This is a genomic window from Nonomuraea ferruginea, assembly GCF_039540635.1.
Classification (GTDB): Bacteria; Actinomycetota; Actinomycetes; order Streptosporangiales; family Streptosporangiaceae; genus Nonomuraea; species Nonomuraea ferruginea.
In genome coordinates this window covers 226,991-283,368 of record NZ_BAABFD010000011.1, presented here as the reverse complement: position 1 = coordinate 283,368, position 56,378 = coordinate 226,991, and the positions used below count along the sequence as shown (strand labels likewise).

The following is a 56,378-nucleotide window of genomic DNA, read 5'->3' as shown; positions in this document are numbered from 1 at the left end:
ATCCGAACGCAGTACCGAAGGAAGTGCCGGGAGCGCCCTAGTGGCGGTCCGTCAGCACTTCAGCAGCACAACCCGAGCACCACCCGCACCTCACTGGACCGGCCGATGCACCACCTGTCTCGTCAGGCGTTCCCTCAGCACCGGGGAAACACTGGCGCCGGCACGCCGCGGCCGGTCCCGGAAGGATCAACTTCGCCATGAGTTCCGACACCGTCCAGCACAACGGCAAGAGCCACGTCATGCCCTTGCGTTCGATGCCGCCTATTGAGCGATTCACGCCGATCACGCCCCACTTGGCCATTTCACCCACAGTGAGTGTGGTAGTTCCGGCGATGAACGAGGCGGAGAACCTGCCCCATGTGTTCGCCACGCTGCCGCAGTGGATCGACGAGATCGTGCTCGTCGACGGCAACTCCGTCGACGACACGGTGGCCGTGGCGCGGCGCCTGCGGCCCAATGTCAAGATCGTCACGCAGACCGGGAAGGGCAAGGGCAACGCCCTCGCGGAGGGCTTCGCCGCCTGCACGGGCGACATCATCGTGATGATCGACGCCGACGGCTCGACGGACGGCCACGAGATCATCTCGTTCGTGGGCGCCCTCATGACCGGGGCCGACTTCGTGAAGGGCTCGCGCTACGCCTCCGGAGGCGGCAGCGACGACCTGACCTTCAGCCGCCGCTTCGGCAACAGGGTCCTCACCGGCATCGTCAACAAGATGTACGGCACCCAGTACACCGACCTCTGCTACGGCTACAACGCCTTCTGGTCGCGTCACCTCGACGTGCTCGACCTCGACTGCGACGGCTTCGAGGTCGAGACGCTGATGAACATCCGCGCCGCCAAGGGCGGGCTCAAGGTGCACGAGGTGCCCAGCCACGAGCGCGACCGCATCCACGGCGAGAGCAACCTGCACGTGGTACGCGACGGCCTGCGCGTGCTCAGGACGATCATGCGTGAGTGGCGTCGCCAGCCCGCGCCGCCCAGGCCCGAGCCGGCCGCCGCCCCAGCCGCGGACCGGGGTGTGGCGTAAGCGCTCGAACGCCTGAAGGAATCGTCGTGAACACGTCTGTCGTCATCTGCGTCTACACCGAGGACCGGTGGGAGGACATCAGGGAGGCCGTGGAGTCGGTGGAGCGCCAGACGCGCCCGCCCCGCGAGCTGATCCTGGTCGTCGACCACAACCCCGACCTGCACCTGAGACTCAAGCGCGCCTATCCACACGCGATCGTCGTGGAGAACTCGCACGAGCAGGGCCTGTCGGGCGGCAAGAACACCGGCGTGGCCATCGCCAACGGTGAGATCGTCGCGTTCCTCGACGACGACGCGGTCGCCGATCCCGGCTGGCTGGAGGCTTTGGAGGAGGGCTTCCAGGATCCGGGTGTCGTCGGCGTGGGCGGTCGCACCGAACCCATCTGGGCTTCAGGCCGGAGGCCGCGCTGGTTCCCGCACGAGTTCGACTGGACGGTCGGCTGCAGCTACCGGGGCATGCCCCAGGTGAAGGCGCCGATCCGCAACGTGATGGGAGGCAACGCGGCCTTCCTGCGCGAGGCGGTGTCCGAGGTGGGCGGCTTCCACAGCGGCATCGGCCGGAGCGTGCAGGGCCGCAAGAGCCGGCCGCTGGGCTGCGAGGAGACCGAGTTCTGCATCCGCCTGAGTCAGCGGAAGCCGGGCTCGGTCATGCTCTTCCAGCCCACGGCGGCGATCGGGCACAAGGTGTCAAGGCAGCGGGAGACGTTCGGCTACTTCCGCTCCCGCTGCTACGCGGAGGGCCTGTCGAAGGCCCTGGTGACCCAGGAGGTGGGCACCCAGGACGGGCTGTCCAGCGAGCGGGCGCACGCGATGAAGACGCTGCCGCTGGGCGCGCTGCGCGGTCTCGGCGAGGCGCTCAGAGGCGACCTCGGCGGCCTGGGCCGGGCCGGCGCGATCGTGGTCGGGCTGGCCTGGACCGCCTGGGGCTACCTGGTGGGCTCGATCCGGCTGAAGGGGGTGCGCTCGTGATCCGGGTGCCGATCCTGATGTACCACTCCGTCACCGACTCGCCCAACGAGGAGACCAAACCGCACTCGGTGCGCCCCTCCGACCTGGACGAGCAGCTCGCCTACCTGGCGGAGAGCGGCTTCACCCCGTTGACGCTGGGCGACCTGGTCGCCCGGCTCAACAAGATCAACGGCGTCGAGCTGCCCGGCAAGCCGATCGTGCTCACGTTCGACGACGGCTACGCCGACTTCCACACGAAGGCGCTGCCCCTGCTGGAGCGCCACGCGTTCCCCGCCACGGTCTTCCTGACCAGCGGGTGGGTGGCCGACGCGGGCAAGGACGCCGCGGGCCGGCCGCTGGACGACATGCTGAGCTGGACCCAGGCCCGCGAGGCCGCCCAGACCGGCATCGAGATCGGCGGCCACAGCCACAGCCACCCGCAGCTCGACCAGCTCCCGGGCGAGGAGCTGCGCCAGGAGCTGCGCCGCAACAAGGGCCTGCTCGAAGACAAGCTCGGCACTCCTGTGGCGACCATGGCCTATCCCTACGGCTACTCCAGCGCGCGGGTCCGCCGCGAGGTGCGCAAGGCCGGCTACTTCGCCGCCTGCGCGGTGAACAACACGATCGCGGCCGACGGCCACGACGTGCTCGCCATCCCGCGCCTGACCGTCGCCCGCCACACCACGATCAGCATGTTCAAGAAGGCCGTCGAGGGCACCGCCGTGCCCCTGATCTACCTGCGCGAACGCATCCTGACCAAGGGCTACGCCGTCGTCAGAAGGACGCGATACGGGCTGCAACGGGTTCGCGGCAATGTCTAGCCTCTGGCGGAAGGTGCTGAGCGACCTCCGCAACCCGCTCTTCCGCAACGGCTACGCGCTGATGGCCAACACCGGCATCACCGCGGTGCTCGGCATGGGCTACTGGCTGCTGGCGGCCCACTACTTCTCCGAGGAGGAGTTCGGCCGGGGCCAGGCGGTCATCACGCTGATGCGGCTGTTCGCGTCGCTGACCGCGCTGGGCCTGGTCGGGGCGCTGGCGCGTTACCTGCCGATCGGCGGCCGGAGCACGCCGGGGCTCATCCTGCGCGGCTACGGGATCGCCGCCGCCACGGGCGTGACCGCCGCGATCGGCTTCCTGCTGACGCTGCCCCTGTGGGGCGACACCTACGCCGTGCTCGGCGGGTTCGGCCCCGGGCTGTTCTTCCTCGGCGCGGTCGCGGTCTGGGCCGTCTTCACGCTCCAGGACGTGGTGCTGACCGGGCTGCGCAACGCCGTCTGGGTCCCGGTCAACAGCATCGTGTTCGGCCTGATGAAGATGGGGCTGCTGGTCGCGCTCGCCGGGGCGCTGCCCGACGGCGGGATCTTCGTCTCCTGGATGGTGCCGACGGCGATCGCGCTGATCCCGATCAACTGGCTGATCTTCGGGGTGGTGGTGCCGCGGCACATGCGGCAGACCGCCGAGCGGCACCCGCACCCTCCAGGGCTGCGCGAGATCGGCAGGTTCCTGTCCGGCGACTTCCCCGGCACGCTCTCCGTACTGGCGATCGTCTACCTGGTGCCGGTGGCCGTGGCCACCCAGGTGAGCGAGGCGACGTTCGGCCGCTTCTCGATGGCCCACACGCTGGGCTGCATGATCGAGCTGCTGGCCATGAACATGGCCGTGTCGCTGACCGTGGAGGGGTCCTTCGACCGGTCCCAGCTGGCGGTCAACTGCCGCAACGCGCTGCGCAGGGCCTTAATGATCATCGTGCCCATCATCGTGGTAGCCGTCGCCGCCGCCCCGCTCATCCTGCAGATCTTCGGTGACTCCTTCGCCGCCGAGGGGACGCTGCTGTTGCGGCTCATGGCGCTGGCCGTGCTGCCGCGCGTGCTGATCGAGATCTACCTGAGCGCGCTGCGCGCACAGGGCGAGGTACGGAAGCTGGCGTTCCTGCAGATCGGGCTCGCGGCGCTGGTGCTGACCTCGATCGCGGTGCTGTTCCCGTTCGCGAGCGTCGAAGCGGTGGGGTACGGCATGCTGATCAGCCAGAGTCTCATCGCATTGGTGATCTTCGGAAAACTACGTAAAATTCTCAGACCTGCCGACACTAGGCTGCTCAGCGTCGTTCAGGGGTCGCCCGGGGCCCCATGATGGTCACGTGAGGCAACGGGACGGCGATCGTATGACAGCGCGTTTCACCGGCTCTTCCGGCGTACGGGGGGACACGGGAGAGGAGTCAGAGGTGCCCTTCGATCCGGAGGCTACGGGGATCATCCCGCGGCTGGACCTCGATGCCGCCAAGGACCGAGCCGACACACCCAACCCCGCCGACGCGGACCAGCCCACCGACGGCTCGGCCGACGACCGCCCGTCCGACGAAGAGGCGGCCGAAGAGCCCCCCGCCGACGCCGAGCGACCCGCCCGAGAGCGTCCCGCCGACGCCAAGGCGAGCGCTGAGCGGCCTGCCGGAGCGCGTCCCGCCGACGTCGTGACGGACGCCGAGCGGCCTGCCGGAGCGCGTGCCGCGGCTTCCTCCGGAGGCGACTCCGCCGAGGACGAGCGCGGAGCGAAGCGGGACTCCGAGGACGTCAGCCAGACCCTGACCTTCCGCATCCCCGGCCCGCCGTCGGTCCACATCGGCCGCCCGCCGACCGCCGAAGAGGCCGCTGCCGCGGCCGCCCCACCACCCGCGTCCAAGGGCACCACCGCCTCCAAGGCGCAATCCGTACCCGAGAAGACCCGGTCCGCCCAGAAGGCCGTGCCCGAGACGGAGAAGACCCGTTCGGGCGAGAAGTCCGTACCCGAGGCAGAGAAGACCCGCTCGGGTGAAAAGGCAGTCCCCGAGGCGGAGACCCCCTCGGGTCAGAAGGCCGCACCCGAGACGGAGGCCCGCTCGGGCACGAAGGCCGTAGCCGAGGCAGAGGGGGCCCGCTCGGGCCAGAAGCCGGTGGGCGATGCGGCCAAGCCGAAGGCTGAGGGGGCGGCCCCCGCTGCCGCACCTGGGCAAGGGGACGCCGAGCCGGAGACGGCCACGCTGCCCAAGCTCAAGTTCGGCCCTTCGGCCAAGCCCACGGAGGACGTCTCCGGCACGACTCCGTTCCCCGCGCAGCAGGCCCGTAAGGACTCCGGCGCATCCACGGCCCCGCCGACCACGGACTTCACCTCCCCTTCGACCGGCGGAGTCTCACGACCGGCCGCCAAGGGCTCGCCGGCACCCACCGCTCGCGGGGGCAAGGCCACGGGAGGGGCGGGTGCCTCGGCGGCGTCCGCGCCCGCCAAGGGCAAGCCCGGGCAGCCGGGCGCGAAGGCGGAAGACGGCGGACAGGAGACCACGTCCCCACAGGACGCGGCGGCCACCCAAACCTCAATCGCTCTCCAAAAGAACCCGGCGGCACCCCAAACTCCGGCGGGTCCCCGGAAGGACCCCGCGGCGCCCCAAGCTCCGAAGGCTCTCCAGAAAGATCCAGCGGCACCCCAGGGTCCGGCGAGTCTCCAGAAAGACCCGGCGGAAGCTCCGGCGGCCTCCAAGCAGGGCGCGGCGGCCGCGCAAACCGCGACCGCGGTGCGGCAGAAGCCGGTCGCGACGCCAGGCGCCGCGGGCGAGCAGGGAGGGCGCTGGGCGAGGTTGCTGGCCAGCGCGCCCCGGTGGCTGCCCGTGCTGCTGGTGCTCGAAGGTCTGGTCATGTACGTGCTGGCGGTCAAGGCGCCGCCCGGCCCGTACTGGGGTGTCGACCCCGAGGAGATCAACGGCCTCGGCCTGATCTCGGCGCTGCCCGTCACCGCGTTCGCGGCCATCCTCATCATGGTCGTGTCGTTCTTCGTCACGGTCGCCCAGAGCACCGACCGCAAGTTCCTGCTGTTGTTCCAGATCGCGGCCATCACGTTCGCCCTGCACGGCGTGGGCGCGCTGGTGGCCGAGGAACCCAGGTTCCCGACCGCGTACATCCATGCCGGTTTCGTGGAGTTCATCGGCAGGACCGGCGAGACGGCCATCAACATCGACGCCCGCATGGGCTGGCCGGGCTTCTTCGCGCTGTTCGCGTTCGTCACGAAGGCGGCCGGGATCGAGGACCTGACGCCGATACTCAACTGGTCGCCGCTGCTGTCCAACCTGCTCTACCTGCTGCCGTTCGTGCTCATCCTGCGCCAGGTGGTGGCGACCACGCGGGCGCGCTGGTTCGCGGCGCTGCTGTTCATCCTGGTCCAGTGGATCGGGCAGGACTACTTCTCGCCGCAGGGCTTCACGTTCGCCCTCTATCTGGTGTTCGTGGCGATCCTGCTGCGCTGGTTCGGGCGGGTGGAGCCGCGCACCAAGCCGATCCCGCCGAAGGGGCTGCGCAGGCTGCTGGCCCGCCTGGACGCGATGACGCCGGGCGAGCTGGCCAACACCGGCATGTTCCGGGCCGACAAGCTGCTCATGCTCATGCTGCTGCTGGCCCTGTTCGTGGCCGCGACGGCGTCCCACCAGATCACGCCGTTCATGATGCTCGGCGTGCTGACGGCGTTCCTGCTGTTCAAGCGGACCTCGCTGACGTGGGGGCTGCCGTTCTTCCTCGGCCTGGTGGTGCTGACCTGGATCAGCTACATGGCCGTCGGCTTCTGGGTCGGCCAGATCGACACGATCTTCGGCGGGCTCGGCCGAGTGCTCGACAACCTGCAGACCAACACGGGCGACCGGATCGAGGGCACCGACGCGCTGCACGCCCTGGTGCTGCAGGCGCGGCTGGGCATCCTGGTGGTGATCCTGGCGCTGGCGGCGGTGGGCCTGTTCAGGCGGCTGCACCGGGGCGTGTTCGACCGGGCGGCGCTCATCCTGCTCTGCGTGCCGGCGCTGGCGCTGGCGATGCAGAGCTACGGCGGCGAGATGGGGCTGCGCATCTACATGTTCGCGCTGCCCGGCGCGTGCCTGCTGGCCGCGTACGCGTTCTTCCCCAACATGCCGGCCGACAGCGCCGACGTGCGCGAGGAGACCGTCCCGCTGCGCAAGCGGAACGTGCGCTTCAACCCCGACCTGACGAGGAAGATCTCGCTGGTGCTGGCCGCGTGCATGGCGGTGGCGTTCGCGGGCGCCTTCCTGGTCGCCCGCTACGGCAACGAGAAGTTCGAGCGGGTGACCTCGGGCGAGGTCGCGGCCATGCACCACGTGTACGAGCACGACAAGCCGAGCGCCCGGGTGGTCTACCTGGTGCCGAAGCTGGGCCCGGAGGTCACGCCCACGCTGCCGTGGGGCGAGCGCGACATCGAGCTGGTCAACTTCGCCGGCCAGGCGCAGGTGTTCAAGGACCCGACGAACATCACCGGGGTGATCGACTCGCTGAAGCCCGGCCCCGAGAGCCCGCGCAACACCTACGTGGTGGTCAGCCGCGGCCAGGTCAGCTACCTGCAGCTCAACGAGGGCTTCCCGGAGGGCTGGGGCGAGAAGTTCCGGGCCGCGCTGGACGCCGCGCCGGAGCTGAAGAGGGTCTTCTCCAACGACGACGCCGCTCTCTACACGTGGGGCAAGTTCGTGCGCGGCACGGAGATCCCCGATCCTCGCCCGTACAAGGTGCAGGGGGAGCCCACCTCGCCGTGGACGCCGGTCGGCATCGGGGCGCTGGCCGTGACCTGGATCGCGCTGTTCGGCTACGAGGTGATCAGGCTCAACGGCCCCCGCCGGGCGCCACGCGCCCGCCGCTGGATGCTGGCGGTGGCCATCCCGGCCTTCGCGGTGGCGCTCGGGGTGATCGTGGAGCGGTTCGTCTACATCGCGGGCCTCAACTGACGTCAGGCGGGGCCGCGGCCGCTCCACTGGATCTCGTACGGCTGGAGCGTGACCTGCTTGCCGTCGACGGTGGCGGTCACGGCGGTGTCGGCGGTGTTGACCATGACGACCTGGCGTTCCTGGGCCAGGACGCGAATCCGCTTGTCGGAGGACTGGACCTGCACCAGCTGCGCGTGGGCGGGGAACCACTTGGTGAAGCCGCTGAGCAGGCCGGCCATGGGCATCTCCTCGCCGGTGCCGGACCGCCACAGGCAGCCGGCGCACTCGCCGCGGCCCCTGGTCTGCGGGTTCCAGTAGAGAGCCGTGGAGACGCCGCTCTTGGCGAACTCCATGAGGGCCGTGGCCTGGACGGCGGTCCGCTTGTCCTCGGTCCAGCCGGAGTCGTCGGGCTCGACGTACCACTCGGCCCACCAGACCGGCAGGTCGCCGCTCTTCTGCCTGAGCCAGGTGCTGATCGCGCTGAACTTCTCGGTGGCCGCGAAGTCGTCGGGGACGTTGCCGCCGTCGGTGGTCATGGTGGCGCCGTCGACGACGATGAAGTCGGCGCCCTTCTTGTGCTCGATCCAGTACTCGATCGCGTCCAGCGCCCGCTGGTCGACGCTGCCGTACGTGCCCTTCAGCTCGGACGGCCTGTCGGCCTTGGAGCTCTCGATCGGCACGTAGGGGCCGCCGACCTTGATCTTCGGGTTGACCTTCTTGAGCGCGTCGTAGACCTTGTTGTAGAGCTCGGTGTAGCCCTCGGCGTCCCACCGGTTGGTGCTGGCGTTCCAGAAGCCCTTGAACTCGTTCCACACCATGTAGTACTCGACCGTCGGATACTGCTTGGCGACCCGGGCGGCGAGCTTGGCGTAGTCGTCGAAGTGTTCGGGCTTGACCGCGACCGTGTGGTTCTTCGACCAGTCGGTGCGGCCCGCCTGGCCGCCCTTCATCCAGTCGGGCGCGCAGCACAGCGTGATCACGGGGATGGACCGCGAGGACGCCATGAACTTCAGCCGCCTGTTGAGGTCGACGAAGTTGTACTGGCCGGGGCTCGGCTCGGGGTTGCCGGCGCCCCAGCCCATGATGTGCTGGTTCTGCAGCATCGGGACCCGGCCGAGGATCCCCCTGGCCGCCTCCCGGGCCACGCGGTCCTCGTTGTCGGCGCTGTATTGGGTGTGGGTGATGCCCCAGCGCGGCCAGTCGTCCACCGCCGGGGGCGGGTCGAGCTCGGGCGCGGGCTCGGCGGGCGCGGACGAGGCGATCTCGCCGCCGACGTAACTCGTGGGCCCGTCGTCCGGCTCCGAGCGCAGACCGGCGTAGGTCAGGATGCCGGCGACCAGCAGGACCGCGACGACCCCCGCCCCGACGGCCAGCGGCCATGGCGACCGTTTGCGGGCATGCCTGCCGTCCGTCGGAATCACCCTGAACCCACCCCTTCACGAACGTTCCAAACAAGGCCGAGCGCCAGGCCCTCGACCTTGTTCACCGTAACCGTCCGGGTTGCGAGTGGCTTGCGAACGGTCAGGACGATGGTGGCCGCTGGCCGCTCGCGGGTCCAGGAACCCCTGCATAACGGTACGGCACCGGTTGCCTACCCGGCTGCACCACGAGCAAGCTGCCGGTGTCGTCGGCGTAAAAAGCCGATTCCACGGCGGCCGCGACCTCGTCGGCCTCCAGCAAGGGGAACCCGGCGCTGATGAACAGCTCGCGCGCCTGGGCCACCAGCGGGGTGTCGGTGAAGCCGGGGCAGACGGCGGAGATGCGGATGTGCTCCTTGGCCAGCGGCGGGGCGAGGGCGCGGACGAGGCCCACGACGGCGTGCTTGGTCATCGTGTAGATCGGGTCGCCGTCGTAGCCGACCAGCCCGGCCAGCGACGCGGTGACCACGATGGCGCCGCCGCCGGAGCGCCGCAGCAGCGGCAGGGCGGCGGTCACGCCGAAGACCACGCCGTCCACGTTCACCCCGACGGTCTTGCGGTACTGGGCCAGGTCGAAGGCGTTCAGGTCGACGCCGCTGGAGATGCCGGCGTTGAGGTGGACCAGGTCGAGCCGGCCGTAGGTGCTCTCGGCCAGTGCGACGGCCTGCCTGGACGCCTCCTCGGTGCGCACGTCGGCGGCCAGGGCGACGCCGCCGACCTCCTTGGCGAGCCGCTCGGCGCCGTCGCCGTCGAGGTCGACCAGGACGCACCTGGCGCCTCCCGTCGACAGGCGGCGGGCCACCGCGGCGCCGATGCCGCTCGCCGCTCCGGTGATCAGTGCAACAGTGCTCATGACGCTCCTCAGGGCGGTGGGTGTGACTGGCGTCGGGTCAGGCGTGGCCGGCGGTCAGGACGGGCCGAGCATGCGGTGCGCGCGGGCGATCAGGGTGGGCACGGCGCCGCCGATGCGCTCGAACCCCTCCCCCACGGTCTTACCCTGGCGGAAGCGGGCGTGGATACCCTCCACGATGACCGCGAGCTTGAAGTTGCCCAGCGCGACGTAGAAGCCCAGTTCGGCGGTGTCGCGGCCGGAGACCTTCGCGTAGTGGGCGGCGAACTCGGCGGCGTTCAGGAAGCCGGGCGCGGCCGTCACGTCCCCGGCGACCGGGATCCCGGCCCGTTCCTCGTCCCCGGCGTCCTGCCAGTACGTGAGCGTGAGCCCGAGGTCGGCGAGGGGGTCGCCGAGGGTCGACATCTCCCAGTCGACGACCGCGCGGATCTCCGGCTCCGGGCCGAGCCGCACCAGCGTGTTGTCGAGCCGGTAGTCGCCGTGCACGAGCGTGCCGTCCGAGTGTGCGGGCACCCTCCGGCGCAGCCGCTCCGCCAGGCGGTCGAAGTCGGGCCGTTCCTCCGTCTTCGACCGCTCCCACTGCTTGCACCAGCGCTCGACCTGCCGGGCCAGGTAGCCGTCGGGACGGCCGAAGCCGTCCAGCCCCGCCTCCCGGTAGTCGACGGCGTGGATGGCGGCCAGCACCTCGGCCAGCCGCTCGCTCAGCCTCCTGGTCCCCTCCGGCGGCAGGTCGCCGAGTTCCTCCCGGCCGCGAACGGCGGCGCCTTCCACGTACTCCATGAGGTAGAACGGCGCGCCGATGACGTCCTCGTCCGCGCAGAACGCGACCGGGCCGGGCACGGGCACCGGGGTCGGCGCCAGCGCGGAGATGACGCGCCACTCGCGCGCCATGTCGTGCGCGGTGGGCAGCACGTGGCCGAGCGGGGGCCGGCGCAGCACCACGCGGCGTTCGCCGGTCTCGATGAGGTAGGTCAGGTTGGACCTGCCCCCGGAGATGAGCGAGACGGACAGCGGCTCACCGGCGTCGGGCGCGTGGCGGCCCATCCAGGCGAACAGCCGGGGCCGGTCGATCCCAGGTACGGTCATGGTCTGATATTAGAACGTTATTCGGTTCTGAAAACCACCTGGGAGTTGCGTAACGTTCCGCACCTGCGAGAACAGGCGACACACCGATCCTTTAAGCTGAGTTTCCACATGTCTGCCGCCCCGAGGCATGTCGACAGTAGGAGCCCAGTGCAGGTCACCCTCGCTCATCCCAGAGAGCTGGGAGACGCCGAAATCAGCCGCTGGCGTGCTTTGCAGGAAAGCGACACGGCGTTCGACAACCCCTTCCTGTCTCCGGAGTTCACGCTCACCGTCGGTGAGCTGCGCGACGCCGTGCGGGTCGCGGTGATCCACGACGGGCCGGAGATCGTCGGATTCTTCCCGTTCGAGCGACACCCGCTGGGCATCGGCAAACCGGTGGCCGCGGGTCTGACCGACGCCCAGGGCATGATCTACGCCAAGGACCTCGAGATCGACCCGTTCAAGCTGCTGCGCAAGTGCGGGCTCAGCGTCTACGAGTTCGACCACCTGGTGATCGGGCAGCCCCTGCTGGGCGCCACCTACGAGACCTATCCGTCGCCGGTCATCGACCTGAGCGACGGCTACGGCCCCTACACCGAGTTCCTGCGGGCCAACTCCGGCAAGACCTACAAGACGACGCTGGCCAAGGAGCGCAAGCTCGGGCGCGAGGCCGGTGAGGTGCGCCACGAGTTCGCGATCACCGACCCGGGACCGCTCCACACGCTGCTCAACTGGAAGACCGACCAGTACCGCCGCACCGGCCGCACCGACCGGTTCTCCCACCGGTGGATCGTCGAGCTGGTGGAGCGGCTGCAGGCGACCCGCGGCGAGAGCTTCGCCGGCGTGCTCGACATGGTCTACGTCGGCGACCGGCCGGTGGCCGGCCACTTCGGCGTCCGCACCCGCACCACCCTGGCCGGCTGGTTCCCCGCCTACGACACCGCCTTCGCCAAGTACTCCCCCGGCCTCATCCAGCACCTGGCGATGGCCGAGAAGGCCGCCGCCGCCGGCATCGAGCTGATCGACATGGGCCGGGGCGCCAAGGAGTACAAGGAGAAGCTCAAGACCGGCGAGCTCACCGTCGCGGAGGGCCGGCTCGCCAGGCCCGGCCTCCCGGCCGGCGTCCACTGGATGATGCGGGTGCCCGCGCGCAGGGCCAGGGCCACCGTGCTGGCCCATCCGGTGCTCCACAGGACCGCGGACAAGGCGCTGAAGACCTACGGCCGGTTGCGGGCCAGGATGGCCGGATGAGGTTCCTGGAGGAGCGCACCGGCCGCCACTGCCTGCTCCTCCCCTCCAACCGGCTCGGTCTCTACCTGGCGCTGCGCCACTGGTGCTCGCCCGGCCAGCGGTTGCTCATGTCGCCGGTCTCCGCCGACGAGATCCTCTTCCTGGTGCTCGCCGCCGGCCTGTGCCCGGTGATCGCGCCGCTGTCGCCGCGCGACGGCAACATCGACGTCGCCCGCGCCGACCTCTCCTCCGTGGACGCGGTCCTGACGACCAATCTGTACGGGCTGCCCGACCAGGTGACGGCGTTCACCGGGAAGGTGCTCGTCGAGGACGTCGCCCACGCGATGGAGACCTCGGTCGGCGGCCGGCCGCTCGGCACGTTCGGCCTGGCCGGGGTGTTCAGCCTGGGCAAGCACGCCGCCGCCGGCTCGGGCGGGGTGCTGGCCGTTACGGAGCGCGCCGACCTGAAGTCGCTGGAGCAGGCCCGCGACGCCCTGCTGCGGCCGGGGTCGCTGCGCGCGGAGCTGTTCGCCGTGGCCACCTCGATGGCCCGCCAGGCGGCGCTCCGGCTCGACCTGGTGCGCCCGGCGCTGTGGCTGATGCGGGCGCTGGGCCTGCAGGAGGAGCGGGAGGGCTACCGCATCGCGCTGATGGCCCGCGAGCTTGCCGAGGCGCTGCCGCGGGCGCCCTCGCTGCCGTCGTTCGACCCGTGGGTCCGGGCCGACCTGCACGACTACCGCGCCGCCCGGGGCCGGGTGTCCCGGTGGTACCAGACCAGGCGGGTGGCCAAGGTGCCGCGCGAACGCGAGCGCAGGCTGGCCGGGGTCGCCCTGCTCGCGTCGTTGCCGATCGCCGCCCCCGCCGTGCGCGACCACCTCGACCAGCCGTTGTTCAGGGTGCCGCTGCTGGTGCGCGACCGCGACGCCGCCATCGCCGAGCTGGAGCGGCGCGGGGTGGCGACCGGCTATCTCTACGACCCGCCGTACGACGACTACGCGCCGGGTCTCACCAAGCCCTCGCCCGACCCGACGCCGGCCCGCTGGTGGGCCCGGCACGTGCTGCCGGTCGACCCGCTGTACGCGCGCCGGGCACTGCCGCTGCTGCGCGAGTTGGAGGCCGCCCCGGCGTTCAGCCTTCCCTGATCAGCTCGGCCAGGATCTGGCAGCCCCGCCGCACCTGCGCGAGCGAGGCGGAACCGTACCCGATGACCAGGCCGTGCACCCGCTCGACCCCGTGATGATGGCGTTCGGCCGTGTCGAGCAGCACCCCTCGCTCCGCGGCACGTTCCATGACGCGGGGGGCCAGCCCCGGCGGCAGCTCGGCCAGCACGTGCAGCCCGGCCGTGTCGCCGCGCAGGCGGCAGACCGGTCCCAGCGACTCCACCACCACGGCGCGCCTGCGCGCGTACTCCAGGCGCATCCTGCGCAGGTGGCGGTCGAGGTCGCCGCGCTCCAGCAGGGTCGCCACCGCCTGCTGCACCGGCCCGCTGGTGCGGTCGGAGACGGCGCGGCGGATGGCGGCGATCCTGTCGAGCAGATCGGGCGTGCCGACCAGCCAGCCGACCCCGACGTCCGGCGCCAGCGACTTCGAGAGCGTGCCGAGCAGCACCACCCGCGACGGGTCGAGGCCGTAGAGGGCGGGCAGCGGGGCGACGTCGTAGCGGAACTCGGCGTCGTAGTCGTCCTCCACGACCGTGGCGCCGGTGCGCCTGGCCCACGCCAGCAGCCGCTCGCGGCGCGGGATCGGCAGGCGCCCGCCCAGCGGGTACTGGTGGGCGGGAGTGGTGTAGAGCACGCGCAGCCCGCCGGGCAGGTCGTCGACGATCACGCCGTCCTCGTCCACGGGGCAGGCCACCACCTCCGCTCCCCTGGCGGCGAACACCGTGCGGGCCACGTGGTAGCCCGGGTCCTCGACGCCCGCGCGGGTGCCCGCGCCGAGCAGCGCCTGCGCGCACAGGTCGAGGCCGTTGCCGGTGCCGCGGGTGACCAGGATGTTCTCCGGCCCGACGGCCACCGCCCTGGCCCTGCGCAGGTGATCGGCGAGGAGCTCCCTGAGCCTGGGCAGGCCGTAGGGGTCGGGATAGTCGCCCGGCGGCAGGTCGGCGGCCTTGCGCCAGGCCCGCTTCCAGGCGGCCACGTCGTAGTCGCGCACCCAGGGGCGGCCGGGCGACAGGTTGATCACGTGGTCGCCCGGCACCTCCCGCCGCGCCATCTTCGGGGCGGGCGCCTGCGCGGCGGCGGCCCCGTTGGCGCCGGGCGGTGTCTCCATCGAGGCCACGAACGTGCCGGAGCCGTGCCGCCCCTCCAGCCAGCCCTCGGCGTAGAGCTGCTGGTAGGCCTCGGTCACCACGGTGCGGCTGACCCCGAGCTGGGCGGCCAGCCCGCGCGAGGACGGCAGCCGCTCGCCGGTCGCGAGCGCGCCCGAGAGCATGGCGTCGCGCAGCCGGCCCGCGAGCTGGACGGTCAGCGGCACGTCGGACTCCCTGGACAGGGAGATCGGGAGGTCGACGAGGGCGCGCAAGTGGTCTCCGGGAAGGCGCTGATAGTGGCTCTCCAGGATAGGTCCACTTCGCGGCTACGGTCGACGCATGCTCTCCTCCACCGCTCGCACCCGGCTGGGCCGCTCGAAGGAGCGTGGCAGCACCGACAGGAACGATCTGTACGAGATGCTCGACGCCGGCCTGATCTGCCACCTGGGCGTGGTGGCCGACGGTTACCCGATGGTGGTGCCCACCGGCTACGGGCGCATCGGCGACACCCTCTACCTGCACGGGTCGACGGGGGCCAGGTCGCTGCGGGCGGCGGCCGGCGGGGAGGTGTGCGTGACGGTGACCCACCTCGACGGCATCGTGCTGGCCAGGTCGGTCTTCCACCACTCGGTCAACTACCGCTCCGCGATCGTCTACGGCCGGGCCAGGCTGGTGACGGACGAGGAGGAGCGGATGGCCGCCCTGCGGGCGCTGACCGAGCAGCTCGCGCCGGGCCAGTGGGACTACGCCCGGCCACCGGACCGCAAGGAGCTGGCCGCCACCGCCGTGCTCGCCCTGCCGCTGGACGAGGCGTCGGTCAAGATCCGCCGTGGCGCGCCGAGCGACGAGGACGCCGACTACGCGCTGCCCATGTGGGCGGGGGTGCTCCCGCTCGTCACCGCCTGGGGCGAGCCGCTGCCCGACCCGGCGCTCGCAGACGGGATCGGCATACCGGTTCACATCAGTGACAGAAAGTAGTTCCATGAACAGGGGCGCACCTGGCAAACTCCTTCCCTAGATCACGCGTCTCAACTGGTGGGCCGACCCTGGTTAAAGAGGCGGACAAATGGAGTGGAGCGCACCCGGCTACACGGAGATCACGCAGCTCGGCGCGGGCGCCAGCGGCCGTGTCGTGCTGGCCGCGCACGAGGAGACCGGCGTCAAGGTCGCGATCAAGTACCTCTCCGAGAGGTTGCGACATGATCCCGCCGCGCTGGGCAGATTCCGCTCCGAGGCGCGGCTGCTGACCACACTGCGCGACCCGAACGTCGCCACGCTGTGGGAGTACATCCAGGATCCGCAGGGCGCCGCCATCGTCATGGAGCTGGTCAACGGCGTCCCGCTGCGCGCGCTGCTGCGCGAGAGCGGCCCGACCGGCGCGGAGGCGGCGCTGGTCGTCCTCAAGGGCTCGCTGCTCGGCCTGGCCGGGGCGCACGCGCTCGGCCTGGTCCACCGCGACTACAAGCCGGAGAACGTGATCGTCCGCGACGACGGCCACAGCAAGCTCGTCGACTTCGGCATCGCCGTCAAGCAGGGTCAGGCGACCCGGGCCGAGGGCACGCCGCCTTACATGGCGCCGGAGCTGTGGTCGGGCGAGCCCGCCACCCCGGCGACCGACGTGTACGCGGCCACGGCCGTGTTCTTCGAGTGCCTGACCGGTCACCGGCCCTACCGCTCGCCGGAGCCGAGCGTGCTGGGCTACCAGCACCTGCACGCCCCGGTGCCGGTGGACGACGCGCCCGAGCCGGTGCGTGAGCTGATCCGGCGCGGGCTGGCCAAGAGCCCCGCCGACCGGCCCGCCGGCGCCGAGGCGTTCGTCGCCGAGGTGGAGGAGGTCGCCAGAGCCGCCTACGGCGACGACTGGGAGGAGCGCGGCCGCCGGCGGCTGGCCGGGCTGGTGTTCCTGCTCGCGCTGCTGCTGCCCGAGCCCGCCGAGCCCGCCCCGCAGGTGACCACCACCCTGGCCCGCACGGTGTTCAGGGCAGCGCCGCGCAAGGCGGTGCGCGTCGCCATGGCGGGCGGGCTGGCCGCCGTGGTGGCCGCCGCCGTGGTGGTCGTGGCCGTCAACAGGGAGACGCCGACGCGGCTCGAACCCGTGGCCGCCGCGCCCTCCGAAGCACCGTCGCCCACCCCGTCCCTGCCGCCGGCGGTGACTCCGCGACCCTCCGGGGATCCCACCGCGGGCCCCTCCCCGGAGGACACGGCGCTCGGCCGCCTGCCGGTCATCGGCGACCCGGGGTCCCCGGCCACCGCCACGGGCGGGTCGCCGGACCCCGCCGTCACCGGGGGCCCCGACCCGGTCGCGACCTCCACGGACGGCCCCGGCGCCCCGCCGGCCAGCACCCCGCCTTCCTCCGAGCCTCCGACCAGCACCTCGCCCTCCTCGGACCCGCCGACCAGCGCCCCGCCCTCCTCCGCCCCGCCCTCTTCCGACCCGCCGACGACGACCACGCCGACGGTGACTCCGACGGTGACTCCGACGGCGAGCACCCCGACGCCGAGCGACCCGGTCACGAGCGCGCCGCCCCTGACCGCGGTGTCCTCGCTCACCGTGCATCGGTTGGCCGTCCGGGGCGCCGTCGCGGCGGGAGCGCTCACCGTCGACGCCACCGGCACCGGCCCCATCACCGCCCGCGCCACCTGGCGCGTCGCCGGTGAGGAGGTGCGCACCGAGCGGATCCGGCTCGGCGACGCCCGCACCTACACCCGCACCGTCTCGCACGACCTGGGCGAGCGCCCCTGCGGCAAGGACGTCACGCTCACCGTCGTCTCCGACCCGCCCGCACGCGGCGGGAACGGTTCGTCGACCGTGAGCGTGCCGCCCTGCCCGACCGAGGTGACCGGCCTGCGGGTGAGGCTGGCCATGGCGGGCGCGACCGCCAGAGCCACCGTGTCCATGCGCACCAGCGGCACCGGCGAGGTGCCGGTGGCGGCGGCCTTCGCGGTCAACGGCGACCAGGTCGCCACCCGGTCGGCCGAGGCGTCCGGGCGCACCTCGTACACCACGACGTTCCGCCACGCCTTCCGCAGCCGCCCGTGCGGCGCCACCGTCACGGTCCGGGTCACCGCCAAGGGCCGGACGGCCACCGGCAGCGCCGACGTCGTCTGCCCGATCGAGGTCAGGAGCGTCTCCGTCGTGCGCGCCGTGGCCGATGCGGGCGGGCTGACCGCCACGGTCGCCGTGAGGACCGGTGACACGCGGCCGGTCCGCCTCGTCGTGGGGTTCCAGGCCGGGAAGATCGCCGGTACGAGGCAGCTCACGCTGTCCGGCGCGACTTCGTACTCCAGGACGATCCGATACGCGGTCAAGACGCCCTGCGGGGCGTCCTGGCTGGTACGGGCGAGCACCCGGCCGGGAGCGGGCAACGGCGGCTCCCAGCGGGGCGGCACGCTGCCGGACTGTGAACCCGAGGTGACGGAGACTCCACAGCCGGAGATCGACTGAACCTCACCCTTTCGAATTTCGGGATATCTGATGCCGGTAGGTGTGAAACGCCGGTTAAGCTACGCTCCGTCTGTTGAGGGTGGGGGCCCGGACGACCGTAGAGGAGACCGCTATGAACGGCGATGAGCGGTGGGGGGTCCCCGGTTACACCGAGGTCCGCGAGCTGGGCACCGGCGCCGCCGGCCGGGTGGTCCTGGCCACGCGCGACCACGACGGGGCCGAAGTCGCCATCAAGTACCTGTCCGACCGGCTGCGGGACGACGTCGGCTTCGTCGCCCGGTTCCGCCAGGAGGCCAGGCTGCTGGGCGCGATGCGCAGCCCGCACAACGCCAGGCTGATCGACTACGTCGAGACCGGGCACGGCGCGGCCATCGTCATGGAGCTGGTCAACGGCGTGTCGCTGCGCGAGCTGCTCCGCTCGGAGGGCCCGACGGGGCCCGAGGCCGCGCTGACCGTGCTCAAGGGCTCCTTACAGGGGCTCGCCGCGGCGCACGCGATGGGGATCGTGCACCGTGACTACAAGCCGGAGAACGTGATCGTCCAGGGCGACGGCGCCAGCAAGCTGGTCGACTTCGGCATCGCCGTGGCGGCCGGCATCGGCGCCAGCGCGGCCGGCACGCCGCCGTACATGGCGCCGGAGCAGTGGTCGGGCGCGCCGGCCTCCCCCGCGACCGACGTGTACGCGGCCACGGTGGTCTTCTTCGAGTGCCTGACCGGCGCCCGCCCCTACCGGGCGACCAACCTGGCCGCGCTGGCCCGCCAGCACCAGGCCACGCCGCCGCCCGTCGAGGAGGTGCCGCCGGCCCTGCAGGGCCTGGTCGAGCAGGGCCTGGCCAAGCGCACGGAAGAACGGCCGGCGTCCGCCGAGGCGTTCCTGGTGGAGCTGGAGACCGTCGCCCGCGAGGCGTACGGGACCGACTGGGAGGAGCGCGGCAGGCGGAGGCTGACGTCTCTGGCGGGCCTGCTCCTGCTGCTCTGGCCGGTGCCGCCCGAGGCTCCGGCGGAGGCGGTCACCACGCTGGCCGAGACCCGCTTCGAAGGCCCGGCCAAGCTGCTGAGCAAGGTGTCCGCCAAGGCCGCGATCACCACGGCCTGCGTCGGGGTGGCGATCGCGGTGGCGGTGGTGCTGGTGAACCCGTGGAAGGGCGACACCGCCCTGCGCGCCCAGACCACCACGGCCACGCCCACCCCGTCGGCCTCCAGCGCCGAGCCGGTGGAGACCGACACCTTGGAGCCGGTCGAGACGGAGACGCCCGAGGAGCCGACGCCGGAGGCGACGACGCCGCAGCCGACCACGTCCGTCGCGCCCGTCGCCCAGCCCACGGCCACCCGTCCCACGACCCGCCCCACGGTGCGGCCGACTGTGCGGCCGACCAGGACCAGGAAGCCCACGGCCCGGCCGACCCGGACCCCGGTGAAGACTCCAGTGTCCACCCCGGCCGAGACGCCGGAGACCAGGCTGTCCGGCAAGGCCGACACCGGCAACCGGGGCACCGCCGCGCCCACGCAGCCCTCCGCCACGCCCACGCGGCAGACGCCGACGCGGCAACCCACGCGGACGCCGTCCACACCGCCGACCACGCCCAGCCCGTCCGAGAGCCCGACCGGCGGCGAGCCGCCCAGGAGCACGCCCACGGTGATCATCGACTAGGGAGCGGCACCGACCGGAACGGGTGACGTCCGGTGCGGTTCCCGTCAAACTGGCGGTAAGGCGACGCAGTCGGGGCGTCACCACAGGAAGATCTGACGCTCCGGGGGGGCAGACGGCGATGAGCAATCCGAGACAGGGGATCGCCGGGTTCCGGCTGACCGAGCACACCTGGATCACCGAGCTGGGCAACTGGATCGACGCGATCTCGCCCGACGGCCGCAGGGCCGGGGCGCTGCTGTTCGACTCCAGGATCATCGAGCTGCCCGGGGTGCGCGAACGGGTGGTGTCGGCGGTGCTGACCGACCGCCGGCTCGTCATGGGCGGGCTCGGCGGGCTGATCCCGGTCGCCGACGTGGTGGCGGCCGGCGAGCAGGTGTGGCTGCTCACCGCGCAGGCGGTCACACCCACCCTGGCGAGCCTGCTGGCGGCCGGCACCGTGGAGGCGGGCGGCGCGGCGGCGGTGCTGGCCGACACCTCTCAGACCCTGCTCGCGCTGCACGCGTCGGGGGTGACGCACGGCTCGGTGCATCCGGGCACCGTCGTGGTCACGGCCGACGGCGCCGCGCTGCTGTCGGAGCGCGGGCTGGCCGACGCCATCCGGGGCGAGATCTCGCCGCCGGATCGCGACGTCTCCGGCTGGGCGGCGCTGGCACGCGGGCTCGCCGGCGCCTGCCAGCGCGGGGCGCCGCAGGCCGCGGCGGCGTTCGAGCGGGCCGCGGCCGCGGCCACCACCCACGGGCTGGCGGCGGCCAGGAGCGGTCTGCTCGCCGAGTCGCACGTGCTGCCCGGCGGCATGATCACCCGTGACCGGCTGGCGCAGGCGGCACGCGGCCAGTCGATGTTCGCGCAGCCCGCCGCGTACGGCATGCCGGCCCCGGCCGGGCAGGAGCGCGACGAGGGCGACATCGTCACCCTGCTGCACGTCCCGCAGGGGCGCGAGAGCGCGGGCCGCACCACGCACGCCGGTCAGGCGACCACCAGTCCCAGCCCCGGCGGCGGGGAGGCGATGCGGTTCGGGCCGGGCGTCGGCGCGGCGGGGCAGGAGTCCACGGCCCAGCGGATCTGGCGCGAGGGCGCCTCCCCCGCGCGGAACGGCAGGGCCAGGGCGGTGCGCGCGCGACGCCGCCGGACGATCGTATCGGCGCTCGTGTTCGCGGCCGTGATGGCCGGGGCGGTCCTGGCCTGGCTGCGGCTGGGCGGTGGCGACGACACACCCGTGGCGGTGGAGAAGGTGACCGTCACCACGTCGGAGAAGACGCTGGGCTGCGACAGCGACGCGTTCGTCTCGGGCCGGATCGACACCAACGGCGGGGCCGGCGAGATCCGCTACGAGTGGCGGATGAACCTCGACAAGGACGTCGAGGAGGGCACCCTGCGCGCCACGGCCGGCACCACCTCCTACGACGTCGACCTGACGTGGCGGCTCCAGGGCGAGCGCACCGCCAAGGCCACGGCCACGTTACGGGTGCTCTCTCCCGGTCCGGCCCGCACCGCGAAGACGACCTTCACCTACAAGTGCTGAATGCACACCAAAGCGGTTGTTTACTACGCTGACGTGCATGACCTCGCAGACCCCCGCGGGCTGGTACCCCGACCCGTACGGCTCTCCGCAACTGCGGTGGTGGGACGGCAGCCAGTGGACCGACGCCACCCATCCGATGGAGCAGGGCCCGATGGATCGAGGCCCGACGCAGCAGAGCCAGACGGATCAGGGGCCGGCGCACCAGCAGCCCTCAGGACCCCAGCCGGCCTCCGGCCCGCAGCAGCAGCACGGCAGCCGGCCGCCCGACTGGCCGCCGGCGGGGGCCAACCCCACGCTCGCCTACGGCCAGCCTGCGCCCCAGGGCCAGCCCCCTTCCGGCCAGTCAGGTCCGTACGGGCAGACCGGGTCGTACGGGCAGACCGGGTCGTACGGGCAGACCGGGTCGTACGGGCAGTCCGAACCTTCCGGCCAGTCCGGGCCGTACGGACAGTCGGGGTCGTACGGGCAGTCCGGTCCTTATGGGCAGTCGGGTCCGCAGGAGGGCGCGTTCGGGCATCCCGGCGGCCAGCAGGCCCCGTACGGGCAGCCGGGAGGGCAGCAGTACGGCCAGCAGGCCCCGTACGGACAGCAGGGCCCCTACGGGCAGCAGTCGTGGGACGCTCCCGGCTACGGCCCGCCCCCCAAGCAGAGCAACCCGATGCCGTGGGTCATCGGCGGGGCGGCGGCGCTGCTCGTGGTGGCCCTCCTCGTGGTGGCCGCCGTCGTCTTCGTCAACAGCACCGGTGACCCGGCGGCCGCGCCGACGACGTCCCAGAGCCAGACCGAGGAGCCGGCGGAGACCGAGGACCCGGACCCGGCGCCCTCGACCGATCCCCCGCCCTCGACCGACCCGCCGCAGAGCTCCGCCGAGCTCCCGCAGCCGGTGGACGGCCGCATCACCGACGCCAAGCTGGGGGTCTCGTACGAGGTGCCGGACGCCTGGGACGTGCCGCGCGCGTCCTCGATCAACAGCACCCAGCCGGGGGCCCAGCTGTGGAGCAGCGGCGTGCAGAAGATCTCGCAGGAGAAGTTCGACGGCCGGTCCGACTGGATCGGCAACGTCTTCACCGGGGCGCTCAGCGACCGCTACCCCTACCCCGGCGCCGCCGGGATCGGGCTGACGGCCAAGGCGGTGTACGCCGACTTCAACAACAGGTACTACTCGCTCCAGCACACCAGCAAGATCGTCAAGGACCAGGCGATCAAGATCGGTGACCGGGACGCCTGGCTGGTGCAGTTCGAGATGGACTTCACCCAGATCTCCGAGGAGAAGGGCTACCAGTGGAAGAAGGAGAACGGCGCGGTCGTGCTCATGGACCGCGGTGAGGGGGAGCGGCCGGGACTCATCTACGTCTCGGTGCCCGACAACCTCGGCACCGACGTGGTCGACAAGGTGGTGAGCTCGCTCAAGCCCGCGTGACGAGTGGCACTAGGCTGGTGGCATGAGCAGGCGGACGGGTCGCTCCGGGCCGCTGCGGCGAGGAGTACGCATGAGTGATTCCCTGGTCTGGATCGACTGCGAGATGACGGGTCTCGACCTCGGGCGCGACGCGCTCGTCGAGGTGGCGTGCATCGTCACCGACAGCGAGCTCAACCAGCTCGACAGCGGCGTGGATGTGATCATCAAGCCGCCGCCGGAGTCACTGGAGCAGATGTCGGGGGTCGTCCGCGAGATGCACACCGCGTCGGGGCTGCTGCCGGAGCTGGCGACCGGGGTCACGCTGGCCGAGGCCGAGTCGCTGGTGCTCGACTACATCCGGCGCCACGTCCCCGAGCCGAAGAAGGCTCCGCTGTGCGGCAACTCGATCGGCACCGACCGCACGTTCCTGGCCAGGGACATGCCGGCGGTCGACGCCTACCTCCACTACCGCATGGTCGACGTGTCGTCGATCAAGGAGCTGTCGCGGCGGTGGTATCCCCGCGTCTACTTCGCCGCGCCCGAGAAGCAGGGCGGCCACCGGGCTCTGGCCGACATCCTGGAGAGCATCCGGGAGCTGCGTTACTATCGGGCTGCCGTGTTCGTCGGCCAGCCCGGGCCTGACTCGGCGACGGCCCGGACACTCGCGGAGCGTGTCAGCGGTTAACGGGTGGCGTGAAGACTCCCGAACACCGCTACACTCTTCCTGTGCCGTTCTTGCGGACGGCGCGATGGTGGGTGTAGCTCAGTTGGCAGAGCGCCAGGTTGTGGTCCTGGATGTCGAGGGTTCAAGTCCCTTCACTCACCCCAGAGGGCAACGGCCGGTTCTTCGGGACCGGCCGTTGCCGTTTTCTTCCGACAACTCCCCAAAAACATGTCAATGCGAGTTATGCTCGCTGTCTACCGCTAACGCCGGTTGGTTGGGGGGACTCGGCGATCTGACCGTCTGCGCGCCCCGGAGGCCGGATGAGAGTCGACGACGCAGCGTTCGACAGCGCGTTCACGTCCTTGAGCAAGCGTGAGGCCGAGGTCATGGACCTGATCGCGACAGGACAGTCCAACAGCCAGATCGCACAGCGACTGTTTCTCAGCGAGAAAACGGTCAAGAACCACGTCAACCGCATCTATGCCAAGCTCGGCGTGGACTCCCGCGTCCGTGCCATCGGCCTCTGGCGGTCCCGTACCACGGAGTGATCCCGTTTCGGAGCGTGCGCGCCCTCCCCTGAGGCGCGCGCGCTCGGACGGAGGTGGCTACGGAGCCGTCTCCAGGAGGGCGGACAGGGCCGTGAGGCCGTGGTCCACGTCCTGCTCCGGGATGTTGAGCGCCGGGCGCAGGCGGACCGACCTGGGCCCGCACGGCAGGACCAGGACTCCCGCCTCCTCGCGCAGCCGGGTGACCAGGGCGTCCCTGTCGGACGTCGTCGGCAGGTCGAAGGCGCACATGAGCCCGCGCCCCCGGACGCCGGACACGGTCTCCGGGTGCTCGGCCTCCAGCTTGGTCAGCCGCTCCAGGATGGTGGCGCCGAGGGCGGCCGCCCGCGGGATGAGCCCGTCGCGTTCGACGATCTCCAGGATGCCGCGGCTGCGCACCATGTCGACCAGCCCGCCGCCCCAGGTGGAGTTGATCCGCCCGCTGCGTTCGAAGACGTTGCCGGGCACCTCGTCCACGCGCCGCCCCGCCATGATGCCGCCGACCTGGACCTTCTTGGCGAAGGCCACGATGTCCGGCTGCAGCCCGAGCTGCTGGTAGGCCCAGGGGGTGCCGGTGGTGCCGCCGCCCGTCTGCACCTCGTCCAGGACGAACAGGGCGTCGTGCGCGTGGCACAGGTCCTGCATGGCCCGCAGGAACTCCGGCCGCATGTGGTTGTCGCCGCCCTCGCCCTGGATGGGCTCGGCGATGAAGCAGGCGATGTCGTGGGGATGCCGTTCGAAGGCGGCGCGGGCCTGGGCCAGCGCGCGCTCCTCGGCCGCCTCGACGTCGCCGGCGTGGATGGCGGGCACCTCGACGCGCGGCCAGTCGAAGGTGGGGAACCGGTCGGTCTTGACCGGATCGGTGTTGGTCAGGCTCAGCGTGTAGCCGCTGCGGCCGTGGAAGGCCTGGGTGAGGTGGAGGACCCGGGTGCCGAGCTCGCGCGGGCGACCGGCGGCCTCGTTGCGGCGGCTCTTCCAGTCGAAGGCGACCTTGAGCGCGTTCTCCACGGCCAGCGCGCCGCCCTCGACGAAGAACAGGTGGGGCAGGGCGGGGTCGCCGAGCACCCGGGTGAAGGTGTCGACGAAGTCGGCGAGGTGCTCGGTGTACATGTCGGGGTTGGCCGGCTTGTTGCGGGCGACCTGGCCGAGCAGGCGGGCGAAGTCGGGGTCGAAGGGCGGGTTCACGCCGAGCGGTGCGGAGGCGAAGAACGTGTAGAAGTCGAGGTAGCGCCGGCCGTCGCGGGCGTCGACGAGCCACGAGCCCTGGCTGAGTTCGAGGTCGAGTACGAGCCTGTATCCGTCGACGAGCAGGTGGCGGGCAAGGCGGGCGTGAACGTCCATGTCTCCTCCGCATTCGGCCGGACATGCCATATATTCCCCACCGTAACCCGGATTCATCCATAAAATTTACGGATCATCGCCCCATCAGGCTATCTTTTTCAACCGGAAAGACAGCGCGATCAGCGTGATCCCGTACAGCAGCGCGAAGATCCCGACCAGCCAGACGAGGCTGAGCAGCCCGGCGGCCGGCCAGAGCAGGAGCAGCACGCCGAAGATGACCGACAGCACGCCGCCCAGGATGAGCATCCACTCGTTGGAGATGACCTTGCGCAGCTGGATCCCGTCCGCGATCTCCGCGATGCCGGTGAAGATCGCCCAGAGGGCGATGAGGTACAGCAGCACGAGCGAGGTGATGCCCGGCCAGATGAAGGCGGCGAGGCCGGCCAGGATGCCGATGACGCCGAGGGCCACGGCCCAGGCCCGCGACCGCACCTCGTGGCGGTACGCGGAGTAGATCGCGACGATGCCGTCGACGATCGCGTAGGCGCCGAAGAAGATCACCAGCACCAGCAGGGTGATGCCCGGCCAGATCAGTGCCAGGATGCCGAAGATCACGGCCGCGATGCCCCGGACGAGCGGCATCCACCAGGTACGCGCGAGTTGCTGCTCCATTCTTCCCTGATGTCCGCGCGAGCCGTCGGGGCACCCCTCGGCATGGTCAAGAATGGGCGATCATTGGGAGTAGACCACGATCGACACCGCGACGTACTGCACCAGGTAGGCGGCCAGGGTGAAGGCGTGGAACACCTCGTGGTAGCCGAACCAGCGGGGCGAGGGATCCGGCCGGCGCAGCCCGTACACGACGGCGCCGGCGCTGTAGAAGACGCCGCCGACGGCGACCAGCACCACGGCGGCCACCCCGGCGCCCCGCAGGAGCTGCGGCATCACGAAGATCGCGGTCCAGCCGAGCGCGAGATACAGGACGGTGTAGAGCCAGCGCGGCGCGCCCATCCACAGCACCCTGAACAGCACGCCCGCGAGCGCCCCGCCCCAGGTGACGGCGAGCACGGCGATGCGCGCGGCGCCGTCGAGCGCGAGCAGCGCGAACGGCGTGTACGTGCCCGCGATGATCAGGTAGATGTTGGCGTGGTCGAACCGGCGCAGCCACTCGGCGAGCCTGGGGCCGAGCGTGCCGCGGTGATAGGTGGCCGAGATGCCGAAGAGCAGCCCTGAAGTGATCGCGTAGACGGCCGAGGCGAGGCGGGCCTGGAGGGTCGGGCCGAGCGCCACGAGCACGATGCCCGCGATCATAGTCACGGGCAACGCTCCCGCGTGCAACCACCCCCGCAGAATGGGCTTAACGGAGATCGTCGTCATATAACCTACGGTACCGTAGGTTAGAGTCCGTTCAAGAAGCGGGCGGCGATCGGCACCGCCGCCGACCGGCCCGAGCCGCCGTGCCTGACGAAGACGGAGAAGGCCAGGTCGCCGCGGTAACCGATGAACCACGCGTGCGGGGCGCCGTCCACGACCTCGGCGGTGCCGGTCTTGCCCGACAGGTCACCGGGCAGCCCCGCGCCGCCGGCCGTGCCGTGGTCCACGACCGCGCGCATCATCGCGCGCAGCCCGGCCACCACCCCCTGGTCCAGCTCCACGGGGTCGGGCGCGGGGCCGTCGATGCGGGTGGCCTCCTTCTCCGGCACCAGCCTGGGCGCCCGCCAGGTGCCGCTCTGCACCGCGGCGGCGACCGTCGCCATGCAGAGCGGGCTGGCCGTGACCGAGCCCTGCCCGATGGCGTCGGCGGCGCGCTGGTCGGGCCCGTCCGCCTCCTGGATCGAGCCGCAGAAGCCGCCCGCGCCGGTCGGCAGCGCCCGCCCGAAGCCCCACCGGGAGGCCGTCTCCGGCAGGTCGGCCACGTCCAGCCGGGCGAGCGACTGCTCGACGAACGTGGTGTTGCAGGAGTACGCGAACGCGTCGGTGAAGGAGACGGCGCCGCGCGCCACCTCGCCGTCGTTGCGGAGGGTGCGATGGCCGGGGATCGTGTACGTGCCGGGACACGCCACCTGGTCACCCGGGCCGAGCCCCGACTCCAGCAGCGCCGCGGCCGTGATGACCTTGAAGGTGGAGCCGGGCGGGAACACGTCCTTCAACGCGCTGAAGCCGCTCTTCAGCCGGTCGGCCACCGCGAGGATGTCGCCGCTGCTGGGCTGGATCGCCACGATGGCCGCGTCGGAGCTCGCGTCGAGCGCCCGCGCGGCCGCCGCCTGCACCGAGCGCGACAGCGTGGTCCGCTGGCGCCGGGTCTCCGGCCGCGCGCTCAGCAGTTCCCGGTCCGGCTTCCCCGGCGCCTTGGCCACCAGCACCCAGCCCACCGGTTCGCCCTCCTCCCGGTCGTCGCGCAGCGGCCGCAGGTGGGCGTCGGCGTAGCTGTTGTGCGGGATCTTGTCGCCCTCCCTGGTGACCTGCTCGGCCGGGGAGCCGAACAGCTCGACGAGCTCGATCGTGCCGCCGTCCTTGAGCAGCGGATGCAGGGTCTCGGGCTGCCAGAGGACCTTCCACTGCCGGTCGCGCACCGCCAGCCTGAGCGTGCCGTCGAACGGCCACTCGCCCAGCTCCTCCAGCTCCCTGACCCCGGTGAACGTCACCTCGGCCGTCTCCTCGCCGGTGCGCTCGACGTCCCCGGGCTCCAGCCGCAGCCGCTCGACGCCGAGGGCGCCGCCCATCGCCTCGTGCCACTGCCTGAAGTCGCCGGGAGGCCGGTCCACCAGCCGCGACATGGCGACCACGTCGCCGTCCCGCCAGGCCTGGAAGTACGCGGCCGAGGTGTCGGCGGCGCTGCCCTCGACGCCGCCGGCGGCCGAGACCGCGAAAGCCACCGCGGCGATAACGGCCACAACTGCGCCTACGACCACAATCAGCCTGCGCTGTCGCATACGGTTCTCCCAGGAGGAGATGAACGTGGCACGTGGACAGAGGGAACCGATGCCCGGCCAGTACCCGGTGACCTTCGGCGAGGTGGAGCTGCTCCGGGACCTGGACAGGCAGGACGGCTGGGTGCTGTCCAAGGATGGCGTACCTCAGTCCTATGTGGACCTACAAGACCCGACATTTCTGGAATTCGAATACGTCCGCCTCATGGCCGACGTCATCGACCTGCTCGACGAGGGCCCGCTGAGCTGCGTGCACGTGGGCGGCGGCGCCTGCACGATCCCCCGCTACGTCGCCGCCACCCGGCCGGGCTCCCGGCACATCGTGATCGAGCCCGACGGCCTCCTGGTCAACCTGGTGCGCGAGCAGCTCGACCTGCGCTCGGTGCCCAAGCTCAAAATGATCATCGCGGGCGGCCGGGAGGGCACCGCCAAGGTCTGGGACTCCTCGGCCGACCTCGTGGTGCTGGACGCGTTCACCGGCGCCACCATGCCGGTGGAGCTGGCCACGGTGGAGTATCTCGGCGACGTCGCCCGCGTCCTGCGCCCCTCTGGCACGCTGCTGATCAACCTGGCCGACGGCAAGGGCCTGGCCTTCGCCAGGCGCCTGCTCGCCACCGTCACCGGCGCCTTCCGCCACGTCGCCCTGCTGGCCGAGCCCGGGGTGATGCGCGGGCGCCGGTTCGGCAACCTGATCGTCGCCGCCTCGCGCGCCGAGCTGCCGCTCGACCCGCTCACCCGCCGCGCCGCCGGCGGCCTCACCCAGGCCAGATGCGTGTACGGGGAAGCGCTGGAGAACTTCGTCGCCGGAGCCGCCCCGATCAAGGACGGCGACGCGGTGCTCGCACCGGTGCCGCCGCCCGCGGTGTTCGGTCAGGGCCTCAGGTAGGCGAGCACGGCCGCCACCCTGCGGTGCACGTCGGCGCTGGCCTCCAGGCCGAGCTTGGTGAAGATGGAGTTGACGTTCTTCTCCACCGACGACACCGACAGGTGCAGGGCCCTGGCGATGGCGCCGTTGGAGCGGCCGTGGGCCATCTCGCGGAGCACGTCGCGCTCGCGCGGGGTGAGCGACTCCGGCTCACCGCGCAGGTCGTGTCTCGCCATCAGGCCCTCGACTACCTTCGGGTCGATGACCGAACCCCCGGAGGCCACCGCCCTGATCGCGCCGAGCAGCTCGTCCAGGTCGCCGACCCGGTCCTTCAGCAGGTAGGCGAAGCCCTCGGTGCCGTGCTTGAACAGCTCCAGCGCGGACAGCGCGTCGGAGTACTGCGACAGCACCACGATGCCGACCCCCGGGTGCGCCGCCCGCACCGCGTGCGCGGCGTCGATGCCCTCGAAGCCCTGCCGCCAGTCGCCGCCGGGCATCCTGATGTCGGTGACCACCACGTCGGGCCGCAGCCTGCGCACCGCGTCGAGCAGCTCGTCGGCGTCGCCGACCGCGCTGACGACGGTGACCCCGCCGGACGTCTCCAGCAGCTGCCGGGTGCCCTCGCGCACCAGGTAGTGGTCGTCGGCCAGGACCGTCCTGATCGCGTCACCCATCGACCGGCACCCACGCGTCCACCCGTGTCCCCTCTCCGCGCCCGCTCTCGACCCGCAGCCCGCCGCCCAGCGCGTCGAGCCGGTCGGCCAGCGTGGCGAGCACGCCGGGCCGCGCCTCGAACCCCGTGCCGTCGTCGGTCACCGTGACGCCGAGCCGCCCCTCCTCCCGGGACAGCCGCACCTCTATCCTGGCCGCCCCCGCGTGCTTGAGCGCGTTGGCGACGGCCTCGCTCACCGTGAAGTACATCGCGCCCTCGACCTCGTCGGGGAACCTCTCGGCCCGCAGCTCCCGGCCGGCGAGCACCTGGACGGGCACCGGCAGCCGGGCGCAGCGCTCCTCGACGGCCTCCACCAGGCCGCCCTGGCTGAGCGCCGACGGGTGGATGCCCGCCGCGAGCTCGCGCAGGTCGGCGAGGGTCTGGCGGGCCTGCTCGCGAAGGTTCCCGAGCGTCCCGGTGCCGCCGCCGGTGGCGCGGGCCAGCTCGATGCCGGCGATGAGGGCGACGAGCTGTTGCTGCACGCCGTCGTGGATGTTGCGCTCGATGCGCCGCCGCTCGGCCTCCTGCGCGTTGACCAGGCGGGTGGCCAGTCCGGCGCTCTGGATGGCCAGCCCGGCGGGTACGGCCAGCGCCTCCAGGAAACGCCGGTCCTCGCCGGACAGGCGGCCGTGGGCACGCGGGCCGCACTCGATCCGCCCCTGCCCGCCGAGCACGGGCAGGGTGATCGCCGCGGGACCGTCCTCCGGCCCGGAGACCACCCGGCGGCCGTCGGCGAGCGTGACGGCGGCCCAGCGGGTCTCCAGGCCGGTGCGCACGGCCATGGCCAGTCTGCCGAGCTGCTCGACGGGCTCCCGGCTGTCCTCCAGCTCCGGGCCGAGGCTGGACAGCACCTCCTGCACGGTCGGCCGCACGTCGAACACCAGGAGCAGCCGCGAGCCGCGCAGGCCGACGCGGAGGTCGAGCAGGCGGTGGCGGACGACCGCGACCACGATCGCGCCGGGCAGCGCCCCCAGCATGGCCAGCGCCCCGGCCACGCCGACGACCGGCAGGGCGATCCCTCCGAAGAGGAAGAAGTACGCCAGCAGCACTCCCACCTGGGTGGCCGTGGTCCCGGCGACCATCCAGCCGTACTGCGAGCGTTCCGGCGGACGGCTGCGGCGCCAGCGCAGCACGAGCCCTCCGAGGACCACCCAGCCGGAGACCCAGACGGTGAGCTGGCCGACGGTGGCGGCGAGAACGCCGGTCAGTTGCACGGGATCGGTCACGTCCGGAGACCCGCCGAGGAAGAGGGGCGCCATCAGCACCCCCGCGGCGTGCACGGCGGCGGCGACGCCCGCGCCCCAGGCGACGGGACGCCAGCGGCGCGAGGGCAGCCTGCCCTCGGGGAACAGCAGCGGGACGTACACCCAGGTCAGCGCGTAGAAGACGACCATCGCGACCATCGAAGGGGCCGCGAGCCCGGGCACGCGGCCGACCAGGCCGACGCCGAAGATGCCGGCGCCGAAGCACACCGCGGCGGCCAGCAGCAGCCGGCCGTACGGCACGTCCGGCCGGCGGGCGGCCAGCAGCCAGCCCAGCACCGGCAGGACCAGCCCGACGGCGACGAACGCCACGTGCCAGACCGTGAAGCCCTCCAGGAGCGACCCGCCCACCAGCCCCGCGGCCGCGATCAGGGCCATCAGCCCGGCCACCAGATTCGTACGCATCGCCCCTCATCGTCACAAAGGCAGCTGACCTGCGTCCATGAGGTTGACCGCACAGTCGGTGCGGCCATCCCCACCCCGCGGGACGGTGGCCTGCCCGGTGGGCGCGGCGGCGCCGCCCGGCTTGGCTGGGGGCACGTCCACGCGAGGAGGATCTTTCATGAGAAGGCGCGTATCACTCCTGGCGGCCGCCTGCGCCGTCAGCCTGACGGCGTGCGCCGCACCGGTCGCCACCGCCGCGGCGGTCCCACCGGTCGCCACTGCCGCGAGCGAGACCGCCGCCACCCACCAGCCGGGGGTCGCGAGAACCGAGGCCGCCACCGGACAAGGCGGGGCCGCGGCGACCGGGAGCGTCGCCACCGGCCAGCCTGGGGTCGCGAGGCCGGGGACCGCCGCGACGGCGACCGCGACGCCTGCGGCCACGTCTACGGCGCCGCCCGTCGAGATCCCGGACACGCCTCTGGGCGACGCGCTGCGCTGGGTGCTGGACGCCTCCACCAGGGCGCCGGTCGGGGAGAGCGAGCTGAGGACGCGCATCGCCCCCGAGTTCCTCGCGGCGGTCCCGGCCGAGCAGTTCGACGCGGTGCTGACCGCGTACCCGGACCTGAGCCTGCGGGCGGTGAGCGTGGCGCACGCCGCCGCGCTCGTGGCGGGCGTGGAGTCGGGCGGCAAGCGGTTCCTGCTGGAGTTGTCGGTCGACGGCGCGGGGTTGATCAACGGGATGCGGCTCACCGAGGCGCCCGCCCCGCAGCCCGCGCCGAAGAGCTGGAAGGAGCTGGAGCGGCGGCTGCGCGCCGTCGCGCCGCGGGCCGGGTTCGTCGCGGCGCGGGTCGACGGCCGCGCCTGCCGCACCGTACGCGGCGTCGCGGCGGACGTGCGCCGCCCGCTCGGCTCGATGTTCAAGCTGTACGTGCTCGGCACGGTCGCCGGGCAGATCAAGAAGGGCGCCTACGGCTGGGACACCGAGCTGACGATCACGGCGGACGTGAAGAGCCTGCCGACCGGGCAGCTCCAGGACCGCCCCGACGGGAGCCGGGTGACCGTGCTGGAGGCCGCCAGGCTGATGATCTCCATCAGCGACAACACCGCCACCGACCTGCTCATCCGCAAGGCGGGACGCGAGGCGGTGGAGCGCACCATGCGTTCCTGGACGAAGGGCCACGACCGGCGCAACACGCCGCTGCTGACCACGAGGGAGCTGTTCGTGCTCAAGGGCGCCCGCTACCCGGAGCTGGCCGAGCGCTACCTGTCGATGAACACCCGGGACAGGCGCGACTATCTGGCGAAGGTCGTGGCGAAGGTGCCGCTCTCGGACATCCGTCCGTGGACCCACCCGCGCGAGCTCGACACGATCGAGTGGTACGCGTCACCGGAGGACGTCTGCCGCGCCCACGCCGCGCTCTCCGGGCTGGGCGACGAGCGGGTGGACGAGATCATGTCGGCGAACGACGCGGGGCTCGGGCTGCCGCCGGACCGGTGGCGGTCGGTGTGGTTCAAGGGCGGCTCCGAGCCCGGGGTGTATGACATGGGGTTCCGCGCCCGTACCACCGGCGGCAGGACGTACGCCGTGACCCTGATGGGTGTCAATCCGGACGCGCCGTTCGACGACGGGAAGACCGGCCAGGAGTTCCTGGCGCTGGCGCGGGGCGCCTTCGCGCTGGCGGCGCGGGGCTAGCTGATCGTCAGGCAGGCGATCCGGTCACCGGCGTTGCCCGCGTCGGGGCCGGTCGCCGTGGTCTCCTTGGAGTGCAGCACCAGGGAGCGGGGCGGCGTGGCCGGGTCGAAGCCCCACGGGTGGCGGGCGGTGGCCCGGCCGGCGCCGGTGGCGTCGGTCTTGAGGTCGAGCCAGATCTCGTTGTCGGCGCTGGCCGGGCCGGGCCGGTGCTGGTAGTGCGGGCCCGCGTCGGCGCCGGTCTTGCCGCACGGCTTCGTGTGCAGGTGGGCGCCGTAGCCACGACTCGGCCGGAAGCCCTCGACCACCAGAGAGGTGATCGTCTGGCCGCCGGACGACTCGGCGGTGACGCTGGCCTGGGCGCCTTCGGGCGCCAGCTTCCGGTCATAGGCGATCGCGGAGGCGCCGGCGACGGTGAACTCGCCGCTGCCGTTGAGCGTGGTGGCCGGCTGGCCTTCCGTGTGGGCGAGCTGCGGCGGGCTGGCGCCGCAACCGGCCGCGAGCAGGGCGAGCAGGATGACGGGCAGGCGTGTGGGCATGCCCCACTCATATCAGTAACCGAGCGACTACGCATCGTGTTTGAAGATTCGTGTCCCACTTCAGCGAACCGGCGCTCAGCCCCGCCCGCCAAGAGGTCGCGATCGAATCGAGACGTGACCTTGCCGTGCCCCTCTTGCCTAGAACCGAATTCTAGAAGCAGAGTGGGACCATGATGGAGGAGTACGCGGACCGCGTGTGGCGTGGGGAGACCGGCGACAGCATCGCGGATCCCGGGTTGTCCGGCAGGGGTGTGATGACCGTCGCCGACGGCCTGGGGTGGTGGCCCGGATTCGGCAACGTGATCGCGTTCGAGACGGAGGGGCACCTGGCGCTCTGGGACACCAGCAGCCCGTTCTCGGCGGGCAAGCTGTACGAGGACGTGCGGGGATGGACCCGGGCGCCGCTGACGGCCGCGTTCTACTCGCACGGCCACATCGACCACGTCTTCGGCACCGGGCCGTTCGAGGAGTCCGGGCCCCGGGCGACGGTGTACGCGCACGAGGCCGTGGTGCCGCGGTTCCAGCGCTACCTGCTGACCAGCGGCTACAACGCGGTGATCAACCAGCGGCAGTTCCAGCTCCCCGGCCTCCAGTGGCCCTCGGAGTACCGCCACCCCGACGTCACCTACCGGGACGCGCTCACCGTCAGGCTCGGCGGGCTGACCTTCGACCTGTTCCACGCCAAGGGCGAGACCGACGACGCCACGGTCGCGTACGTGCCCGAGCACCGGCTGCTCCTGCCCGGCGACCTGTTCATCTGGGTCACCCCCAACTGCGGCAACCCGCAGAAGGCGCAGCGCTACCCGCGCGAGTGGGTGCACGCCCTGCGCCGGATGGCCGCGCTCGACGCCGAGATCATGCTGCCCAGCCACGGCGCCCCGATCTTCGGCCGCGACCGCATCCGGCAGGCGCTGCTGGAGACGGCCGAGTGGCTGGAGTCGCTGGTCACCCAGACGCTCGGCCTGCTCAACGCGGGCGCCCGGCTGGACGAGATCGTGCACGCCGTCCGGCCGCCCGGCCACCTGGCCGACCGGCCCTACCTGCGGGCCCGTTACGACGAGCCGGAGTTCGTGGTGCGCAACCTCTGGCGGCTCTACGGCGGCTGGTACGACGGCAACCCGGCCAACCTCAAGCCCGCTCCCGACGCGGTGCTCGCCCGGGCCGTGGCGGACCTGGCGGGCGGCGCCGGGAAGCTCGCGGACGCCGCCGTGAAGGCGCTGGCGGACGGCGACGAGCGGCTCGCCGGCCACTTCGCCGAGATGGCCGCGCTCGCCGCTCCTGACGACCCGGGCGTCCACCGGGTCCGCGCCGACGTCTTCGCCGCCCGCGCCGCCCGCGAGGCGTCCCTCATGGCCAAGGGTGTCTTCACCTGGGCCGCCTCCGAGTCGGCGGAGCGGGCCGGCTCCTGACCGGTCAGCCGAAGTGCGACCGGGTCTCGGCGAAGGCCCGGTCGGTGCCCTCCAGCGCGAGGGCCACGTCCTGCTCCGTGTGGGCCGCCGACATGAACCAGTTGTGCCAGGGGTGCAGGTAGACGCCGTGCCGCAGGCAGGCGTCGCTCCAGTGCAGGGCGACCGACAGGTCCGCGTCGCCGTCGAAGCTGAGCCACGGGATCGTCACCGGGCCGGTCTGGTTCACCACGAAGCCGTGCGCCTTGGCCTGCGCGTACAGGCCCTCCCTGAGCTGGGTGCCGGCGCGCTCCATCGCCGCGATGCCGTCGGTGTCGCGCAGGGTCTCGATGGTCGCCTTGGCCGCCGCCATGGCGACCGCGGAGAACCAGAACGACCCGGTCGTGTAGAGCGTCTGGGCCGCGCCCCGCAGCGCGTCGACGCCGGTGAGGGCGGCGATCGGGTAGCCGTTGGCCATGGCCTTGGACCAGGCCGTCAGATCCGGCCGCACCCCGTACCGCTCCCACGACCCGCGCAGGTCGATCCGGAACCCGGCGCGCACGTCGTCGATCACCAGCGCCGCGCCGAGCCGGTCGGCCAGCGCCCGCGCGCCCCGCGCGAAGGCGGGCTCGACCAGGGCCTGGTCCTCGAACGAGTCGTGCTTGAACGGCGTCACGATGATCGCCGCCACGTCGTCGCCCGCGCTCGCGGCGGCGGCCTCCAGCGACTCCAGGGAGTTGTAGTCGAACTCGACCAGGTCGGCCCGCTCGTTCGGGGTGGTGCCGGCGGTGGAGGGCGTGCACCACGGGTCGGCCCCGTGGTAGGCGCCGTGCGCGCGGAGCACCTTGGTGCGGCCGGTGGCGGCGCGGGCGACCATGAGCGCCTGGGTGGTGGCGTCGGTGCCGTTCTTGGAGAACATCGCCCAGTCGGCGCTCGGGATCGTGTCCACCAGCAGCTCGGCCAGCTCCACCATGATCGGGCCGGGGCCGTTGAGGCAGTCGCCGAGAGCGGCCTGCCGGGTGGCGGCCTCCTCCACCCGGGGGTGGCGGTGGCCCAGCACGACCGGCCCCCAGCTGCACATGAAGTCGATGTACGCGCGACCGTCCGCGTCCCACTGCCGGCAGCCTTCGGCCCGCTCGAAGAACTGCGGGTAGCCGGGGGCGAAGATGGCCGCGTTGAGGTGCCCGTACATGCCGCCGGGGACGACCTTGGCGGCCCGCGCGCGGAGTTCGGCGTCTGTCATCGGAGACTCCTAAGGGGTGGTCAGTCGAGGAGGGCCAGCACGGCGTCGAGGTCCGTGAGCCCGGCGTCGGAGCCGAGCCCGGTGGCCACCAGGGAGGCGGCGGCGGTGCCCCAGCGGGCGGCGGTGGGCACGTCCTCGCCGTGCAGCAGGCCGGTGACGAACCCGGCGCAGTACGCGTCGCCGCAGCCGGTGGTGTCGGCCACCTCCGTCTTGACGGCCGGGACCCGTTCGGCGCCCGCGCCGGTCACCACGAGGCTGCCCGCCTCGCCCAGCGTGACGAGCACGCCGCGCGGCCCCTCGGCCAGCAGCGCCCCGGCGGCCTCCCGCACGTCGTCGGCGCCCGCCATCAGCCGGGCCTGGCTCTCGTTCGGCAGCACGTAGTCGACGTGCGGCAGGAACGCCCGCGCCAGGCCGAGCAGGTCCGGCATCTCCGACAGCAGGTCCATGGTGACCACCGTGCCGGCGGCCCTGACCTCGTCGAGCAGCGCGAAGAAGGCGGGGTCGGCGAGCGCGAAGGTGACGTCCACGCCGCCCAGGTGGATCGCCCGCGCCCCGCGCAGCAGATCGGTGTCGAGGTCGGCGGGCGTGACGCCGAGGTTCGCGCCGGGGACGTGGAAGCTGGGGCGCCCGCCGTCCGGCCGGATCGGCAGGATCGAGGCGGCGGTGCGCTCCCCCGCCCGGCGGACCAGCCGGGAGACGTCCACGCCGTGCTTGGCCAGCACCGCGACGAGGAAGTCGCCGAGCTCGTCGTCGCCGGCGGCGCCCATGGTGACGACCTCGTTGCCCAGCTTGACCAGGTCGACGGCGGTGCCGGCGGCGGAGCCCGCGGCGGTGAGCCGGATCTCGTCGACGAGCACGGTGTCCTGCCCGTCGGGGATGTGCGAGACGGGCCTGGCGAGGATGTCGACGATGTGCACGCCGACGGTGACGACGGTCATGGTTTAAATAGACAGACGTCCGACTAAAAAGTCAATATGCTGGAGCGGACACGGAAGGGGGCATGCCGATGCCGAAGATCGTGGACCACGACGAGCGCAGGCGCGAGGTGCTGTCAGCCGCCCGCCGGGTGATCGTCAGAGACGGCATCGACGCCGCCACCACCCGCGCCATCGCCAAGGAGGCCGGCTACTCCAACGGTGTCCTGGCCCACTACTTCACCGACAAGGACGAGATCCTGCTGTCGGCGCTGAGCCAGTCCCACGAGCGCATCCGCGACCGGCTCACCCGCAAGGTCGAGGGCGTCTCGGGGCTGGCCGCGCTGCGCGAGCTGCTCCTCGACAACCTGCCGCTCGACGCCGAGCGCACCCAGGAGACCCGCCTGGAGGTGAGCTTCTGGAGCCGCAGCCTGGCCTCCGAGCGGCTGGCCGAGGTGCAGCGGTCGGAGGCGGCCGAGCTGCGCGCCGCCGTGCGCGACCTGCTCGGCCAGGCGAGCGCCGCGGGTGAGCTGACCACCGGGCAGAACCTCGACGACGTCACGGAGCACCTGCTCGCCCTGGTCGACGGCCTGAGCCTGCACCTGCTGCTCTATCCGGACCGGCTGCGCCGGGTCGACCTCGAACGACTCCTGCTCCAGCACCTCGACGGGCTCTGATTCGTTGCCGCATTTCGGACGACCGACTACATTGCCGCCATGAGCCTCCGCGAGCAGTTGTGCGCGTACGGCAGGCGCGCCGTCGAGCTGGGCCTGGTCATCGGGACGTCGGGCAACCTGAGCGTGCGCGAGGGCGACCGGGTGGCGGTGACCCCCTCCGGGGTGGCGCTCGACCGGCTGACCCCGGATTCGTGCCCGGTCGTGGACCTCGACGGCCACCTCCTGGAAGGTGACGCGCAGCCGTCCTCGGAGACGCCGATGCACCTGGCGATCTACCGCACCACCGACGCGCGCGCGGTGGTCCACACCCACTCGGTGTTCGGCGCGGTCGTGGCCACCACGAAGACCGAGCTGCCGCCGATCCACTACAACGCGCTGATGCTGGGCGGGGTGGTCAAGGTCGCCGAGTACGCCACGTACGGCACCGACGAGCTGGCCGCGAACGTGCGGGCGGCGCTGGAGGGCAAGCGGGCGGCGCTGATGGCCAACCACGGCGGGGTGACCATCGGCGCCACGCTGGAGGAGGCGTTCGAGGCCACCCGGCTGCTGGAGTGGCTGTGCGAGGTGTACGTGCGCGCGCTGGGCGTGGGCGAGCCGGCCGTGCTCACCGACGAGCAGCTCGCCGCCGTGGTCGAGCGCGCGCTCAGCCCGCCGGAGTTCCCCCGCCGTTGAGCGCCCGCTCGGCGAGCCCGGTCGGCAGCCCGCCGGAGCCGGCGATCCGGTCGTGGAAGGACTTCAGCGAGCCGGTGTACGACGCGCGGATCCGCTCGATCTCGATGGCGCCGGTGAGGTACGAGGGCGCCTGGGTGGGCCAGGCGCAGTAGCGGCTGACCTCGCCCTGCGCGGTGCCGGGCGACAGCGACGCCTTGGTGGCCATGAACGTCTCGGCCTCCTCGGTCGTCATGTCCCCGCAGTGCAGCGCGGTGTCCACGACGATGCGGGCCGCCCGGAAGATCCGGAAGTCCAGGTGGGCCAGCTCGGTGGCGGGCGTGCCGAAGTAGCCCTGCTCGTGCAGGAGCTTCTCCACGTACAGGCCCCAGCCCTCGGTGAAGTACGGGGTGCGGAACACCTTGCGCACCGGGTGCGGGTTGGCGGCCAGGGTCGCCAGGTGCCAGTGGTGGCCGGGGTAGGCCTCGTGGACCGCGATCGACGGCATCTGCGCCCGGCTGTTGGTGCGCAGCCGCTGCCGCACCTGCTCGGGCGTGAAGTGGTCGGGGGTGTACGGCACGAAGAACACGCCGGTGCGCGAGCTGCTGAGCGGCGGCGGCGCCAGGTAGTGGGCCACCGCCACGACGGGCCGGCTGTAGACCGCCGACGGCAGCACCAGGCACTCCTCGCCCTCGGGGAACGTCACCAGGTCCCGCTCGCGGACGAACTCCCTGGCCCGCCGGGTCTCGGCCTCGTACTCGGCCCGCATCCCCTCCAGCGTGCCGGGGTGGTCGTCCATGAGCGTCTCCATGGCGGCCCGCCAGTCGGGCGAGCCGCTCACCCGTACCGCGACCTCGCGCATCCGCCCGTCCAGCTCGTCCCAGGCGGCCCGGCCCTTCTCGTGCAGCTCGGCGGCGCCGTACCCGAGCAGTTCGCGCTCGCGCAGCAGGCGCGAGTAGAGCCGCTCGCCCATCCGCCAGGTGCCGCCGCACCGGAATCCGTCCAGGAACGCGACCAGTTCGTCGAACGCGGCGGCGGCCGGCTCGGCGGCCTCGGCGAGCCGGGCCCGCAGGTCCGGGTCGCCGACCATGCCGGGGACGGTCTCGGTGAGGAAGGCGCGCCCGGTGCGCGCCTGGCCGAGCCCGCGCCGCACGATCAGCGGCGCGGCCAGCTCGGGGTCGAGGTTGGCGCGGCAGGCGGCCAGCACGCCGGGCACCTCGGCCAGCCGGGAGATCGCGGCGGCCACCAGCTCGGGCTCCGGCCTGAGCCGGTGCTGGAACGGCGTGAACAGGGCCGTGAAGACGGCCGACAGGTAGACGGCCGGGTCGCGCCGCCAGTCGGGCCACTCCGCCAGCGCGACCGCGCCGCGGAGCTGGGAGATCACGAGGTCACGGTCGATCGGGTCGCCCGTCTCGCCGGCCTCCAGCCGCGCCAGCCACCGGGCCTCCTCGCGCTCGCGCTCGGCGAACGCGGCGGCGGAGAAGTCGCCGAGCGTGTGGTCGTAGCCCTCGGCGCCCAAGGTGCTCGCCAGGACCGGACGCCGGGAAAAGTACCACCTGAGAAACTCGTCCACCGATGCACCATATCCTTGGCGAATGCCCCTTCAGATCACCGGCGCGTTAGGCGATCCCGACCTGATCCGGCTCCCCTGGGAGCTGCCGCTCGCGGAGTGGCCCCAGCACCACCTCGTCGACCTGCCGCGCGGCATCTCGCGGCACGTCGTGCGGTTCGCCCGGCTGGGCGGCAAGGTCTACGCGATCAAGGAAATCAGCGAGCGGTACGCCAGGCGCGAGTACCAGCTCCTGTGGGACCTGGCCAGGCTGGACGCGCCCGCCGTGGAGCCGGTCGCCTACGTCACCGGCCGCGAGGAGGGGCTGGACGCGGCGCTGATCACCCGGCACCTGCAGTTCTCGCTCCCGTACCGGGCCGTGATGTCCGGGACGCTGCGCCCCGACACGCTCACCCGGCTGATGGACGCGCTGGTCGTGCTGCTGGTGCGGCTGCATCTCACCGGGTTCTACTGGGGCGACTGCTCGCTGTCGAACACGCTGTTCAGGCGCGACGCGGGGGCGTTCGCCGCCTACCTGGTCGACGCCGAGACCGGCGAGATGCACCCGATGCTCAGCGACGGGCAGCGGCTCGGCGACATCGACGCGGCGCACCTGAACATCTTCGGGGAGATGCTCGACCTGGAGGCCGGCGGCCTGCTCCATCCGTCGATCGACCCGATGGACACCGCCGAGGACATCGTCAGCCGCTACCACCGGCTGTGGGCCGAGCTGACCCAGGACGAGATCATCGAGGAGGTCGACTGGCACCGGGTGGAGCAGCGGATCCGGCGGCTGAACCTGCTCGGGTTCGACGTGGCCGAGATGATGGTGCGGCGCAAGGTCGGCACCGGCCGGCTGATCGTCCGCCCCAAGGTGGTCGACTCCGGGCACCACCAGCGCCGCCTGCTGCGGCTGACCGGCCTGGACGCGGAGGAGAACCAGGCCAGGCGGCTGCTCAACGACCTCGACGGGTTCCGGGTCGCCGTGGGGCTGCGGCACGAGGACGAGGCGATCGTGGCGCACCGCTGGCTGGCCGAGGTGTTCCAGCCGACGATCGCGGCCATCCCGGCCGGGCTGCGCGGCAAGCTGGAGGCTCCGCAGCTGTTCCACGAGATCCTCGACCACCGGTGGTACCTGTCGGAGGCGGCCGGGAGCGATGTGGGGCTGGCCGCGGCGGTCACGTCGTACGTGGACAAGGTGCTGGTCTTCAAGCCCGACGAGAAGGCGCTCCTTCCGGACGAGGCGACGGAACCGAATGCGAATAACCTTCCCTGAGGCCTTTGTCATTTCCTCATAAATCGCTGGATTATCCCTCTCAGTAGGGTTTTTCTTCGCCTCAGCCGTAGACAACTTCATCTCGGTACGGCTCACGTTATCGCCGTTCATTTCCGTCTCTTCTGGCATCCCTAAGCTGTCCGCGTCCGCATGACGGCGAGGGAGGCCACCGTGCTCGCACTCGACAGCTGCCTGACCGAAGTCATGGCCATACCGGGAGCGCTCGACGCGATGCTCGTGGATCACACGAGCGGCATGGCCGTGTCCTTCAGCGGGCAACCCCGCGGCGTGGACGCCGACAAGGCGGCCGCGGCGCTGACCGAGATGCTGCGGGCCAGCATGGACGGGCTCTCGCGGGCCTGTCCCGGCGACACCGTGCGCATCGGCGACCTGCTGATCAGCACCGACCAGGGACACCACCTGATCAGACTGATGGACACCCTGTTCGAGGGGCCGCTGGTGATCTACGTGCGCCTCGACATGGAGCGGTCGAACATCGCGCTGGCCCGCCACCGGCTGCGCGCCATCTCCGAGCAGCTGCTGGCGTGACCGATGCCGTCGCTGGACACGCTCCTGGCCGGCCTCGCCAAGGAACGGGCCACCGGTGCGCTGCGGGTGGGCCGCGCCGGCACCGTCTACCTCGACGACGGCCGCATCACGTACATGACCTGCGCGCAGGTGCCCGGCGCCGAGCGGCTGCTCGCGGCCGGTGGCCGGGTGCCGGAGTCGGCGCTGCGCAGGCTGCAGGCCGACGGCGGCGCCGAGCGCCTGCTGGAGGAAGGCCGGGTCACGCTCGGCGAGCTGCAGTACTGCGTGCTCGGCGCGGTGCTGGACGCGGCGTTCTTCCTGCTGCCGGTGACCGGCGCCCGGCCGAGGTTCCGGCCCGGCGAGGGGCACTGGCTCGGCGGGCGCTGGTACTTCGACGTGCCCGGCCTGGTGCGCGAGTGCGCGCGCCGCCGGGCACGGCTCGCCGAGACGTGGCCGCGGGCCGACCTGGACACCTCCCCCGTACGCGCCGCGCCGCGGATGCCCGGGCAGAGCGTGACGCTCAGCGACGTGCAGTGGGAGGTGGCGATCGGGGCCGACGGCGAGGCCACTCCCCTGGAGCTGGCCAAGCGGCTGGGCCGGTCCGGTTACGCGGTCCTGCTGGCGGTGCGCAGGCTGGCGGCGGCGGGCCTGATCGTCGCGGCCGAGGGGGCGGAGCCGCTGCCCAGGCGGGTCAAGCGGCTCGACGTCGCCCGGCACAGGGCGGACGCCACCGCCGGCGGCCCGCTCGGCCCGGTCGTCACCGGGGACCCCACGGACATCGAGCTGCTGCTGCGGCTCAGGAAGGCGTTGGAGGAGCTGACGTGAGGTTCCCCTCACGCAGGAGGAGGCCATCTGTGGAACTGCGTCAAGAGGTGCTCAAGGAGATGGTTCTCCTGCGCGAACGGACGGCCGACGTCAAAGGGAGCGTGGCCTCCACCATCGACGGGCTGACGATCGCCTGCGACCTGGCGGAGGACAGCAGCGAGCACGTGTCCGCGCTGGCCGCGGCGCTGCTCGCGATGAGCCGGCGCATGATGATCCTGGCCGGGCGGGGCGACCTGGAGGAGACGCTCGTCTCCGGCAGCGCGGGCCACGCCGCGTTCTACGCCGCCGGCCCCACTGTCGTCCTCACAGTCCTGGCTGAGCCCGGCGCCAACCTCGGGCTGCTCCGGCTGGAGGGGCGCAAGACCGCCGCCGCGGTGGCGGCGGTGGCAGCAGGCAAGAAGTGACCATTCCTGATCGGAGGAAAGCATGGCCAGCATGGACATCTCTCTCAAGGAGATGATGGCGATCGACGGCTCCATCGGCGCCGCCATCGTGGACCACGGCAGCGGCATGGCGCTCGGCGCCCTGGGCGGGTCCAAGGACCTGGACCTCCAGGTCGCGGCGGCCGGCAACACCGAGGTCGTCAAGGCGAAGCTCCGGACGATGGACTCGCTCGGGCTCAACGACGCCATCGAGGACATCCTCATCACGCTCGGCGGCCAGTACCACATCATCCGGCCGATCTCCGGGCGCGGCGGCAAGGGCCTGTTCCTCTACCTGGCCCTGGACCGCGGCCGGGCCAACCTCGCCCTGGCCAGGCACCATCTCAAGGGCATCGAGGAGAAGCTGGAGGTCTGACCCCTCCCCCGAGAACCCGGCGGCACGCGTCCGGGCGCGGCGAGCGCGTGCCGCCGCCGGGGCGCATCTCGCGAGCGGCAGCCTCCCGGCGCTTCGCGAGGTGCGCCCCTTCCACCTGTCCCGGGATCAGCGGGCCGGGCCCGCGTGACCGGCGGTGAGCTTGGTGACGGCCTCGACGAGTTCCGGCCAGAGTGCCCGCGGGAGGTCGTGCCCCATGCCGGGGAAGACCTTGAGCTCGGCGCCCGGGATGGCCGCCGCCGTGGCCTGCCCGCCGGAGAGCGGGACGAGCTGGTCGTCGGCTCCGTGGATGACCAGCGCCGGGACGTTGAGCCGGGTGAGGGCCTCGGTCCTGTCGGGCGACGCCATGATGGCGGCGAGCTGCCGGGCGAACCCCGCCGGGTCGTGGCCGCGGTCGAACGCCTGCCCGGCCAGCCGCTGGACACGCTCGCGGTCGAGCTCGTACCCCGGGGAGCCGATGACCGACCAGGTCGCCAGCGCCTGGGTCATGGCCTCCTCCCGGGTGGTCACCGGCTTGGCGAACAGGACCGACCGGGCGCTCTCGCTCGGCGGGGCGACCGCGCCACCGGGGGTCGACATGATCGAGATGAGGGTGAGCACCCGCTCGGGGTGCCGGATGGCGAGCGACTGGGCGATCATGCCGCCCATCGAGGCGCCCATCACGTGCGCGGCCGGCCAGCCGAGGGCGTCCATCAGCCCGGCGGTGTCCGCGGCCATGTCGTCCAGCAGGTAGGGCGCCGGCTTGCCCGGTGCGGGCGCGCCCGCCTCGTGGAGGTGGGTGGACATCCCGGCGTCGCGGTTGTCGAACCTGACGACATGGTGCCCCTGCTCGGCGAGCTGCTCGCACAGCTCGTCGTCCCAGTGAATGAGCTGGGCGCCCAGCCCCATGATCAGCAGGAGCGGGCGCCCGTCGGGAGAGCCGAAGCTTTCGTACGCGATGTCGATTCCATGAGCCGATGCGGTCGAGGTCACGGCTCTAGAATGACATTCTAATCGTGGTGACGCAAAGGTCAGCGGCGCACGAGCTTGCGGATGCGCTCGCGGCCCAGCACCAGGCCGCCGCCGACGAGGATCACGCCGCCGGCCACGGCGGCACCCGCAACGTTGCTCCGCTCGGTGGCCGCGGCCGCCTCGGCGCCCCCGGCGGCGGGCTGCGGCTCGGCCGGGGCCTTCACGAGGTTCACCGGGTCGGCCTTCACGGGGCTGGTCTTCACGGGCTCGGCCTTGTCGCTGCCGGACTGGCCCGCGACGGCCTTCTCCTCGTCCTTCTTGTCCGCCTTGTCCCCTGCCAGGACCGGCGGGGCGGCCGGGTTGCGGTCCATGCGCTTGTAGGCGCCCTCGGAGAAGGCGACCGGGTGGTTCTTCAGGCCCAGGCCGTCGCCCCACTTGGTGATGACGTACTCGACCTCGATGTGGCCCTTGCCGCCGTTGCCGTCCACCATGAGCGTGCGCGGGTTGAACTTCCCGCCGGTCAGGTCGGCGAAGGTCTTGCCGTCCAGGTCGAGCATGATGCCCTTGCTGGACGGGACGCCCGGGCCGCGGTCGCCGACGAAGAACGGCGCCTTCTTGCCCTTGTAGATGACGTAGCCCTCGGTCAGCAGCGGCCAGCTGGGGCTGGCGGCCATGCCTTTCTGCATGGGCTTGCCGCTGGCCGGCAGGCCGGTGTCACCCGCGCGGCCGGAGCCGTCGTCCCAGAAGTAGGAGGCCGTGGTCTCGCCCTGGAGCAGGACCTTCTCCGTGCCCTTGTCGGTGTCGGCGTGAGCGGCGGCGCCGGAGCCGAGCGCCAGCGTGCCGGCGGCGGCGACGATCGCGGCGATGGAACGCATGCTGAAACGAGCAGACATGAAAAACAGAAGTCCTTTGTGAGGCAACAGCAAAGATGCGCTCGCGGAACGACGTAGCCGGGCATCAAGCCGTACGGACGCTACGGTGGGAGCGCGAAAGGAAGATCAGGAAATGGTGCCGCTCAATCGGCGGCCGATGACATCCCGCGGTAGGGGGGACGGGCGCGGTGATTCATCACAGGAAAACGTCCTCTCCATCTCGCCTACCGGGTTAGCTGACGGGTTCGGACGTGGAGATGCCCTACCGGCCGCATGGGCCGGATTCACCCCAGAAGGTGGGTCCCCGGTTCCCGCGGGGGAGCGGGATTCGGCGCCAGGCAGCCGCCTCTTCCTGGTGAAGAGCCAAGGTCACTGCCTGGTAACGCCGACCAATCTAGCGAGCAAATCGGACAAACGCAAAGGTAAGCCCATGATTCGGGCGAAGATCTACCTAGAAAAAGGGGGTACGGCATGCCGTACCCCCTTTTACACCCAGATTCAGCCGCCGCTCTTGCGCCTGAAGGACCGCTTGCCGGCAGCCGGGCCGTGGGCTCCGTGGATCTTGGAATGGTCGGCGCCCCTACCACTGCCGCCAGATCCCGCCTGCTGGCCGCGCTTGCGCTCCAGTGCCTCACGGAACTTGCGCTTCATCTCGTCCTCGGGAGTCTCGTCGACTTCCGGCTCCGGGGTTTCCGCCATGAGGGCCTCCTGATGTGCGTACAGCCTCCAGCTTCGCACGCAGGCCTTGACAGCGCATAACCGGGATCATCGGCGGGACGCGCGCCGGCGACTTGGTGTTGCCTTGACCCGATCGAGGAAACACCACGGACATGCAGCTCTACCCCCCGGAGCCGCGGCGGTGAGCCCGCTCGCGTTCCTCGGCCGGGATCTCGCGATCGATCTCGGCACGGCCACCACCCAGATCTACGCCCCCGGCCTGGGCGTCGTGCTCAACGAGCCGTCGATGGCGGCGGCCTGCGCGGCCACGGGCCGCACGCTCTTCGGCGCGGACGCGTACGCGGCGTGCTCGCCCTCCAGCGGGGCGGGCATGCGGGCGGTACGGCACGACGACGGGATCGCCCGCTGGCCGGTGCGCGAGGGCGGCGAGCTCGCCGGGCGGCTGGTCAAGCACTTCCTGAGCAAGGTGCACGGGCACCCGTACGCCCGGCCGCGGCTGGTGATGGCGCTGCCCGACGGCGCCCCGCCCATCCTGAGCTCGGCCGTGCGCGACCTGGCCTACGAGGCGGACGCCAGGCGGGTGTACCTCGTGGAGCACGCCGTCGCGGTGGCGCTCGGCGCCGGGCTGCCGGTGACGGAGCCGGCCGGGCGCATGATCGTCGACATCGGCCCTCACCTGACCAGGATCGCGATCCTCGCCTGCGGCGCCGTCGTCGCCGCGGGGACCGTCCACGCCGGCGGCGACGCCGTGAACGCGGCGATCGCCACCCTGGTCGCCCGTGAGCACGGGCTGCTGGTCGGCGAGGCGGAGGCGGAGGCGGCCAAGCTCCGCGCGGGCCCGTCCTGGAAGCCGCTGGACCGGCACGTGATCGTCCGCGGCCTCGACCCGGAGTCGCGGCGCGAGCGGGTGGCGTGGCTGCCCGTCCAGCAGTTGTACGAGGTCACCCGGGCGCCGGCCGACGCCATCGCCCGCGCGGCGGCGACGGCCCTGGAGCGCTGCCCCGCCGAGCTCGCCGCCGACGTCGCCGCGCACGGGGCGGTGCTGACCGGCGGCGGCGCGCTGCTGCGCGGCCTGGCCAGACGCCTGCGCGCCGCCATGGGCGTGCCGGTGCGGCGCGCGGACCGGCCCGTCGAGTCGATGGCACTCGGCCTCGGCCGCTACGCCGACCGCCTGGGCGCCATCGGCCCCCGGCCCCCGCTGTGACAACCCTTACAGCGGGGTCGAACAGGTGCCGTGCGCGATGTAGGCGAGCCCGTCGAAGGCGGCGCCGAGCACGGCCGGGGTGAAGGTCAGCTTGTACGAGAAGCGCCCGGCCGTGGCGCCGTAACCGCGCACGTACTGCTGCTCGCCCAGCCACCGGGTCACCGCCTCGGGCCTGGGCCCGAGGCGCAGGTCGACGACGTGATCGCGGGGGCAGGCGGCAGCCAGCAGGGATTCGGCCACGTCGGGCCTGCCGGCGGCGGGCACCCGGTGGCGCACCGGCGGCCGCCGCACGTCGGGCCTGCCGAACCGGAGCCGCCTGGCCCGGAACTCACCCTGTCCGAACAGCAGGCCGAGCGCGTAGTAACCGGCGCCGTGACGCTGACGCAGATGATCTCCCATGACCGGAGCACCGAGGCGCGCGTAGTGGCCGGCGGCCACGTGACCGTTGTGGGCCCAGACGGCGACCTTCGCCGCCGGGTCCTCCAGCAGCCGGTCGACGTTGTCGGCCATGAACTGGTCGCGGGCCGCCCCGGCGGTGCGCGCCCCGTCGGCGTCGCGCATCGGCCGCGTGACCAGTGTCGCGAACTGCCGCACGGTCCTGGCGTGCGCCTCTCCCGGCCCGCCGGCGCCCACCTCGTCGGCCAGCCCGCGGGCGGCCGCCTCGATCGCCGGGTCGAGCGGCTCCCCCACTCCCAGGCGCGTCTCCCCCAGCACCGCCAGCGGCCCGAGCAGCTCGCCTGCCCGCTCACCCAGGTGATCGCGGAGCCACCGCAGCGACGCTGCGGGGAACTGCGGGTCGATCCCGGCGAAGCGCGCCTTCGGCTCGGCGGTGCGGTTGTGCTCGCGCATCCACTCCACCACGGCCAGCATCTCCCGCGTCCGCCACGTCCAGAACCCGAGGTCGGCCAGCAGCCGCTCCGGCTCCCCCGCCCCGCCCAGGACGTAGGCGTCCAGGGCCTCGGACGCCGACACGCTGGCCTCCATCGCCAGCACGGTGAACCCCAGCTCCTCCACGAGGAACCGCAGCAGCCGGTGCTTGAGCAGGAAGAACTCCCGCGTGCCGTGGGTCGCCTCCCCCAGCCCCACCACCCTGACACCGTCGAGGACCTGTCGCAGCGGCTCCAGGCCGGCGACCGGCCCGCGCGGGTCGAGCCCGTCGAGCGGGACGGCCCTGGACGCGAGCCAGCCGGTCACCTCGGCCGCTCCCGTCACGACCTGTCTCGGAGACTGGCCAGGGCGAGCACCAGGCCGAGCACGCCCAGCGCGACGCTCACCACCGTCAGCGTCGCGCCGTCGAGCCAGAGATGCAGCAGCCCGAAGTCGCGGTCGAAGAACTGGCGGGCCACGAACCCGCCGAACCCCTGGATCATGAGAATGACTCCGATGAACCCCATGCGGGCAACGCTGGCACCCCCGGCGGGCCCGCCGCATCGGACCAAAGTATCGCCCGCATCAGCCCTTGGCCCATACCGCCCAGCCGGATCACCTCTTTCTAGAGGATAAAGATCCGTTCGTCACGAAAAAGCACTACATTTGCGGCAGAGGCTACGTGGAAGGCGAGGACATGGCGCAGCTTCCGGGGCAGATCGACCCCAACGTGCCCAGTGTGGCCCGCATGTACGACTACTACCTGGGCGGCAAGGACAACTTCCCCGCCGACCGGGAGGCCGCGGAGCAAGTCATCGAGCTCGCCCGCCAGACCGGTTCCGACATCCGCGAGGTGGCCCTGGCCAACAGGGGATTCCTCATCCGGAGCGTGCGGCACCTGGCCCAGTCCGGCATCCGGCAGTTCCTGGACATCGGGACGGGCCTGCCGACGCAGGACAACGTCCACCAGGTCGCGCAGCGGGTCGCCGCGGACTCGAAGATCGTGTACGTGGACAACGACCCGATCGTGCTCGCCCACGCCCGCGCCCTGCTGGCCGACAACGCCGAGACGATCATCGTCCAGGGCGACCTGGCCGAGCCCGACGCCATCCTGGCCGCCGCCGAAGAGCATCTGGACTTCTCCCGGCCCGTGGCCGTGGTCGTGGCGGCCGTCTTCCACTTCTTCCACGACGACGACCAGGTGGCCAAGATCGTGGCGGCCCTCAGGCAGCCTCTGGTGTCCGGCAGCTATCTGGTGGTCTCGCACGGCTACATCGAGCCCGGAGAGAGCGAGGCCTCGAAGGTCGACGGGGTCCGCGGCGTCTACCAGCGCAGCACCTCGGGCGGCCTCGCCTGGCGCGGCAGGGAGGACCTGCTCGCCCTCTTCGAGGGTCTGGAGATCCTCCCTCCGGGTGTGGTGCCGGCCCAGAAGTGGCGCAACAACGACGACCCGTACCCGTGGCCTGGCCTGGTCAAGGGCGGCGTGCTCGGCGTCGTCGGCCGCGTCCCCTAGACCGGCGGGGCCGGGTCGTACTGGATGTAGTGGCGGGTCTCCTTGGCGCGCTCGGTGCCGGCCAGCCGGGCCACCAGGTGCAGCGCCATGTCGATGCCCGCCGACACTCCAGCGGCGGTGATGGTGTCGCCGTCGTCCACGAACCGGTAGCCGGGCCGTACCTCGATCGTCGGGTCCAGCTCGGTGAGGGTGCCGATGGCCGACCAGTGGGTGGTGGCGGGGCGGCCGGCGAGCAGGCCCGCGGCCGCGTACGCCAGCGACCCCGTGCACACGCTCGTCAGCAGCGGCACGGTGGCGCGCCGGTCGCGGAGCCAGGCCAGGTGCTCCTCGTCCTTGAGCAGCGGCCGGGTGCCGCGCCCGCCCGGGTGCAGCAGCACGTCCAGCGGCCCGACGTCGGCCATGCCGTGCTCGGCGACCAGCCCCAGACCCTTGGCGGCGCGGACCGGACCGGCCTCGCGGGCGAAGGCGACCACCTCGGCCTCGTCCGGGTGGGCGGCGGCCCAGGAGGCCAGCACCTCCCACGGGCCGACGGCGTCCAGCTCCTCGACGCCCTCGAACAGCAAGATCCCGATGCGCATCAGTGGCTCCTCGTCATGCGGAAGTGGCGGCGGTACTGCCCCGGGGTGACCCGCAGGCTCCGCCGGAAACAGCGGTGCAGGGTCTCGACCGTGCCGAACCCGCAGGCCCTGGCGACGGCGTCGAGCGTGTCGTCGGTGGTCTCCAGCAGGCGGCGGGCCGCCTCCAGCCGCACGGACTCGACGAAGGCGGCAGGCGTGCGGCCGGTCTCGGCGGTGAACACGCGGGTGAAGTTGCGCTCGCTCATGTCCGCCCGGCGGGCCAGCGCGGGCACGGTGAGGTCCTGGTCGGGGGAGGCGGTGATCCAGGCCAGCAGGTCGCGCAGCGGCTCGCGGGCCGGCCGCCGCGCTTCGAGCTGGGCGGAGAACTGCGCCTGCCCGCCGGGCCGCTGGACGAACATCACCAGGTGGCGGGCGATCCGCCGCGTCTCGTCCGCCCCGAGGTCGTCCTCGACGAGCGCCAGCGCCAGGTCGATCCCGGCGGTCACGCCCGCCGAGGTCCACACGTTGCCGTCCTGGACGAACAGCGCGTCCGGATCGACGACGACGGACGGGTGCCGCGCGGCCAGCCGGTCGCACGACGACCAGTGGGTGACGGCCCGCCGCCCGTCCAGCAGCCCGGCCTCGGCCAGCAGGAACGCCCCGGTGCACACCGACGCCACCCGCCTGGACCGCCCGGCCGCCTCCCGCAGCCAGCCGATCAGCCGCGCGTCGGCGCACGCCTCGGGCGTGCCGCGCCCGCCCACGACGACGAGCGTGTCGATGGCGCCGTCGCAACCGGCGACGGTCGCGGTGGGCGCCACGGCCAGCCCGCCCGACGCGGGGACCGGCCCCTCCGCCACCGCGACGGTCTCGATCGCGTACGGTCCGGCCTGGTGGAACACCTCGTGCGGCCCGGTCAGATCCAGGATCTGGAACCCGGGAAAGATGACGAAGACGACGCGCACGTCTTTTATGCTCCAGGGCCGCCCGTCATGGCGGCAAGGACAGGAAAGTGACGATTTCCGCCAAGATCAACTACGTGCGGCCGTGCGCAGCGCCCGGTAGAGCAGCCGGGAGTCGCCCAGGTGGTGGCGCAGGAGCTTCTCCAGGCCGCCGATCGGCACCAGGTTCTGCGGGGCGCGCGGATCCTTGTAGTCGACGCCGGCCAGCGGCGGCAGGGCCAGCGTCACCGCGTCGGCCAGCGCCGCCGCCTCCGCGGGGTCCAGCTCGGCGCTCGCCTCGCAGCGCACGATGCCCGCCCACGGGGTGACCGCGTGCACGGGCAGCCGCACGTACCAGGCGTGCCGCCGCCAGCTCGTGCCCATGAGGAACACCGGCGTGCGCTGACCTGGCGCCAGCGAGGCCACCACCGCCGACTGGGCGGGCGGCAGGTAGGCGATGTGGTGGGTCTTGATGTAACCGATCGTGCGCGGCAGATGCCCGCGCCCGCGCAGCGGCCCGTCGACCAGCAGCAGGTCGTCGGCCATCCCGCGGTGGCGGACCGACAGCTCCACCTCCAGCTGGGTGACCTGCCGCTGCAGCGCCAGCGACAGCTCCTCCGCCGTCGAGTCGGCCGCCCTGCCGGGGCGGTAGGTGGCGTGCGCGGTCTTCACCTCGGGCGTGTACGGGGAGGCGCTGATGAGCGCGCGGTGCACCTCGATGTCCGCCAGGTCGGCGCCGTCGGGACCGCACCGGACGATCCCGGCGGCGTACGAGGCCGCGATCCCCGGCACCGGCATGGCCGTGTCGGGGTCGTCCACCCACACCCGGGCGTCGATCCGGCGCACCCCGTCGGCGACCAGCAGCGTCTCGGGGGCTCGGGCGTCGGGGCCGGGGGTGACGGGCTTCCAGTCGCCGGACGGCCGCTCGATGTCGAGCACCAGCTCGGCGCTCGTGGCGCCCAGCTCGGAGAACGCCTCGGCGGCCAGCGCCGCCGCGTAACCGGGGTCCCAGGGATCGACGGAGAACGCCGTCACGGCCCCACCTTCCGCACGTGCGAGCCCTTGGTGTCGCGGCGGACCTCGAACCGCACCGGCACCCGTTCGGCCAGCGCGGGGACGTGGGTGACGACGCCGACCATGCGCTCCTGCCCGGCGGCGAGCCGTTCGAGGGTGGTGGCGACCGTGTCGAGGGTGGCCGGGTCGAGTGTGCCGAACCCCTCGTCGAGGAAGATCGAGTCGAGGCCGCGCGCGACCGCGTCGGACAGCGCCAGCGCCAGCGCGAGCGCCGCCTGGAAGGTCTCGCCGCCGGACAGCGTGCGGGCGCTGCGCCGCATCCCGGCCTCGGCGTGGTCGATGACCTCGATCTCGGTACGGTCGCTCAGCGCGAGCTCGTACTGGCCGTCGGACAGCTCACGCAGCAGGCCGGAGGCGGTGGTGACGAGCACGGCGAGGGCCTCGGCGCACAGCCAGCGCTCGAAGGCGTTGGCGCGCAGCCGCAGCGCCAGCTCGTGCGCGACCTTGGCGGCGTGCTCCTTCGCGGTGAGCTCCTCGGCCAGTTCGGCGGCGCGTTCGCGGGCCTCCCTGACCCGCTCCAGCCGGGACTCGACGCGGGCCACCTCGCCGGCGACGGCCGCGCCGAGCTGCTCGGGGGTGCCTTCGCCGGGCAGCGGGACCTCGTGCTCCCGCAGGCGCTCGGCGAGCCTGGCGCGTTCGCGGGAGAGGCCGGCGGTGGCGGCGGCGAGCTCCTCGTCGCGCTCGGCCAGCGCGGCGGTGGCGGCGCGGGCGGCCTCGTCGCGCCAGGCCAGCAGGTCGGTCCAGGCGCGGTGCAGGTCGTCGCGGGCCAGCGGGGGCGGCGGGTCGTCGTGCGAGCCGAGCGCGAGCAGCCGGTCGCGGGCCGTCTCCAGCGTCCGCCACGCGTCGGCGGCCCGCCGGTCGGCCCGCTCCGCCTCCGTCTGCGCCTGCCGCAGCCGGGAGCGGGCGGCCCTGACGGCGCTGCGGGCCTCGGCGGCCACCGCCTCCGCCTTGGCGATCGCGGCCAGTCTGCCCTCGACCGCCGCCCGGTCCACGGCCGGTGGCAGCGCGGCCAGCTCCGCCTCCAGCCTGGTCACCTGGGTGGCGTACATCCCCGCCGACGTCTCACCCTTCGCGTACGCGGTCCGCGCCCGCTCGGCCTCCTTCCGCGCGGCGGCCAGCGCCCCCTCCGCCGCCCTGATCTCCGCGGCCCCAGGCGCCCGCACCACCACCCGGGACGCCCCGGCGCCCGCGTGGGCATGCACAGCCGCACCCGCGCGGCTCCCCGCACCCGCGTGGCTCCCCGCACCGGCGTGGCCCCCGGCACCGGCGCGGCTCCCCGCACCGGTGTGGCTCCCCGCACCGGTGTGGCTCCCCGCACCGGTGTGGCTCCCCGCATCGGCGTGGCCCCCCGCATCGGCGTGGCCCCCCGCATCGGCGTGGCCCCCCGCATCGGCGTGGCCCCCGGCACCGGCGTGGCCCCCGGCACCGGCGCGGCTCTCCGCACCCGCGCGGCTCTCCGCATCGGCGTGGCCCCCTGTACGGGGATCTTCCGCGCCGGCGGTGGTCGCGGCGGGGGTTCCCGAGGCGGCGGAGCCCGTCGGGGCGGTCGGCCGCGGGGGTGTGTTCTCTCCAGGGGTGGGGCGGAGGCAGACGGGGCAGGGGTCGCCGGGGGTGAGGCGGGAGGCCAGGTCGGCGGCGGCGTGGGCGTCGCGCAGCCGGTCGCGGCGCCGATCGGCCTCGGCCATGGCGCTTTCGGCTTCCTGGAGCGCGGACCTCAGCGACTCCAGGGACTCCGCCGCGGAACGGGCCTGGGCACGGGCAGACTCCATCTGGGCGGTGAGCCGGTCGCGGGAGTCGAGCGCGGTCAGCGCGGCCTGGGGACGCTCCCGGCCGCCCAGCGCGGCCAGCGCCTCGTCCGCCTCGTGCTCGTCTGCCTCCAGCGTGGCGACCTCGTCGAGGAGGGACGTCACCGCCTCCGCGGCGGCCCGCCGGGCCGACGAGAGCGTCGCCACCCCGTCGGGCATGCGCGGCGCGGCCAGGGCCGCCTGCCGCTCGGCCACGGCGGCGCGCTCGCGGGTGGCGCGGCGGATCTCGGACTCGCGGGCACGCAACAGGTCGAGGTCGGCGTCGAGGGTCGCGGCCAGCCGCCGCAGCGCGGAGAGCCGCCCGTCCAGCTGCTCCTCCAGCTCGGCCGTCGCCCCCGACAGCTTGCCCAGCTCGTCGCGGGCCAGGGAGGCGGAGGTCCTGGCCGTCTCCTCCTCGCGCACCGCCCGCTGCCTGATCGCCTCGTACACGTCGGCGTCGAGCAGCTGCACCAGCAGGTCCTGCCGCTCGCGCGGCGCGGCGTGCAGGAACTCGGCGAAGCGCCCCTGCGGCAGCACGACGCACTGGGTGAAGAAGCGGTATTCGAGCCCGGTCACCCGCTGCACCTCGGCCGTGACGTGCTCGCCCTCGGCGAGCGGCCTGACCACGGCCTCCCACGCCTCGCCCAGCGGCACCCCGCCGGCCAGCTCGTCGATGCGCGCCTCTTTGGTGCGGACCGTGCCCTTGCCGTCGCGGACGAGCGCGCGGACCACCCCGTAGCGGCGGCCGTCGCTCTCGAACAGCAGCGCCACCTTCCCCGCCGCGACGGACGGGGCCAGCGCGTGGGCGATGACGTTCTCCCTGCCCCAGCGCGGGACGGTGCCGTAGAGCGCGAAGCAGAGCGCGTCGATGATCGTGCTCTTGCCGGCCCCGGTCGGCCCCGTCAGCGCGAAGTAGTCGACGTCGGAGAAGTCGACGTCCACCGGGTCGCGGAAGCTGCCGAAGTGGTCGAGTCGCAGCAGCAGCGGGCGCATCAGCCGGTCACCTCGTCGTACAGCCGGTCGAAAAGCGTGGCCACCTGTTCGTCGGCGCGGCCGGTCGCGGCCAGGTATTCGCGGAACAGCTCGCGCGGGCTGCGGGCGGGCGAGCGCGACTCCCGTACGGCGGCGACGGGGCGGAAGCGCTCGTCCAGGGTCACGTCGATCGCGCCCGGCAGCAGCTCGCGCACCTGGTCGGCGAGGCCGACGCGAGGTTTCTCCTCGACGACCACCCGGAGCCAGTCGTCGCCCTGCTCCAGGGACTCCAGCCGGTCGAGCGTGCCGCGCACGGTGCGCAGCCTGCGCGGCGAGCGGAACACGACCTCCTCCACGACGGCGGGCCGGCCGGGCGCGACGTCCACCAGCAGGGCGCCGGGCAGGTTGCCCTCCTCGCCGAAGTCGACCGCGATGGGCGAGCCGCTGTACCAGATGGGGCACGGGCCGGGCAGCTGCTGGCGGCGGTGCAGGTGGCCGAGCGCGGCGTACTGGGTGGACGGCGGGAAGGCGGTGGGCTCGAAGTAGTACGAGAAGATCGACTGGGCCTCCCGTTCGCCACCGCCGAACCGGCCGCCGGGGAGCGTGCCGTGGGTGGTGATCAGGTTGACCGTGTCGTTCTCGAAACCCGCGGTGAGCGCGGCGATCAGCTCGGCGATGCGGGCGGCGTAGTCGCGGTTGTGCTCGGCGGCGGTGCCGGCCAGCACCTCAGCGGCACGCACCACGTAGCGGTGTGACAGGAAGGGCAGCACGGCGAGCCGGACCGGCTCGCCGGTGCGGGCGGTGAAGGAGAGCGTGCCGCCCTGGTCGGGGCGGCGGAACGCGCCCACCACGTGCAGGCCCAACTTGCCGAGCAGCGGCCGGTAGACCTCGAACAGCTGCGGGTTGTCGTGGTTGCCCGCCAGCACCACGACGTCGCGGCCGCCCTCGCGCAGCGCCATCAGCGCCGGCAGCACGAGCTGCTGGGCCTCGGTGGTGGGCGCGGAGGTGTCGAACAGGTCGCCGGCCACGATCACCAGGTCGACGTCCCGCTCGCGGGCGGTGGCGACCAGCTCGCGCAGCACCTCGCGGTGCTCGTCGAGGCGGGAGCGCCCCTTGAGCACCTTGCCCACGTGCCAGTCGGCGGTGTGCAGGATCTTCACGAGTCGACCTCTCAGAAGGGCGGGATGTCGTCTTCGACGCCGGGCAGCCCCTGGAACGGATCGGCCGACGCCTCGGCGGGGGCGAGCGCCTCGGACGGGCGGGTGGCCCAGGCGGGGAACGGGAAGGCGACGACCAGCGGCACCGGGATCTCGGGCTGGGCCACGAACATGGTGCCGGGCCTGGCGATGGTGGCCCGGTCGCGGACGGCCGGGGGCAGCCAGCCGTACTCGGATCTGGCGGCCTCGGCGGTGTCGAGCCGGCCCGCGACGCGCACGGCGCTGTTGGCGACGATGCGGCGCTCCACCTCGGAGGCGGTCTGCTGGGCGCCGATGAGGATCACGCCGAGGCTGCGCCCGCGCTCGGCCACGTCGAGCAGGATCTCCTTGATCGGCGAGTCGCCTTCGCGCGGCGCGTACTTGTTGAGCTCGTCGAGCACCACGAACAGCAGCGGCTTGGCGGTGCCCGAGGACTCCTTGCGGTGGAACTCGCCGCGCAGCACCACGCCGACCACGAACCGCTGCGCCCGCTCGGGCAGGTTGTGCA

At 72.5% G+C, this 56,378-nt stretch carries 53 protein-coding genes, 1 tRNA gene and 1 riboswitch (2 of these 55 running past the window's edge); of the genes, 28 read left to right on the top strand and 26 right to left on the bottom strand.

The genetic code is table 11. From position 1 onward, the window contains the following. From ABD999_RS22195 to ABD999_RS22170, 6 genes are all read left to right on the top strand, one after another. Positions 1–41: the end of a GNAT family N-acetyltransferase gene (locus ABD999_RS22195; RefSeq protein WP_345482858.1), read on the top strand. 1,084 nt of this gene lie to the left of the window's left edge; only the last 41 of its 1,125 coding nucleotides appear in the window; the start codon falls outside the window, past its left edge; it ends in the stop codon at positions 39–41. Positions 42–197: 156 nt separating this feature from the next. Continuing rightward, on the top strand, positions 198–1,031 hold the full coding sequence (locus ABD999_RS22190; RefSeq protein WP_148029649.1) for a glycosyltransferase family 2 protein: 834 nt from the start codon (positions 198–200) through the stop codon (positions 1,029–1,031). A gap of 26 nt (positions 1,032–1,057) precedes the next feature. Beyond that, positions 1,058–1,999 (top strand): glycosyltransferase family 2 protein, encoded by a 942-nt coding sequence (locus tag ABD999_RS22185; RefSeq protein ID WP_219543811.1) that lies wholly within the window; start codon positions 1,058–1,060, stop codon positions 1,997–1,999. Next, positions 1,996–2,799, top strand: a complete 804-nt coding sequence (locus ABD999_RS22180) for a polysaccharide deacetylase family protein (RefSeq protein ID WP_148029647.1) — start codon at positions 1,996–1,998, stop codon at positions 2,797–2,799. Before ABD999_RS22185 ends, ABD999_RS22180 begins: the two co-directional genes overlap by 4 nt. Further along, positions 2,792–4,111, top strand: coding sequence for a lipopolysaccharide biosynthesis protein (locus tag ABD999_RS22175; protein WP_345482856.1), 1,320 nt, complete (start codon positions 2,792–2,794; stop codon positions 4,109–4,111). Before ABD999_RS22180 ends, ABD999_RS22175 begins: the two co-directional genes overlap by 8 nt. Positions 4,112–4,202: 91 nt before the next feature. Beyond that, positions 4,203–7,721, top strand: coding sequence for a hypothetical protein (locus ABD999_RS22170; RefSeq protein WP_271277166.1), 3,519 nt, complete (start codon positions 4,203–4,205; stop codon positions 7,719–7,721). A 2-nt stretch (positions 7,722–7,723) separates the two neighbouring features. Here ABD999_RS22170 and ABD999_RS22165 read toward each other — a convergent pair whose 3' ends face one another. The 3 genes from ABD999_RS22165 to ABD999_RS22155 form a co-directional block, all read right to left on the bottom strand. Continuing rightward, positions 7,724–9,121: a GH39 family glycosyl hydrolase gene (locus ABD999_RS22165; protein WP_148029644.1), complete on the bottom strand. Its 1,398-nt coding sequence runs from the start codon at positions 9,119–9,121 to the stop codon at positions 7,724–7,726. A 100-nt stretch (positions 9,122–9,221) separates the two neighbouring features. Further along, positions 9,222–9,971 (bottom strand): SDR family oxidoreductase, encoded by a 750-nt coding sequence (locus tag ABD999_RS22160; protein ID WP_148029643.1) that lies wholly within the window; start codon positions 9,969–9,971, stop codon positions 9,222–9,224. Positions 9,972–10,025: 54 nt separating this feature from the next. Further along, on the bottom strand, positions 10,026–11,054 hold the full coding sequence (locus tag ABD999_RS22155) for a phosphotransferase family protein (protein ID WP_148029642.1): 1,029 nt from the start codon (positions 11,052–11,054) through the stop codon (positions 10,026–10,028). Between the two features lie 147 nt (positions 11,055–11,201). On the opposite strand from ABD999_RS22155, the gene ABD999_RS22150 reads away from it, so the two are divergent. Continuing rightward, positions 11,202–12,284 (top strand): GNAT family N-acetyltransferase, encoded by a 1,083-nt coding sequence (locus ABD999_RS22150; RefSeq protein ID WP_271277167.1) that lies wholly within the window; start codon positions 11,202–11,204, stop codon positions 12,282–12,284. Further along, positions 12,281–13,405, top strand: coding sequence for a DegT/DnrJ/EryC1/StrS family aminotransferase (locus ABD999_RS22145; protein ID WP_271277168.1), 1,125 nt, complete (start codon positions 12,281–12,283; stop codon positions 13,403–13,405). Before ABD999_RS22150 ends, ABD999_RS22145 begins: the two co-directional genes overlap by 4 nt. Here the strand turns inward: ABD999_RS22145 and pdxR are convergent. Further along, positions 13,392–14,783 carry a MocR-like pyridoxine biosynthesis transcription factor PdxR gene (gene pdxR, locus ABD999_RS22140; protein ID WP_271277169.1) on the bottom strand — a complete coding sequence of 464 codons (1,392 nt, stop codon included), beginning with the start codon at positions 14,781–14,783 and terminating at the stop codon, positions 13,392–13,394. The two genes, ABD999_RS22145 and pdxR, sit on opposite strands and share 14 nt — an antisense overlap. Before the next feature lie 67 nt (positions 14,784–14,850). On the opposite strand from pdxR, the gene ABD999_RS22135 reads away from it, so the two are divergent. From ABD999_RS22135 to ABD999_RS22100, 8 genes are all read left to right on the top strand, one after another. Then, positions 14,851–15,489 (top strand): pyridoxamine 5'-phosphate oxidase family protein, encoded by a 639-nt coding sequence (locus tag ABD999_RS22135; RefSeq protein WP_271277170.1) that lies wholly within the window; start codon positions 14,851–14,853, stop codon positions 15,487–15,489. 88 nt (positions 15,490–15,577) lie between these two features. Beyond that, entirely contained in the window at positions 15,578–17,956 is a 2,379-nt protein-coding gene (locus tag ABD999_RS22130) for a serine/threonine-protein kinase (protein ID WP_271277171.1), read from the top strand. A gap of 112 nt (positions 17,957–18,068) precedes the next feature. Beyond that, the gene (locus ABD999_RS22125) at positions 18,069–19,607 is read left to right on the top strand and encodes a serine/threonine-protein kinase (RefSeq protein ID WP_148029637.1); all 1,539 of its coding nucleotides are present in this window, start codon (positions 18,069–18,071) and stop codon (positions 19,605–19,607) included. A 118-nt stretch (positions 19,608–19,725) separates the two neighbouring features. Next, positions 19,726–21,129 (top strand): protein kinase family protein, encoded by a 1,404-nt coding sequence (locus tag ABD999_RS22120; protein ID WP_271277172.1) that lies wholly within the window; start codon positions 19,726–19,728, stop codon positions 21,127–21,129. 37 nt (positions 21,130–21,166) lie between these two features. Then, positions 21,167–22,549: a DUF2510 domain-containing protein gene (locus tag ABD999_RS22115; protein WP_271277173.1), complete on the top strand. Its 1,383-nt coding sequence runs from the start codon at positions 21,167–21,169 to the stop codon at positions 22,547–22,549. A gap of 70 nt (positions 22,550–22,619) precedes the next feature. Beyond that, positions 22,620–23,213, top strand: coding sequence for an oligoribonuclease (gene orn, locus ABD999_RS22110; RefSeq protein WP_148029634.1), 594 nt, complete (start codon positions 22,620–22,622; stop codon positions 23,211–23,213). Positions 23,214–23,280: 67 nt separating this feature from the next. Further along, positions 23,281–23,356, top strand: a tRNA-His gene (locus ABD999_RS22105). A 156-nt stretch (positions 23,357–23,512) separates the two neighbouring features. After that, complete coding sequence (locus tag ABD999_RS22100; RefSeq protein WP_148029633.1) at positions 23,513–23,740, top strand: helix-turn-helix domain-containing protein; 228 nt, start codon at positions 23,513–23,515, stop codon at positions 23,738–23,740. A 57-nt stretch (positions 23,741–23,797) separates the two neighbouring features. Here ABD999_RS22100 and lat read toward each other — a convergent pair whose 3' ends face one another. From lat to ABD999_RS22080, 4 genes are all read right to left on the bottom strand, one after another. Further along, positions 23,798–25,078 (bottom strand): L-lysine 6-transaminase, encoded by a 1,281-nt coding sequence (lat, locus tag ABD999_RS22095; protein WP_271277174.1) that lies wholly within the window; start codon positions 25,076–25,078, stop codon positions 23,798–23,800. Positions 25,079–25,162: 84 nt separating this feature from the next. Beyond that, the gene (locus ABD999_RS22090; RefSeq protein WP_219543799.1) at positions 25,163–25,690 is read right to left on the bottom strand and encodes an HdeD family acid-resistance protein; all 528 of its coding nucleotides are present in this window, start codon (positions 25,688–25,690) and stop codon (positions 25,163–25,165) included. A 60-nt stretch (positions 25,691–25,750) separates the two neighbouring features. Further along, positions 25,751–26,395, bottom strand: a complete 645-nt coding sequence (gene trhA, locus ABD999_RS22085) for a PAQR family membrane homeostasis protein TrhA (protein WP_219543798.1) — start codon at positions 26,393–26,395, stop codon at positions 25,751–25,753. A gap of 20 nt (positions 26,396–26,415) precedes the next feature. Then, a complete protein-coding gene (locus ABD999_RS22080; RefSeq protein ID WP_271277175.1) occupies positions 26,416–27,894 on the bottom strand; it encodes a penicillin-binding transpeptidase domain-containing protein in 1,479 nt (492 codons plus the stop codon). 82 nt (positions 27,895–27,976) lie between these two features. Here ABD999_RS22080 and ABD999_RS22075 point away from each other — a divergent pair, with 82 nt between their 5' ends. Further along, entirely contained in the window at positions 27,977–28,834 is an 858-nt protein-coding gene (locus ABD999_RS22075; RefSeq protein ID WP_333485716.1) for a spermidine synthase, read from the top strand. On the opposite strand, the gene ABD999_RS22070 is transcribed toward ABD999_RS22075, so the two are convergent. Genes ABD999_RS22070 through ABD999_RS22060 form a run of 3 tightly spaced genes read right to left on the bottom strand, consistent with a single transcriptional unit; the run spans position 28,819 to position 31,333 of the window. Continuing rightward, positions 28,819–29,487, bottom strand: coding sequence for a response regulator transcription factor (locus tag ABD999_RS22070; RefSeq protein ID WP_148029628.1), 669 nt, complete (start codon positions 29,485–29,487; stop codon positions 28,819–28,821). The two genes, ABD999_RS22075 and ABD999_RS22070, sit on opposite strands and share 16 nt — an antisense overlap. Continuing rightward, positions 29,480–31,192, bottom strand: coding sequence for a sensor histidine kinase (locus ABD999_RS22065; RefSeq protein ID WP_271277176.1), 1,713 nt, complete (start codon positions 31,190–31,192; stop codon positions 29,480–29,482). The genes ABD999_RS22070 and ABD999_RS22065 overlap by 8 nt, the downstream gene beginning before the upstream one ends. Positions 31,193–31,204: 12 nt before the next feature. Then, a complete protein-coding gene (locus tag ABD999_RS22060; protein ID WP_261808346.1) occupies positions 31,205–31,333 on the bottom strand; it encodes a hypothetical protein in 129 nt (42 codons plus the stop codon). Between the two features lie 16 nt (positions 31,334–31,349). Here ABD999_RS22060 and ABD999_RS22055 point away from each other — a divergent pair, with 16 nt between their 5' ends. Further along, positions 31,350–32,864 (top strand): serine hydrolase, encoded by a 1,515-nt coding sequence (locus tag ABD999_RS22055; RefSeq protein ID WP_271277177.1) that lies wholly within the window; start codon positions 31,350–31,352, stop codon positions 32,862–32,864. On the opposite strand, the gene ABD999_RS22050 is transcribed toward ABD999_RS22055, so the two are convergent. After that, a complete protein-coding gene (locus tag ABD999_RS22050) occupies positions 32,861–33,400 on the bottom strand; it encodes a superoxide dismutase family protein (RefSeq protein ID WP_271277178.1) in 540 nt (179 codons plus the stop codon). The genes ABD999_RS22055 and ABD999_RS22050 overlap by 4 nt on opposite strands. Positions 33,401–33,570: 170 nt before the next feature. Here ABD999_RS22050 and ABD999_RS22045 point away from each other — a divergent pair, with 170 nt between their 5' ends. Beyond that, positions 33,571–34,809: an alkyl sulfatase dimerization domain-containing protein gene (locus ABD999_RS22045; RefSeq protein ID WP_271277179.1), complete on the top strand. Its 1,239-nt coding sequence runs from the start codon at positions 33,571–33,573 to the stop codon at positions 34,807–34,809. A 4-nt stretch (positions 34,810–34,813) separates the two neighbouring features. Here ABD999_RS22045 and ABD999_RS22040 read toward each other — a convergent pair whose 3' ends face one another. Continuing rightward, positions 34,814–36,028 carry an aminotransferase class III-fold pyridoxal phosphate-dependent enzyme gene (locus tag ABD999_RS22040; RefSeq protein WP_271277180.1) on the bottom strand — a complete coding sequence of 405 codons (1,215 nt, stop codon included), beginning with the start codon at positions 36,026–36,028 and terminating at the stop codon, positions 34,814–34,816. A gap of 20 nt (positions 36,029–36,048) precedes the next feature. Further along, positions 36,049–36,966 carry a carbohydrate kinase family protein gene (locus tag ABD999_RS22035; RefSeq protein ID WP_271277181.1) on the bottom strand — a complete coding sequence of 306 codons (918 nt, stop codon included), beginning with the start codon at positions 36,964–36,966 and terminating at the stop codon, positions 36,049–36,051. A 68-nt stretch (positions 36,967–37,034) separates the two neighbouring features. On the opposite strand from ABD999_RS22035, the gene ABD999_RS22030 reads away from it, so the two are divergent. Beyond that, positions 37,035–37,619 carry a TetR/AcrR family transcriptional regulator gene (locus ABD999_RS22030; RefSeq protein WP_271277182.1) on the top strand — a complete coding sequence of 195 codons (585 nt, stop codon included), beginning with the start codon at positions 37,035–37,037 and terminating at the stop codon, positions 37,617–37,619. Between the two features lie 39 nt (positions 37,620–37,658). Then, complete coding sequence (locus ABD999_RS22025) at positions 37,659–38,291, top strand: class II aldolase/adducin family protein (RefSeq protein WP_271277183.1); 633 nt, start codon at positions 37,659–37,661, stop codon at positions 38,289–38,291. Here ABD999_RS22025 and ABD999_RS22020 read toward each other — a convergent pair. Next, a complete protein-coding gene (locus ABD999_RS22020) occupies positions 38,263–39,840 on the bottom strand; it encodes a DUF885 domain-containing protein (protein ID WP_219543788.1) in 1,578 nt (525 codons plus the stop codon). The two genes, ABD999_RS22025 and ABD999_RS22020, sit on opposite strands and share 29 nt — an antisense overlap. A 22-nt stretch (positions 39,841–39,862) precedes the next feature. Here ABD999_RS22020 and ABD999_RS22015 point away from each other — a divergent pair, with 22 nt between their 5' ends. The 5 genes from ABD999_RS22015 to ABD999_RS21995 all read left to right on the top strand — a co-directional run bounded on the left by ABD999_RS22015 (position 39,863) and on the right by ABD999_RS21995 (position 43,243). Then, on the top strand, positions 39,863–41,092 hold the full coding sequence (locus tag ABD999_RS22015; RefSeq protein ID WP_271277184.1) for a DUF4032 domain-containing protein: 1,230 nt from the start codon (positions 39,863–39,865) through the stop codon (positions 41,090–41,092). 171 nt (positions 41,093–41,263) lie between these two features. Next, positions 41,264–41,641 (top strand): roadblock/LC7 domain-containing protein, encoded by a 378-nt coding sequence (locus ABD999_RS22010; RefSeq protein ID WP_271277185.1) that lies wholly within the window; start codon positions 41,264–41,266, stop codon positions 41,639–41,641. 3 nt (positions 41,642–41,644) lie between these two features. Next, positions 41,645–42,445: a hypothetical protein gene (locus tag ABD999_RS22005; RefSeq protein WP_271277186.1), complete on the top strand. Its 801-nt coding sequence runs from the start codon at positions 41,645–41,647 to the stop codon at positions 42,443–42,445. Positions 42,446–42,474: 29 nt separating this feature from the next. Beyond that, positions 42,475–42,849, top strand: coding sequence for a roadblock/LC7 domain-containing protein (locus ABD999_RS22000; protein ID WP_148029615.1), 375 nt, complete (start codon positions 42,475–42,477; stop codon positions 42,847–42,849). Positions 42,850–42,871: 22 nt separating this feature from the next. Continuing rightward, on the top strand, positions 42,872–43,243 hold the full coding sequence (locus ABD999_RS21995; protein WP_271277187.1) for a hypothetical protein: 372 nt from the start codon (positions 42,872–42,874) through the stop codon (positions 43,241–43,243). A 126-nt stretch (positions 43,244–43,369) separates the two neighbouring features. Here ABD999_RS21995 and ABD999_RS21990 read toward each other — a convergent pair whose 3' ends face one another. From ABD999_RS21990 to ABD999_RS21980, 3 genes are all read right to left on the bottom strand, one after another. Then, on the bottom strand, positions 43,370–44,233 hold the full coding sequence (locus ABD999_RS21990) for an alpha/beta fold hydrolase (RefSeq protein ID WP_271277188.1): 864 nt from the start codon (positions 44,231–44,233) through the stop codon (positions 43,370–43,372). A gap of 38 nt (positions 44,234–44,271) precedes the next feature. Further along, positions 44,272–45,105 carry a hypothetical protein gene (locus ABD999_RS21985; RefSeq protein WP_345482855.1) on the bottom strand — a complete coding sequence of 278 codons (834 nt, stop codon included), beginning with the start codon at positions 45,103–45,105 and terminating at the stop codon, positions 44,272–44,274. 185 nt (positions 45,106–45,290) lie between these two features. After that, positions 45,291–45,428: riboswitch (cyclic di-AMP (ydaO/yuaA leader) on the bottom strand. A gap of 154 nt (positions 45,429–45,582) precedes the next feature. Then, positions 45,583–45,783, bottom strand: a complete 201-nt coding sequence (locus ABD999_RS21980; protein ID WP_148029613.1) for a DUF5302 domain-containing protein — start codon at positions 45,781–45,783, stop codon at positions 45,583–45,585. 160 nt (positions 45,784–45,943) lie between these two features. Here ABD999_RS21980 and ABD999_RS21975 point away from each other — a divergent pair, with 160 nt between their 5' ends. After that, entirely contained in the window at positions 45,944–46,966 is a 1,023-nt protein-coding gene (locus ABD999_RS21975; RefSeq protein WP_345482854.1) for a rod shape-determining protein, read from the top strand. Positions 46,967–46,972: 6 nt separating this feature from the next. Here ABD999_RS21975 and ABD999_RS21970 read toward each other — a convergent pair whose 3' ends face one another. Beyond that, a complete protein-coding gene (locus ABD999_RS21970) occupies positions 46,973–48,160 on the bottom strand; it encodes an erythromycin esterase family protein (protein WP_271280426.1) in 1,188 nt (395 codons plus the stop codon). A 14-nt stretch (positions 48,161–48,174) separates the two neighbouring features. Next, positions 48,175–48,360, bottom strand: coding sequence for a hypothetical protein (locus tag ABD999_RS21965; RefSeq protein ID WP_222708829.1), 186 nt, complete (start codon positions 48,358–48,360; stop codon positions 48,175–48,177). A 170-nt stretch (positions 48,361–48,530) separates the two neighbouring features. On the opposite strand from ABD999_RS21965, the gene ABD999_RS21960 reads away from it, so the two are divergent. Continuing rightward, positions 48,531–49,346 (top strand): SAM-dependent methyltransferase, encoded by an 816-nt coding sequence (locus ABD999_RS21960; RefSeq protein ID WP_271280427.1) that lies wholly within the window; start codon positions 48,531–48,533, stop codon positions 49,344–49,346. Here ABD999_RS21960 and ABD999_RS21955 read toward each other — a convergent pair. The 6 genes in view from ABD999_RS21955 to ABD999_RS21930 are tightly spaced (at most 57 nt apart) and all read right to left on the bottom strand, a layout consistent with a single transcriptional unit that may run on beyond the window. Continuing rightward, complete coding sequence (locus ABD999_RS21955) at positions 49,343–49,924, bottom strand: DJ-1/PfpI family protein (RefSeq protein WP_271280428.1); 582 nt, start codon at positions 49,922–49,924, stop codon at positions 49,343–49,345. The two genes, ABD999_RS21960 and ABD999_RS21955, sit on opposite strands and share 4 nt — an antisense overlap. Beyond that, a complete protein-coding gene (locus tag ABD999_RS21950; RefSeq protein WP_271280430.1) occupies positions 49,924–50,877 on the bottom strand; it encodes a GlxA family transcriptional regulator in 954 nt (317 codons plus the stop codon). Before ABD999_RS21950 ends, ABD999_RS21955 begins: the two co-directional genes overlap by 1 nt. A 57-nt stretch (positions 50,878–50,934) precedes the next feature. Further along, the gene (locus tag ABD999_RS21945; protein ID WP_148029608.1) at positions 50,935–51,879 is read right to left on the bottom strand and encodes a hypothetical protein; all 945 of its coding nucleotides are present in this window, start codon (positions 51,877–51,879) and stop codon (positions 50,935–50,937) included. Then, the gene (locus ABD999_RS21940; protein WP_345482853.1) at positions 51,876–54,695 is read right to left on the bottom strand and encodes an AAA family ATPase; all 2,820 of its coding nucleotides are present in this window, start codon (positions 54,693–54,695) and stop codon (positions 51,876–51,878) included. The genes ABD999_RS21945 and ABD999_RS21940 overlap by 4 nt, the downstream gene beginning before the upstream one ends. Further along, a complete protein-coding gene (locus ABD999_RS21935; RefSeq protein ID WP_271275373.1) occupies positions 54,695–55,834 on the bottom strand; it encodes an exonuclease SbcCD subunit D in 1,140 nt (379 codons plus the stop codon). The genes ABD999_RS21940 and ABD999_RS21935 overlap by 1 nt, the downstream gene beginning before the upstream one ends. A gap of 11 nt (positions 55,835–55,845) precedes the next feature. Continuing rightward, positions 55,846–56,378: the end of an ATP-binding protein gene (locus tag ABD999_RS21930; protein WP_271275374.1), read on the bottom strand. 1,198 nt of this gene lie beyond the right edge of the window; the window shows 533 of its 1,731 coding nt (coding positions 1,199–1,731); its start codon lies beyond the right edge, outside the window; the stop codon is at positions 55,846–55,848.

Coding starts and splice junctions, on each gene's coding strand:
- ABD999_RS21995 (WP_271277187.1), top strand. CDS start 42,872: ATGGCCAGCATGGACATCTCTCTCAAGGAGATGATGGCGATCGACGGC.
- trhA (WP_219543798.1), bottom strand. CDS start 26,395: ATGACGACGATCTCCGTTAAGCCCATTCTGCGGGGGTGGTTGCACGCG.
- ABD999_RS21965 (WP_222708829.1), bottom strand. CDS start 48,360: ATGGGGTTCATCGGAGTCATTCTCATGATCCAGGGGTTCGGCGGGTTC.
- ABD999_RS21985 (WP_345482855.1), bottom strand. CDS start 45,105: ATGTCTGCTCGTTTCAGCATGCGTTCCATCGCCGCGATCGTCGCCGCC.
- ABD999_RS22035 (WP_271277181.1), bottom strand. CDS start 36,966: ATGACCGTCGTCACCGTCGGCGTGCACATCGTCGACATCCTCGCCAGG.
- ABD999_RS22135 (WP_271277170.1), top strand. CDS start 14,851: ATGCTCTCCTCCACCGCTCGCACCCGGCTGGGCCGCTCGAAGGAGCGT.
- ABD999_RS22120 (WP_271277172.1), top strand. CDS start 19,726: ATGAGCAATCCGAGACAGGGGATCGCCGGGTTCCGGCTGACCGAGCAC.
- ABD999_RS22050 (WP_271277178.1), bottom strand. CDS start 33,400: ATGCCCACACGCCTGCCCGTCATCCTGCTCGCCCTGCTCGCGGCCGGT.
- orn (WP_148029634.1), top strand. CDS start 22,620: ATGAGTGATTCCCTGGTCTGGATCGACTGCGAGATGACGGGTCTCGAC.
- ABD999_RS22125 (WP_148029637.1), top strand. CDS start 18,069: ATGAACGGCGATGAGCGGTGGGGGGTCCCCGGTTACACCGAGGTCCGC.
- ABD999_RS22100 (WP_148029633.1), top strand. CDS start 23,513: ATGAGAGTCGACGACGCAGCGTTCGACAGCGCGTTCACGTCCTTGAGC.
- ABD999_RS22015 (WP_271277184.1), top strand. CDS start 39,863: ATGCCCCTTCAGATCACCGGCGCGTTAGGCGATCCCGACCTGATCCGG.
- ABD999_RS22040 (WP_271277180.1), bottom strand. CDS start 36,028: ATGACAGACGCCGAACTCCGCGCGCGGGCCGCCAAGGTCGTCCCCGGC.
- ABD999_RS22160 (WP_148029643.1), bottom strand. CDS start 9,971: ATGAGCACTGTTGCACTGATCACCGGAGCGGCGAGCGGCATCGGCGCC.
- ABD999_RS22055 (WP_271277177.1), top strand. CDS start 31,350: ATGAGAAGGCGCGTATCACTCCTGGCGGCCGCCTGCGCCGTCAGCCTG.
- ABD999_RS22115 (WP_271277173.1), top strand. CDS start 21,167: ATGACCTCGCAGACCCCCGCGGGCTGGTACCCCGACCCGTACGGCTCT.
- ABD999_RS21955 (WP_271280428.1), bottom strand. CDS start 49,924: ATGCGCATCGGGATCTTGCTGTTCGAGGGCGTCGAGGAGCTGGACGCC.
- ABD999_RS22155 (WP_148029642.1), bottom strand. CDS start 11,054: ATGACCGTACCTGGGATCGACCGGCCCCGGCTGTTCGCCTGGATGGGC.
- ABD999_RS22175 (WP_345482856.1), top strand. CDS start 2,792: ATGTCTAGCCTCTGGCGGAAGGTGCTGAGCGACCTCCGCAACCCGCTC.
- ABD999_RS22130 (WP_271277171.1), top strand. CDS start 15,578: ATGGAGTGGAGCGCACCCGGCTACACGGAGATCACGCAGCTCGGCGCG.
- ABD999_RS22065 (WP_271277176.1), bottom strand. CDS start 31,192: ATGCGTACGAATCTGGTGGCCGGGCTGATGGCCCTGATCGCGGCCGCG.
- ABD999_RS22145 (WP_271277168.1), top strand. CDS start 12,281: ATGAGGTTCCTGGAGGAGCGCACCGGCCGCCACTGCCTGCTCCTCCCC.
- ABD999_RS22190 (WP_148029649.1), top strand. CDS start 198: ATGAGTTCCGACACCGTCCAGCACAACGGCAAGAGCCACGTCATGCCC.
- ABD999_RS22030 (WP_271277182.1), top strand. CDS start 37,035: ATGCCGAAGATCGTGGACCACGACGAGCGCAGGCGCGAGGTGCTGTCA.
- ABD999_RS22025 (WP_271277183.1), top strand. CDS start 37,659: ATGAGCCTCCGCGAGCAGTTGTGCGCGTACGGCAGGCGCGCCGTCGAG.
- ABD999_RS22045 (WP_271277179.1), top strand. CDS start 33,571: ATGATGGAGGAGTACGCGGACCGCGTGTGGCGTGGGGAGACCGGCGAC.
- ABD999_RS21980 (WP_148029613.1), bottom strand. CDS start 45,783: ATGGCGGAAACCCCGGAGCCGGAAGTCGACGAGACTCCCGAGGACGAG.
- ABD999_RS21940 (WP_345482853.1), bottom strand. CDS start 54,695: ATGCGCCCGCTGCTGCTGCGACTCGACCACTTCGGCAGCTTCCGCGAC.
- ABD999_RS21960 (WP_271280427.1), top strand. CDS start 48,531: ATGGCGCAGCTTCCGGGGCAGATCGACCCCAACGTGCCCAGTGTGGCC.
- ABD999_RS22090 (WP_219543799.1), bottom strand. CDS start 25,690: ATGGAGCAGCAACTCGCGCGTACCTGGTGGATGCCGCTCGTCCGGGGC.
- ABD999_RS22070 (WP_148029628.1), bottom strand. CDS start 29,487: ATGGGTGACGCGATCAGGACGGTCCTGGCCGACGACCACTACCTGGTG.
- lat (WP_271277174.1), bottom strand. CDS start 25,078: ATGGACGTTCACGCCCGCCTTGCCCGCCACCTGCTCGTCGACGGATAC.
- ABD999_RS22005 (WP_271277186.1), top strand. CDS start 41,645: ATGCCGTCGCTGGACACGCTCCTGGCCGGCCTCGCCAAGGAACGGGCC.